49 protein-coding genes and 9 tRNA genes (1 of these 58 running past the window's edge) are annotated in these 56429 nt (G+C 71.8%); 30 read left to right on the top strand and 28 right to left on the bottom strand.

The genetic code is table 11. From position 1 onward, the window contains the following. On the top strand, window positions 1–504 hold the 3' end of the coding sequence (locus ABTY62_RS44475; protein ID WP_311729140.1) for an adenylosuccinate synthase. 780 nt of this gene lie to the left of the window's left edge; only the last 504 of its 1284 coding nucleotides appear in the window; its start codon lies beyond the left edge, outside the window; its stop codon occupies window positions 502–504. A gap of 521 nt (window positions 505–1025) precedes the next feature. On the opposite strand, the gene ABTY62_RS44470 is transcribed toward ABTY62_RS44475, so the two are convergent. Both ABTY62_RS44470 and ABTY62_RS44465 read right to left on the bottom strand, forming a co-directional pair. Next, window positions 1026–2846: a protein kinase domain-containing protein gene (locus tag ABTY62_RS44470; protein WP_352135089.1), complete on the bottom strand. Its 1821-nt coding sequence runs from the start codon at window positions 2844–2846 to the stop codon at window positions 1026–1028. 60 nt (window positions 2847–2906) lie between these two features. After that, window positions 2907–5429, bottom strand: a complete 2523-nt coding sequence (locus tag ABTY62_RS44465) for a serine/threonine protein kinase (protein WP_352135088.1) — start codon at window positions 5427–5429, stop codon at window positions 2907–2909. 413 nt (window positions 5430–5842) lie between these two features. On the opposite strand from ABTY62_RS44465, the gene ABTY62_RS44460 reads away from it, so the two are divergent. The 10 genes from ABTY62_RS44460 to ABTY62_RS44415 all read left to right on the top strand — a co-directional run bounded on the left by ABTY62_RS44460 (window position 5843) and on the right by ABTY62_RS44415 (window position 14988). Continuing rightward, a complete protein-coding gene (locus ABTY62_RS44460) occupies window positions 5843–7234 on the top strand; it encodes an aspartate aminotransferase family protein (RefSeq protein ID WP_352135087.1) in 1392 nt (463 codons plus the stop codon). Between the two features lie 194 nt (window positions 7235–7428). After that, window positions 7429–8121, top strand: a complete 693-nt coding sequence (locus ABTY62_RS44455) for a GntR family transcriptional regulator (protein WP_352135086.1) — start codon at window positions 7429–7431, stop codon at window positions 8119–8121. A gap of 98 nt (window positions 8122–8219) precedes the next feature. Further along, window positions 8220–10895, top strand: coding sequence for a dolichyl-phosphate beta-glucosyltransferase (locus ABTY62_RS44450; RefSeq protein ID WP_352135085.1), 2676 nt, complete (start codon window positions 8220–8222; stop codon window positions 10893–10895). After that, window positions 10892–11521 carry a SigE family RNA polymerase sigma factor gene (locus tag ABTY62_RS44445; RefSeq protein WP_352135084.1) on the top strand — a complete coding sequence of 210 codons (630 nt, stop codon included), beginning with the start codon at window positions 10892–10894 and terminating at the stop codon, window positions 11519–11521. Before ABTY62_RS44450 ends, ABTY62_RS44445 begins: the two co-directional genes overlap by 4 nt. 5 nt (window positions 11522–11526) lie before the next feature. Further along, window positions 11527–12054, top strand: coding sequence for a hypothetical protein (locus tag ABTY62_RS44440; RefSeq protein ID WP_352135083.1), 528 nt, complete (start codon window positions 11527–11529; stop codon window positions 12052–12054). Between the two features lie 81 nt (window positions 12055–12135). Beyond that, entirely contained in the window at window positions 12136–12786 is a 651-nt protein-coding gene (locus ABTY62_RS44435) for a putative DNA-mimic protein (RefSeq protein ID WP_352135082.1), read from the top strand. 119 nt (window positions 12787–12905) lie between these two features. Further along, entirely contained in the window at window positions 12906–13379 is a 474-nt protein-coding gene (locus ABTY62_RS44430) for a carboxymuconolactone decarboxylase family protein (RefSeq protein ID WP_352135081.1), read from the top strand. 60 nt (window positions 13380–13439) lie between these two features. Continuing rightward, entirely contained in the window at window positions 13440–13979 is a 540-nt protein-coding gene (locus ABTY62_RS44425) for a GNAT family N-acetyltransferase (protein ID WP_352135080.1), read from the top strand. A gap of 35 nt (window positions 13980–14014) precedes the next feature. Next, the gene (locus ABTY62_RS44420) at window positions 14015–14458 is read left to right on the top strand and encodes a hypothetical protein (protein WP_352135079.1); all 444 of its coding nucleotides are present in this window, start codon (window positions 14015–14017) and stop codon (window positions 14456–14458) included. Further along, a complete protein-coding gene (locus ABTY62_RS44415; RefSeq protein ID WP_352135078.1) occupies window positions 14428–14988 on the top strand; it encodes a hypothetical protein in 561 nt (186 codons plus the stop codon). The genes ABTY62_RS44420 and ABTY62_RS44415 overlap by 31 nt, the downstream gene beginning before the upstream one ends. A 16-nt stretch (window positions 14989–15004) precedes the next feature. Here the strand turns inward: ABTY62_RS44415 and ABTY62_RS44410 are convergent, their stop codons facing one another. From ABTY62_RS44410 to ABTY62_RS44380, 7 genes are all read right to left on the bottom strand, one after another. Then, window positions 15005–15736, bottom strand: a complete 732-nt coding sequence (locus tag ABTY62_RS44410) for an SLATT domain-containing protein (RefSeq protein ID WP_352135077.1) — start codon at window positions 15734–15736, stop codon at window positions 15005–15007. A gap of 199 nt (window positions 15737–15935) precedes the next feature. Then, the gene (locus ABTY62_RS44405) at window positions 15936–16250 is read right to left on the bottom strand and encodes a MazG-like family protein (RefSeq protein WP_352135076.1); all 315 of its coding nucleotides are present in this window, start codon (window positions 16248–16250) and stop codon (window positions 15936–15938) included. Window positions 16251–16277: 27 nt separating this feature from the next. Then, window positions 16278–16754 carry a GNAT family N-acetyltransferase gene (locus ABTY62_RS44400; RefSeq protein ID WP_352135075.1) on the bottom strand — a complete coding sequence of 159 codons (477 nt, stop codon included), beginning with the start codon at window positions 16752–16754 and terminating at the stop codon, window positions 16278–16280. Between the two features lie 8 nt (window positions 16755–16762). After that, window positions 16763–17353, bottom strand: a complete 591-nt coding sequence (locus tag ABTY62_RS44395) for a DinB family protein (RefSeq protein WP_352135074.1) — start codon at window positions 17351–17353, stop codon at window positions 16763–16765. Between the two features lie 121 nt (window positions 17354–17474). Then, window positions 17475–18674: an ATP-grasp peptide maturase system methyltransferase gene (tgmC, locus tag ABTY62_RS44390; RefSeq protein ID WP_352135073.1), complete on the bottom strand. Its 1200-nt coding sequence runs from the start codon at window positions 18672–18674 to the stop codon at window positions 17475–17477. After that, entirely contained in the window at window positions 18652–19653 is a 1002-nt protein-coding gene (gene tgmB / locus ABTY62_RS44385) for an ATP-grasp ribosomal peptide maturase (RefSeq protein ID WP_352135072.1), read from the bottom strand. Before tgmB ends, tgmC begins: the two co-directional genes overlap by 23 nt. A gap of 3 nt (window positions 19654–19656) precedes the next feature. After that, the gene (locus ABTY62_RS44380) at window positions 19657–19890 is read right to left on the bottom strand and encodes a putative ATP-grasp-modified RiPP (RefSeq protein WP_502997644.1); all 234 of its coding nucleotides are present in this window, start codon (window positions 19888–19890) and stop codon (window positions 19657–19659) included. A 288-nt stretch (window positions 19891–20178) separates the two neighbouring features. On the opposite strand from ABTY62_RS44380, the gene purD reads away from it, so the two are divergent. From purD to ABTY62_RS44360, 4 genes are all read left to right on the top strand, one after another. Then, complete coding sequence (gene purD, locus ABTY62_RS44375; RefSeq protein WP_352135070.1) at window positions 20179–21495, top strand: phosphoribosylamine--glycine ligase; 1317 nt, start codon at window positions 20179–20181, stop codon at window positions 21493–21495. 329 nt (window positions 21496–21824) lie between these two features. Then, window positions 21825–23633: a hypothetical protein gene (locus tag ABTY62_RS44370; protein ID WP_352135069.1), complete on the top strand. Its 1809-nt coding sequence runs from the start codon at window positions 21825–21827 to the stop codon at window positions 23631–23633. 192 nt (window positions 23634–23825) lie between these two features. After that, window positions 23826–25391: a N,N-dimethylformamidase beta subunit family domain-containing protein gene (locus ABTY62_RS44365; protein WP_352135068.1), complete on the top strand. Its 1566-nt coding sequence runs from the start codon at window positions 23826–23828 to the stop codon at window positions 25389–25391. 117 nt (window positions 25392–25508) lie between these two features. Continuing rightward, entirely contained in the window at window positions 25509–26429 is a 921-nt protein-coding gene (locus ABTY62_RS44360; RefSeq protein WP_311729120.1) for a phosphoribosylaminoimidazolesuccinocarboxamide synthase, read from the top strand. A 59-nt stretch (window positions 26430–26488) separates the two neighbouring features. Here ABTY62_RS44360 and ABTY62_RS44355 read toward each other — a convergent pair. Beyond that, window positions 26489–26561: transfer RNA gene (locus tag ABTY62_RS44355), tRNA-Gly, on the bottom strand. A 116-nt stretch (window positions 26562–26677) separates the two neighbouring features. Beyond that, window positions 26678–27313, bottom strand: coding sequence for an alpha-ketoglutarate-dependent dioxygenase AlkB (locus ABTY62_RS44350; RefSeq protein WP_352135067.1), 636 nt, complete (start codon window positions 27311–27313; stop codon window positions 26678–26680). Between the two features lie 77 nt (window positions 27314–27390). On the opposite strand from ABTY62_RS44350, the gene ABTY62_RS44345 reads away from it, so the two are divergent. Continuing rightward, window positions 27391–28089 carry an alpha/beta fold hydrolase gene (locus ABTY62_RS44345; protein WP_352135066.1) on the top strand — a complete coding sequence of 233 codons (699 nt, stop codon included), beginning with the start codon at window positions 27391–27393 and terminating at the stop codon, window positions 28087–28089. Here ABTY62_RS44345 and ABTY62_RS44340 read toward each other — a convergent pair. The 8 genes from ABTY62_RS44340 to ABTY62_RS44305 all read right to left on the bottom strand — a co-directional run bounded on the left by ABTY62_RS44340 (window position 28086) and on the right by ABTY62_RS44305 (window position 32796). After that, window positions 28086–28706 carry a response regulator gene (locus ABTY62_RS44340; protein ID WP_352135065.1) on the bottom strand — a complete coding sequence of 207 codons (621 nt, stop codon included), beginning with the start codon at window positions 28704–28706 and terminating at the stop codon, window positions 28086–28088. The genes ABTY62_RS44345 and ABTY62_RS44340 overlap by 4 nt on opposite strands. Further along, on the bottom strand, window positions 28703–30013 hold the full coding sequence (locus tag ABTY62_RS44335) for a sensor histidine kinase (RefSeq protein WP_352135064.1): 1311 nt from the start codon (window positions 30011–30013) through the stop codon (window positions 28703–28705). The genes ABTY62_RS44340 and ABTY62_RS44335 overlap by 4 nt, the downstream gene beginning before the upstream one ends. Window positions 30014–30055: 42 nt before the next feature. Beyond that, complete coding sequence (locus tag ABTY62_RS44330; protein ID WP_352135063.1) at window positions 30056–30877, bottom strand: ABC transporter permease; 822 nt, start codon at window positions 30875–30877, stop codon at window positions 30056–30058. Further along, window positions 30874–31839 (bottom strand): ABC transporter ATP-binding protein, encoded by a 966-nt coding sequence (locus tag ABTY62_RS44325; protein WP_352135062.1) that lies wholly within the window; start codon window positions 31837–31839, stop codon window positions 30874–30876. Before ABTY62_RS44325 ends, ABTY62_RS44330 begins: the two co-directional genes overlap by 4 nt. Window positions 31840–32003: 164 nt before the next feature. Next, window positions 32004–32079, bottom strand: a tRNA-Gly gene (locus tag ABTY62_RS44320). Window positions 32080–32157: 78 nt separating this feature from the next. After that, window positions 32158–32229: transfer RNA gene (locus tag ABTY62_RS44315), tRNA-Gly, on the bottom strand. 79 nt (window positions 32230–32308) lie between these two features. Further along, window positions 32309–32380, bottom strand: a tRNA-Gly gene (locus ABTY62_RS44310). Window positions 32381–32478: 98 nt separating this feature from the next. Next, window positions 32479–32796, bottom strand: coding sequence for a histone-like nucleoid-structuring protein Lsr2 (locus ABTY62_RS44305; protein WP_311729113.1), 318 nt, complete (start codon window positions 32794–32796; stop codon window positions 32479–32481). A gap of 305 nt (window positions 32797–33101) precedes the next feature. Here ABTY62_RS44305 and purS point away from each other — a divergent pair, with 305 nt between their 5' ends. Genes purS through purL form a run of 3 tightly spaced genes read left to right on the top strand, consistent with a single transcriptional unit; the run spans window position 33102 to window position 36345 of the window. Then, window positions 33102–33389 carry a phosphoribosylformylglycinamidine synthase subunit PurS gene (purS, locus tag ABTY62_RS44300; RefSeq protein ID WP_311729112.1) on the top strand — a complete coding sequence of 96 codons (288 nt, stop codon included), beginning with the start codon at window positions 33102–33104 and terminating at the stop codon, window positions 33387–33389. Further along, on the top strand, window positions 33386–34099 hold the full coding sequence (purQ, locus tag ABTY62_RS44295; protein WP_352135061.1) for a phosphoribosylformylglycinamidine synthase subunit PurQ: 714 nt from the start codon (window positions 33386–33388) through the stop codon (window positions 34097–34099). The genes purS and purQ overlap by 4 nt, the downstream gene beginning before the upstream one ends. After that, entirely contained in the window at window positions 34096–36345 is a 2250-nt protein-coding gene (purL, locus tag ABTY62_RS44290) for a phosphoribosylformylglycinamidine synthase subunit PurL (protein WP_352135060.1), read from the top strand. The genes purQ and purL overlap by 4 nt, the downstream gene beginning before the upstream one ends. 66 nt (window positions 36346–36411) lie before the next feature. On the opposite strand, the gene ABTY62_RS44285 is transcribed toward purL, so the two are convergent. Continuing rightward, the gene (locus ABTY62_RS44285; protein ID WP_352135059.1) at window positions 36412–36807 is read right to left on the bottom strand and encodes a nuclear transport factor 2 family protein; all 396 of its coding nucleotides are present in this window, start codon (window positions 36805–36807) and stop codon (window positions 36412–36414) included. Window positions 36808–36934: 127 nt separating this feature from the next. Between ABTY62_RS44285 and ABTY62_RS44280 the strand changes: the two genes are divergently transcribed. The 3 genes from ABTY62_RS44280 to purM all read left to right on the top strand — a co-directional run bounded on the left by ABTY62_RS44280 (window position 36935) and on the right by purM (window position 40645). Then, on the top strand, window positions 36935–37723 hold the full coding sequence (locus ABTY62_RS44280; protein WP_352135058.1) for a maleylpyruvate isomerase family mycothiol-dependent enzyme: 789 nt from the start codon (window positions 36935–36937) through the stop codon (window positions 37721–37723). Between the two features lie 130 nt (window positions 37724–37853). After that, window positions 37854–39413, top strand: coding sequence for an amidophosphoribosyltransferase (purF, locus tag ABTY62_RS44275; RefSeq protein ID WP_352135057.1), 1560 nt, complete (start codon window positions 37854–37856; stop codon window positions 39411–39413). 149 nt (window positions 39414–39562) lie between these two features. Continuing rightward, on the top strand, window positions 39563–40645 hold the full coding sequence (purM, locus tag ABTY62_RS44270; RefSeq protein ID WP_352135056.1) for a phosphoribosylformylglycinamidine cyclo-ligase: 1083 nt from the start codon (window positions 39563–39565) through the stop codon (window positions 40643–40645). Window positions 40646–40847: 202 nt separating this feature from the next. Here purM and ABTY62_RS44265 read toward each other — a convergent pair whose 3' ends face one another. Next, on the bottom strand, window positions 40848–41108 hold the full coding sequence (locus ABTY62_RS44265; RefSeq protein WP_352135055.1) for a DUF3073 domain-containing protein: 261 nt from the start codon (window positions 41106–41108) through the stop codon (window positions 40848–40850). Between the two features lie 469 nt (window positions 41109–41577). Beyond that, entirely contained in the window at window positions 41578–42732 is a 1155-nt protein-coding gene (locus ABTY62_RS44260; protein WP_352135054.1) for a Leu/Phe/Val dehydrogenase, read from the bottom strand. Window positions 42733–42958: 226 nt separating this feature from the next. Between ABTY62_RS44260 and ABTY62_RS44255 the strand changes: the two genes are divergently transcribed. Both ABTY62_RS44255 and bldC read left to right on the top strand, forming a co-directional pair. Next, complete coding sequence (locus ABTY62_RS44255) at window positions 42959–43795, top strand: DUF8083 family protein (RefSeq protein ID WP_311729103.1); 837 nt, start codon at window positions 42959–42961, stop codon at window positions 43793–43795. Between the two features lie 509 nt (window positions 43796–44304). Continuing rightward, on the top strand, window positions 44305–44511 hold the full coding sequence (gene bldC, locus ABTY62_RS44250; RefSeq protein WP_003949541.1) for a developmental transcriptional regulator BldC: 207 nt from the start codon (window positions 44305–44307) through the stop codon (window positions 44509–44511). Window positions 44512–44954: 443 nt separating this feature from the next. Here bldC and ABTY62_RS44245 read toward each other — a convergent pair whose 3' ends face one another. The 3 genes from ABTY62_RS44245 to hrpA all read right to left on the bottom strand — a co-directional run bounded on the left by ABTY62_RS44245 (window position 44955) and on the right by hrpA (window position 49569). Beyond that, window positions 44955–45158: a DUF6274 family protein gene (locus ABTY62_RS44245; RefSeq protein WP_352135053.1), complete on the bottom strand. Its 204-nt coding sequence runs from the start codon at window positions 45156–45158 to the stop codon at window positions 44955–44957. Between the two features lie 119 nt (window positions 45159–45277). Continuing rightward, window positions 45278–45352, bottom strand: a tRNA-Asp gene (locus ABTY62_RS44240). Between the two features lie 284 nt (window positions 45353–45636). Further along, a complete protein-coding gene (hrpA, locus tag ABTY62_RS44235; protein WP_352135052.1) occupies window positions 45637–49569 on the bottom strand; it encodes an ATP-dependent RNA helicase HrpA in 3933 nt (1310 codons plus the stop codon). Between the two features lie 110 nt (window positions 49570–49679). Between hrpA and ABTY62_RS44230 the strand changes: the two genes are divergently transcribed. Then, on the top strand, window positions 49680–50771 hold the full coding sequence (locus tag ABTY62_RS44230) for an ABC-2 transporter permease (protein ID WP_352135051.1): 1092 nt from the start codon (window positions 49680–49682) through the stop codon (window positions 50769–50771). A 132-nt stretch (window positions 50772–50903) separates the two neighbouring features. Further along, on the top strand, window positions 50904–51347 hold the full coding sequence (locus ABTY62_RS44225) for a large conductance mechanosensitive channel protein MscL (protein WP_311729098.1): 444 nt from the start codon (window positions 50904–50906) through the stop codon (window positions 51345–51347). A gap of 125 nt (window positions 51348–51472) precedes the next feature. On the opposite strand, the gene ABTY62_RS44220 is transcribed toward ABTY62_RS44225, so the two are convergent. From ABTY62_RS44220 to ABTY62_RS44210, 3 genes are all read right to left on the bottom strand, one after another. Further along, window positions 51473–51546 (bottom strand) — tRNA-Phe (locus tag ABTY62_RS44220). 4 nt (window positions 51547–51550) lie between these two features. Then, window positions 51551–51625: transfer RNA gene (locus ABTY62_RS44215), tRNA-Asp, on the bottom strand. Between the two features lie 38 nt (window positions 51626–51663). Next, window positions 51664–51736: transfer RNA gene (locus ABTY62_RS44210), tRNA-Glu, on the bottom strand. A gap of 229 nt (window positions 51737–51965) precedes the next feature. Here ABTY62_RS44210 and ABTY62_RS44205 point away from each other — a divergent pair. The 4 genes from ABTY62_RS44205 (at window position 51966) to ABTY62_RS44190 (ending at window position 55710) form a co-directional block, all read left to right on the top strand. Further along, on the top strand, window positions 51966–52316 hold the full coding sequence (locus ABTY62_RS44205; RefSeq protein WP_311729097.1) for a metallopeptidase family protein: 351 nt from the start codon (window positions 51966–51968) through the stop codon (window positions 52314–52316). A 152-nt stretch (window positions 52317–52468) separates the two neighbouring features. Next, entirely contained in the window at window positions 52469–52978 is a 510-nt protein-coding gene (locus tag ABTY62_RS44200; protein ID WP_352135050.1) for a hypothetical protein, read from the top strand. A 205-nt stretch (window positions 52979–53183) separates the two neighbouring features. Continuing rightward, on the top strand, window positions 53184–55496 hold the full coding sequence (locus ABTY62_RS44195; RefSeq protein ID WP_352135049.1) for a DEAD/DEAH box helicase: 2313 nt from the start codon (window positions 53184–53186) through the stop codon (window positions 55494–55496). A 141-nt stretch (window positions 55497–55637) separates the two neighbouring features. After that, window positions 55638–55710, top strand: a tRNA-Lys gene (locus ABTY62_RS44190). The last annotated feature ends 719 nt before the right edge of the window (window positions 55711–56429 follow it).

Raw genomic sequence — 56429 nt, 5'->3', positions numbered from 1 at the left:
GTGATCGGGATCCTGAAGGCGTACACCACGCGCGTCGGCGCGGGCCCCTTCCCGACCGAGCTCTTCGACGAGGACGGCGACAAGCTGCGCACGATCGGCGGCGAGCGGGGCGTGACGACCGGCCGTGACCGGCGCTGCGGCTGGTTCGACGCGGTCATCGCGCGCTACGCGACCCGGGTCAACGGCCTGACCGACTTCTTCCTCACCAAGCTGGACGTGCTGACCGGCTGGGAGCGGATCCCGGTGTGCGTCGCGTACGAGATCGACGGCAAGCGGGTCGACGAGCTGCCGTACAGCCAGACCGACTTCCACCACGCGAAGCCGATCTACGAGACGCTGCCGGGGTGGTCGGAGGACATCACCCAGGCGAAGACCTTCGACCAGCTGCCGAAGAACGCGCAGAAGTACGTTCAGGCGCTGGAGGAGATGTCGGGCGCGCCGATCTCGGCGATCGGCGTCGGTCCGGGCCGTGACGAGACGATCCAGATCAACTCGTTCCTCTGACCGTCCGGGTTGCTTCATCCCCTACCCACCCCTTCCCACAACCGGGGCTCCGCCCCGGACCCCGGGAGGTCCGGGGGCCCAGAGCCCCCGGACCTGAGCCCGCGCCGCGGGGCTTTGCCCCGGACCCTGGGGCCGAGGGCGCAAGTCCCAGCCTGAGCCAGCCGCCGCGGGGGGCTTTGCCCCCGGACCCAGGGTCCGAGACGGAGCGCCTGCGCCCGCGAGCCTGGCGCACCGGCGGGCGGCGCGGCTGCGCGGCGCCTCGCCCGGCCGTTGCGGCCGGGCTCCTGCCCGCCCGCACGGCGGGGGAGCGGCGGGGGCTTTGCCTCGGACCTCGGACTCAAGGTCCGGGGAGGGGTGCCCCTGCGGGGGTGCTGCACGGCGGTGCTGTGGGAAGGGGCCGGTAGCCCCGGGGGCGCCGCAGGCTTCGCCGCGCGGCCGGGGGCGCCGCGCATGCCGGGGGCTGGGGCGGAGCCCCAGTTGAGGGAAGGGGCGGGGAGGGGAAACAATCCTCCGGACGCCACTCAGCGCATCGCGGGAGGGCCGAAGCCCCCTCCCTCCGGCTGCCAGCGCTGCGGCTGTTGCATCTTCGTGACGCGGGCCACCACCATCAGCGCGAGCACAGCCGCGGGTACGGAGACCACATCGTCGATGATGCCCAGGCCGGCGGACACCATCTGCCGCTCGGTCGAACCGGCCAGGCCCTCCGCCGCCTCGTGGACGACGGTGCTGAAGCACATCGTCACGAACAGTGCCCACCACCAGCTCAGCACCGCGCGGGAGGCGGGCCGGGTGTTGGGGGGCGTGCTGGAGGTCCAGATGTCGTTGGCGATCTGCTTGGGGATCCACAGCTGGGCGACCGGGAGGAACCACGAGCCGGCCGCGAGGCCGCTGCCGTACCGCTGACGGCCGGGCGCGAGGAACGTGGCGTTGAGGTACACGCGCCGGAACCACACCGGGAACAGCACGATGAGCGTGATCCCCAGCACCCCGGTGAAGATCTCGAGGAGGTCCAGGGCGTTCCTGGCCTCGTCGATATCGGCCCTGGTGTCGACGCCGTTCAGAGAGTCGTCGTACGCGCCGAACAGCGTGCCGTTCAGGCCCAGATGGGCGATGGACAGCAGCGCGAAGGCGCCGAGCAGCCACTTCATGGTCGTGCTCAGGCCGCGCGAGGTGCGCAGCGACCGGGCGGGCGGGGTGCCGATGCGGCCCGGGAACTGGTGGTGGGCGTTCGGCCAGGGCTGTCCGGCCGCGCCGGCCATCGGGTAACCGGGGTGGGCGGCGGGCGGGGTGAAGGCGCCGGGTGGTGTCCCGGGCGCTCCGGGCGCGGGGGGCGTGGCGTAGCCGGCGTGGCCGCCGGGGGTGTGCGGCGCGACGGCCCCCATGCCGCCCGTCCGCAGGTTGGCGGTGTCCGAGTCGGCTTCGGAGTCGGAGTCTGCCTCCATCTCCAGCAGCAGTAGCGCGTCCCGCCCGAGCTTGGCGAGCAGCTCGCCCGGCAGCCAGGGGCCGGTGGCCGCCTGCCCGGCCGGTTCGGTGCGCGCGAGCACGTCGTCGATCGAGAACCGGGCGTCCGGGTCCTTGTGCAGACAGCCGACGACCAGCTCGTGCAGTCCCTCGGGCAGCCCCTGGAGGTCGGGCTCCTCCTGGGCTATTCGGTACAGCAGGGCGTGCACCCCGCTGGTCACATTGCCGAACGGCTGACGGCCGGTGGCGGCGAAGGCCACCACCGAGCCGAGGCAGAAGACATCGCTCGCGGTGGTCACGGCCTCGCCGCGCACCTGCTCGGGCGACATGAAGCCGGGGGAGCCGACGACCGCGCCCGCCACCGTCAGGTTGGTGCCCACGCCGGAGATGGTCTCCAGGGCCCGCGCGATGCCGAAGTCGATGACGCGCGGCCCGTCGATGGTGATGAGGATGTTGGACGGCTTGAGATCCCGGTGGATCAGCCCGGCCCCGTGGATGTCGCGGAGCGCGAGGGCCAGCCCGCGGGCGAGGGTCTGTACGGACTGCTCGGGCAGCGCGCCGAACTGCTCGGCGACGACGTCGTGCAGGGACGGACCGCCGATGTAACCGGTGGCCACCCAGGGCACCTGGGCCTCGGTGTCGGCGTCCAGTACGGGGGCGGTCCACTGTCCGCCGACCCGTCTCGCGGCCGCGACCTCACGGCGGAAGCGGCTGCGGAAGTCCGTGTGTCGGGCGAGTTCGGCCTTCACCAGCTTCACGGCGACGGTGCGGCCGCGGGAGGAGTGGGCCAGGTAGACCCGGCCCATCCCGCCCTCGCCCAGCCTGCCGAGCAGCCGGTACTCGCCTATCCACCGCGGGTCCTGGGCCCCGAGGTTGTCCATTGCCGTAGGGCTCCTGTCCGTGTGCGTTCAGCCGACGACCGGCCATCGGCTGACGGGCGATCAGCCTACGCGAGTGAACGTCTGCGTCTGAGTCTCGTCGCTGTAGTCGTTCGGATCGTCGTAGTCCACACGGAGTTTGTCAGAACCGTCGGCGGTAAAGCTGAGCATCTCGCTCGAAGGGCAGGAGCCCGCCGGGGTCTCGTCGACGACCTCGCCGGGGCTCAGGACCAGTCCCTTGTCGACCGAGACCAGAATCCGCCTGGTCTCGCACTGGTACCTCTCGCTCTCCCCGAGGTCCTTGGTGACCACCGTGCCGATCGCGCCCTGCTTGATGGTGATCTTCAAGGTGGCGCCGGACACCCCGAACGCGTCCTTGGCCAGCCAGGTGCCCAGGTACTTGTCGGGGATGGGGCTGCCACCGGACTTCGAGGGGCGCAGCGTGGCGGACGAGGAGCCGTCCGAGTTGTTCCAGGCGATGGAGCCGTCGTTGCCCAGCTTCAGGGTCTGTTCCCCGATGGCGCTGCAATTGTCCGAGGGGATACTGGTGTTCACCTCCTCGTCCTCGATGACCAGAAGGCTCTTGACGTCCTTGAGGGTCGCCTTGCTCGAGCAGAAGGAGTCGGAGGCGGCGGTGAAGGACTCGATGGTCTTCGAGCCGATCGCGCCCTGGGAGATGACGATGCGGCGGATCTTCCCGGTGGCCGTGTCACCGTCCATGATCTGGCCTTCCCAGGCGCCCAGGTAGTCGTCGGGGACGTCGCCGCCGTTGTTCAGGCCCGTCGAGGACGGCTCGGGGGAGGACGAGTCGTCCTCGGACGGCGATGTCGGCGGCGTGGTCTTGGAGTTGGCCGGGGGCGTGTGGGTCATCTTGCTGTAGTCCGGCTTGTCCTTCTTGCCGTCGTCGTTGAAGGCGACGTAGGCGAAGGCGGCCGCGCCCGCGATGATCAGGGTCGCGGCGGCTGCGGAGGCGATGATGACCGGCTTGCGCCTGTTGCGCTTCGCGGGCGGGGGTGTGGGTGTGGGCGCGGGGGCGGGCGCGAACGGCCCGCCGGGACCGCCGGGACCTTGGGGTCCGCCGGGGCCGCCCAGGCCCATGGCGCCGAGGCCCGCGGGGGGCGTGTTGGGCGTGGCGTCGAAGGAGGTGACCTCCGGCGGCCCGAATCCCTCCGGCGGCCCGAATCCCTGCGGCGGCGTGGGTGCCGGTGCCGCGCCCGGTGCCGCGCCCGGACCCGCGGTCTGCGCCGGCTCGGCGGGCGCGGCCGGTTCGGGGGCCTGCGGCGCGGCGGCGTTCTCCGTCCGCGGCTCGGGCACCGGGCTCGCGGCGGGCGCCTCGGCCCGCGGCGGGACGGCGGGCGGCTGACCCGGCTGAGGCGTCTGCGGGGCGGCGGGCATCGCGGGGGGAACAGCCGGAGGGGTGGCCGGAGGGGTGGTCGGGGGCGTGGCGGGGGCCGCGGGCGGGGCCGTCTGCGCCGGCGCGCCGGCCGGCGACGGGTTGGTCGGCGGCGGGGGCGTCGGCGGCTCCGCGGGCGCCAGCGGGAACGACGTGGCGGACAGCGACGCCGTGGGCGGCGCGGCCGGGGGAGCCGGGACCGTCGGCTTGGCCGGCGGGAAGGCGGGCGGGCCGGCCGGCGGTATGGTCGGCGGCGCGGGCACGCCGGGCGACAGCGGCGAGGCGGGGGTCTCCGCATCCAGCAGCTGTACGGCATGGCGCCCGAGCTGGGCGACGAGGCTGCCCGGCAGCCAGGGCTCGTCGGCGCCGTCGGCCCCCTCGGGCTCGGCCGTGCGCTCCAGCAGCTGCTCCAGGGTCGGCCGGGCGGCCGGGTCCTTGCGCAGACAGTCGGAGACCAGCTCCCGCAGCCCATCGGGCAGCCCCTGAAGATCGGGCTCCTCCTGCGCGATGCGGTACATCACCGCGTGCACCCCGCTGTCGGTGGTGCCGAAGGGCTGGCGGCCGATGGCCGCGAACGCGAGCACCGACCCGAGGCAGAACACATCGCTGGCCGGGCTGACCCGCTCGCCGCGCACCTGCTCGGGCGACATGAAGCCGGGGGAGCCGACCACGGCGCCGCTGCGGGTGAGGAGACCGTCGGTGATGGTCTCCAGGGCCCGAGCGATGCCGAAGTCGATGACGCGGGGCCCGTCGATCGTGATCATGACGTTGGAGGGCTTCAGATCGCGGTGGATCAGGTTCGCGCCGTGGATGGACTGGAGCGCGCGGGTCAGGCCGTTGCCCAGGATGCGCACCGACCGCTCGGGCAGAGGGCCCGACTCGGTCACGATCGCGTGCAGGGAGGGCCCTGCGATATAGCCCGTGGCGACCCAAGGGGTGGCGGCCTCGGTGTCCGCGTCGAGCACCGGTGCGGTCCACTCGCCGCCCACCCGCTGCGCGGCCCGCACCTCCTGCTTGAAGCGGCGCCGGAATTCGGCCTGCTGCGCGAGTTCGGTCTGTACGAGTTTGACCGCTACCGTACGGCCGCGCGGAGAGTGGGCCAGGAACACCCGTCCCATGCCGCCCGCTCCCAGCCGGCGGATCAGTCGGTACTCGCCGATCCAACGAGGGTCGTCGGCCCCCAGGTCTTCCATGCCTCGCTGTCCTTCCCCTGATCCCCTGATCAGCCCCTTGCCAGAGAATAGAGGGGGCTGAGAGCGAAGTGGACGACGCATACGATCCGTTATCGGTTCCGTATCTGACCGTGCCGATTCCGCACGGTTCGCACGGCCTCTCGGCGGCCGTCGGCGGGGCGCCCGCGGCGCGTCCGCCCCGGCCGTGAACCCCCCTCCCCCGCCCGGCCGTTCGCACAGCGGTCCGGCGCGACCCCGGTGGCCTGGAACGATCCCTCGAACGGCCGCGGCCTTCGGCGGGGACCGAGCTCCGTCACTCTGTCCATTCTGTCGATGGTTCGGGCCCCGCGCCCGACAGCCTGTCGGTGCCGCGCCCCGGTCACCGGTCCGTACCCTGGGCTCCACCGACCCGCGAGCGATCAGAGGTAGCGAACGTGTCCGCACAGCCCGCGCACTCCGCGCCGACCCCCAGCCCGACGCCCGACCCCGCCGCCGGTGCCGCCGTCAAGGCGGTGGACCGGGCCCATGTCTTCCACTCGTGGTCCGCGCAGGGGCTCATCGACCCCCTCGCCGTCGCGGGCGCCTCGGGCTCGTACTTCTGGGACTACGACGGCAACCGCTACCTCGACTTCTCCTGCCAGCTGGTCAACACCAACATCGGCCACCAGCACCCCAAGGTCGTCGCCGCCATCCAGGAGCAGGCCGCGCGGCTGTGCACCATCGCGCCGGGCTTCGCCGTGGACGTACGGTCCGAGGCGGCGCGGCTGGTGGCCGAGCGCACGCCCGGCGACCTGGACAAGATCTTCTTCACCAACGGTGGCGCCGAGGCCGTCGAGAACGCCGTGCGCATGGCGCGGCTGCACACCGGCCGCACCAAGGTGCTGTCCACCTACCGCTCGTACCACGGCGCCACCGCCGCCGCGATCAACCTGACCGGCGACCCGCGCCGCTGGGCCTCCGACACCGCCTCGGCCGGCGTCGTCCACTTCTGGGGGCCGTTCCTCTACCGCTCGCCCTTCCACTCCACCGACGAGCGGCAGGAGTGCGAGCGCGCGCTCGCGCACCTGGAGGAGACCATCGCCTTCGAGGGCCCGCAGTCCATCGCCGCGATCATCCTGGAGACCGTCCCCGGCACCGCCGGGATCATGGTGCCGCCGCCCGGCTATCTGGCCGGGGTCCGCGAGATCTGCGACCGCTACGGCATCGTCTTCATCCTCGACGAGGTCATGGCGGGCTTCGGGCGCACCGGACGCTGGTTCGCCGCCGACCACTTCGGCGTCACCCCGGACCTGCTGACCTTCGCCAAGGGCGTCAACTCCGGCTATGTCCCGCTCGGCGGCGTCGCGATCAGCGCCGAGATCGCCGCGGACTTCGACCAGCGCCCCTACCCCGGCGGACTGACCTACTCCGGCCACCCGCTCGCCTGCGCCTCCGCCGTCGCCACGATCAACGCGATGGCCGAGGAGGGCATCGTGGAGAACGCCGCCGAGATCGGGGAGAAGGTCATCGGCCCGGGGCTGCGCGAGATCGCCGAGCGCCACCCCAGCGTGGGCGAGGTCCGCGGCCTGGGCGTGTTCTGGGCGCTGGAGCTCGTCAAGAACCAGGAGACCCGCGAGCCCCTGGTCCCGTACAACGCGAGCGGCCCGGCCAATCAGCCGATGGCCGACTTCGCGGCGGCCTGCAAGCGCGGCGGTCTGTGGCCGTTCGTGAACATGAACCGCACGCATGTCGTCCCGCCGTGCACCGTCACCGAGGCCGAGGCCAAGGAGGGGCTGGCGATCCTGGACGAGGCGCTGTCCGCGGCCGACGCCCACACCGACGCCTGACCCCGGCCCGCGCGTCCGCGCACCGCGCGTCGGCGCCGCCCTGAGCCCGCAGGCTCAGGAAGAGATCAAATAACCGTGTAGACCACTTCACCCGGGTCCTCTCCGCGCACTTCGCGCAACGGCCCTCGCATATCGTGATGCGAGGGCCGTCCGCATCCGTACGACACGACGGCCGCGGAAGGAGACGGTCCTTGATGTCCGTGCCCGGTGCCAGCCCGGTCAAGCGCAACACCCTGCGGCAGCAGATCGCCGAGGCGCTGTGTGACGAGGTGCTCGCGGGCAGGCTCCCGGCCGGGCGGCAGTTCACGGTCAAGGAGATGGCCGACCAGTACGGGGTCTCCGCCACTCCGGTCCGTGAGGCCCTGCTCGACCTGTGCTCGCAGGGGCTGCTGGACGTCGAGGAGCATCGCGGCTTCAGGGTCCACGAGTTCACGTTCCAGGACTTCCGGCACATGGTCGACGCCCGCAACATGGTCGTCGAGGGACTTTTCCGGCACGCCGTCGAGGAGACCCTGCGCACCATGACCCCGCAGGCCCTGGCCTCGGTGCGGCGCCGGGCCGAGGAGGCCGAGCGCGCCGCGCGCTCCGGCGACCTGGACATACTCATCGGCTACGACCTGCGCTTCTGGCGCGAGATCTGCGGGCTCGTCGGCAACCCCTACATACTCGACTTCCTCCAGCGGCTGCGGGTGCAGACCTGGGTGTTCACGGTGCCGTATCTGCGGCGCGTGCCGGATCTGCGCGGGGAGCTGTGGGCGGGGCACTGCGAGCTCACGGCGGCCGTCACGCGCGGCGACGCCGAGATCTCCGAGCGTCTGATAGCCGCGTACAACGCGCACTTCCTCGCCCTCATCGAGCGGTTGGTCAACGGCCGCGAGAAGGAGTGACCGCTCGCCCCCTCATGAAGGTGTGACGCGGAACACACAACCTGCCGGGGGTCCGGCGTGGTCACCGTCATGTGCTGCACACTTCGCCAAGTCCTCTCGTGGCCCGCGGGCCCGCGTCCGGCACCGTCGAGCTGACGGTCGTCGTCCCCGCGTACAACGAGGAGGACCGGCTGCCCGGGACCCTCGACGCGATCTGCCGCTATCTGCGCTCCTCGCCCGGCCGCCATGCCGAGTGGGAGCTGATCGTCGTCGACGACGGGTCGACCGACGCCACCGCGGCCGTCGTCCGCGACGCGGCCGAGACCGAGCCGCGCATCCGGCTGCTCGCGCCGCCCGCCGCCCCATCCCCCACCTCCGGTTCCTTCGCGCGCAACCACGGCAAGGGCCACGCGCTGCGCCTGGGCGTGCTCGCCTCGCGCGGGCGCCGGGTGCTGCTCACCGACGCCGATCTCGCCACCCCGATCGAGGAGTTGGCGCAGCTCCACGACCGGCTCGACGCGGGCTTCGCCGCGGCGATCGGCTCCCGCGCCCACCCCGACGCGCTGATCGAGGTGGACCAGCACCCGCTGCGCCGGCTGCTCGGCCGGGCGGGCAACCGGCTCATACGGGCGGTGGCCCTGCCCGGCTTCGGCGACACCCAGTGCGGCTTCAAGCTCTTCGACGGCGACCGGGCGCGCGCGGCCTTCGGGCGGTCGCGGCTCGACGGGTGGGGCATCGACGTGGAGATCCTGCGCGCCTTCCGCCGCGCGGACTGGGCGGTCGCCGAGGTGCCGGTGCGCTGGGCGCACCAGGCAGGCTCCAAGATCCGCCCGCTGGACTACGCGCGGGTGCTCATGGACCTGCTGCGCCTGTGGCGGCGGGGCCTGGGGGAGCGGATACGCCCCGGCGACCGGGCCGTCCTCCTCGCCTATCTGGCGCTGTCGTTGCTGCTCTACAAGGCGCTGTGGGTGGACGTCGGCCACCGCTACCTCGTGGACAGCGGGCAGGACCAGAACCAGTGGGAGTGGTTCTTCGCGGTCACCGCCGACAACCTCTTCGGGGGGTCCGGGTCCGGCGACCCGTTCTTCACCGAGCTCCAGAACGCCCCGCTCGGGGTGAACCTCATGGCCAACACCGCCATGCTCGGGCTGTCCGTCCCGCTCGCGCCCGTCACCGTGCTCCTCGGCCCCGGGATGACCTGGGCGCTGGTGCTGACCGGCGGGCTGGCCGGGACCGCGGGCGCCTGGTACTGGCTGCTGCGCAAGCGGTTCGTACGCGCCCGCCGGGCCGCCGCGCTCGGCGGTGCCCTGTGCGCCTTCGCCCCGCCGATGATCTCCCACGCCAACGCGCACCCCAACTTCGCGGTGCTGTTCATGATGCCGCTGATCATCGACCGGCTGCTGCGGCTGGGCGAGGGCACCCGTGTCAGGCGCGACGGCGTGGTCCTCGGCCTCTTCCTCACCTACCAGGTCTTCCTCGGCGAGGAGGCGCTGCTGCTCGCCGCGCTGGGCCTCGTCCTCTTCGCGATCGGCTACGCGGCCGCCCGCCCGCGCGTGGCGCGCGCCGCGCTGCGCCCGCTGGCCCGGGGGCTGGCCTTCGCGCTCGCGGTGTGCCTGCCGCTGGTCGCGTATCCGCTGCTGTGGCAGTTCTTCGGCGACCAGAGCTACCACAGCGTGCTGCACGGCCCGGCCGGCAACTCACCGCGCGCGTTCACGGAGTTCGCGGGCCGCTCGCTGGCCGGGGAGGAGGCCACCGCCGACGCGCTCGCCATGAACCGCACCGAGCAGAACGCCTTCTTCGGCTGGCCCCTGCTCCTGCTGGCCGTCGGCACGGTGGTGTGGCTGTGGCGGGACGCGCGGGTGCGGGCGCTCGGCTGGGTGGTCCTCGGGGCCTCGGTGCTCTCGCTCGGGCGCACGATCCCCGTGCCCTGGACGGGGATCGTGCTGCCGGGCCCGTGGCGGGTGTTCGCCGGCCTGCCGCTGTTCGAGTCGGTCATCGAGTCGAGGGTGGCGATGGCGGCGGTGCCCGCGCTGGGCATCCTGGTGGCGCTGGCCTGCGACCGGCTGTACGCGGAGGGGCGCCGCGCGGAGGGACGTCGCCCCGAGGGGGGTGAACAGCTCTGGTCGCAGCGCATCACGGGGGCAGGGGCCACCGGGCCCCGCATCACCTGGCTCCGAACGACCGCCTCGCAAACCGTCGGGTCCCTGACCACCTGGCTCGGAACCACCAGGCCCCAGCTCACCGGGCCCCAACTCACCTGGTTCCGAACCGCCGGGCTCCGGATCGCCGGGTGGGCAGCCGTCGCGGCCGCCCTGCTGCCCATCGCGCCCACCCCGTTCACCACCGACGACCGCACCCCCGTCCCGTCCTTCGTCGCCGACGGCACCTGGCGCGCCCATGTCCCCGAGGGCCACACGCTCGTCCCCGTGCCGCTGCCCAGCCCCGGAAACGCCGAGCCATTGCACTGGCAGACCGTTGCCAAGTTGGGCTTCCCGATCCCCGGCGGCTACTTCAACGGCCCCTACGGCCCCGACCGGACCGGCATCTACGGCCCGGAGCTCCGCTACACCTCCGCCCTCTTCGAAGAGGTCCGCCGCACCGGGAAGGTCCCGGACATCGGCCGCAAGCAGCGCCGCGCCTTCCGCGCGGACCTCGACTTCTGGCGGGCGGGCGCCGTGGTGCTGGCCCCGCAGCCGGGGGACGAGGCGCTGCGTGCCACCCTGGAGCGCCTGCTCGGGTGGCGGGGCGAGTGGATCGGGGGCCTGTGGGTGTGGGAGGTGCACGGAGAGGCATGAGGGGGAGGGCGGGGCACGGGGCTGCCGGTACGGCCGAGGACTGGACGAAGGACCGGGCCGACGACCGGGCCGAGGCCGAGCGGGCGTACACCGCGTACGTCTCCGCGCGGCTGCCCGCGCTGCGCCGCCTCGCGCATCTGCTCTGCAAGGACCCGCACCGCGCCGACGACGTGGTCCAGGCGGCGCTGACCAAGCTGTACGTCCACTGGCACCGCGCCCGCGCCGCGGACGACCTGGACCGCTATGTGCACACCATCCTCGTCCGGTGCTTCCTGAACGAACAGCGCCTGGGCTGGGCCCGGTTCGTCCGGCTCTCCGGCGCCCCGCACGACACGCCGGGGCTGCCGCCCGTCGAGGGGGTCCCGGACATCGAGACGCGCACCGTCGTGCACACCGCGCTCTCCCGCATCCCGGCGCGGCAGCGCGCCGTACTGGTGCTGCGCTTCCTGTGCGATCTGCCGGTGGCCGAGGTGGCCGCGGTCCTCGGCTGTTCGGAGGGGAATGTGAAGAGCCAGACCGCGCGGGGCCTCGCCCGGCTGCGCGGCCAACTCGGCGACCGGCCGCTGACGTCGGGGCCGTCGGGGACCTCGGGGACATCCGTGGGCAAGCCCGTGGGGAAGGAGTAGCCGCCATGCGGGACGACGACGAACTGGCACGGGAGGCGGTGCGGCTGCTCGCCCCGCTGCGCGGGCTCGAACCGGGCCCCGAGGCGCCGGGCGTGGACATGGCGCGGGCGGTGCGCAGAGGCAGGCGCCGGGCGCGGGCGCGCCGGGCGGCGCTGCCCGTGGCCGCGGGGCTGGTCGTCGCGCTGGTGGCGGTGGCGCTCGCCTTGGTCGTACGGATCCTGCCCGGCGGCCGCGACGCGCCGCCCGCGGGCCCGGGCCCGGTCCGCCCCGTGTCGTCGACGAGCGCGGATCGGACCGTGACCGAGACCGCGACCGCGTCGCCCTCGGAGTCCTCGTCCGGGCCGTCCGAAACATTCGAGACGACCGGACCGGCGGAACCGTCGGGGTCGACCGACTCGCCGTCGACGCCGCCGCCGAGCACAACGGGGGCCGAGCCGACGGGCACGGTCACGGTCACGTCGCCGGCGAGCCCGTCCTCGCCGACGCCACCCGAGACGACTCCAGTGACGACCCCAGAGACCACAGCCCCCTGACGTACGGGACTCTTCGCGCGGCGTACGGGGAGCATTACGCTGGGCCGACCATCGACCGTACGGATACGAGAGTGAGATCGCGTGGCATGTGACCTCTGGCTGGTCCCCCTCGTCGATGTGCTGTGCCACAGCCCCGACAACCCCTTCGCGGAGGAGATCGCGGCATACGACAAGGCGCTCGGTGAAGCCGGACTGCCGCCCGTGCCCGTCTTCGGCTATATGCCGGGCCTGTCCGGGGACGTCGCCCCGGTCGCGGCCTTCGACTACGACGCGCTGCACTTGCTGCGCCGCGCCTATCTGCTCCAGGTCTGCGGGCTGGCCGTCTCGCCGGTGGGCGAACTCGGCGGGGACTACGAGCAGTTGCTGGAGATGTTCGAGCCCACGGCCCAGCAGTCGCACCTGGTGTGGCACTACGACCACGCCGGCACCTACGTCCCCGTCGACTTCGAACGCCCGCTGTCCAATGACGAACTCCTCGAAGGCGGCGGCCCCCTGGGGTCGAGCCACGGCCTGCTGAAAGAGCTGGAGGCGGTCGCCCCGGCCCTCGGCATCGACCCCAACAACCCACCCGCCGCCCCGGCGCCCCCGGCCCGCCCCACCACCCTGGAGGAACCGGCGGAATCCATTCCGTACGAGGACGGCCCCTTCGCCCGTGAGCGCCATGTCTGGCTGGGCCTGCACGCGGCGGCCACGCGCAGCCTCGGCCAGGGCTCGATGATCGTCTTCAGCTGAGATCCGGCCCATCACGTGGGTGTGGCGCACGTCACATCCATGTGATGGGTCCGGCCGTCACATCTCCTGAACCGCGTCCGTCAGTGCTGTGTAAGCGTCGACACGGCAAGGAGAACACCATGGACGCCCGTCTGAACTTCTACGGCAACCCCGTCGCGGCCAAGTTCGCGAAGTACATCAACTCCGCGGGCAAGGCCGTCAGCGACTCGACGCTGCCGGCCGCGACGCAGGAGCTGGTGAAGATCCGCGCCAGTCAGATCAACGGCTGCGGCTTCTGCACCGACATGCACAGTAAAGACGCCGCGCACGCCGGGGAGACCTCGGTGCGTCTCAACCTGATCGCGGCCTGGCGGGAGGCCAAGGTCTTCACCGAGGCCGAGCGGGCCGCCCTGGAGCTGACCGAACAGGGCACCCGCATCGCCGACGCCGCCGGCGGTGTCACCGACGAGGCCTGGGCGAACGCCGCCAAGCACTACGACGAGGACCAGCTGGCCGCCCTCGTCTCCCTCATCGCTCTCATCAACGCCTACAACCGGATGAACGTGATCATCCAGCAGCCCGCCGGCGACTACCAGCCGGGCCAGTTCGGCTGACGGGCGCGGGCACGATTTATTCGATCGCCCCGCCCTCGCGCCTCCCGTTAGGTTGGCGCGATGGCCGAGCTGCGTACCGATCGTCTTGTGCTCCGCGGGTGGCGGGACTCCGACCTCGAACCGTGGGCGGCGATGAACGCCGATCCCGAGGTCCGTGAGTACTTCCCGGAGGTGCTCACGCGGGAGCGGAGCGAGGCGTCGGTGGCCGGGTTCCAGGCCGACCTCGACCAGCGGGGCTGGGGATGGTGGGCGGTGGAGGTACGGGCCACCGGCGAGTTCATCGGGTTCACCGGGCTGGATCCGGTGGACGAGGACACGCCGTTCACCGGAGTGGAGGTCGGCTGGCGCCTGGCCCGTCCGCACTGGGGCCACGGCTATGCCACCGAGGCCGCGCTGGCGGCGCTGGACCACGGCTTCACCACCCTCGACCTCGCCGAGATCCTCGCGATAACGACGGCCACCAACCTCCGCTCGCAGGCCGTGATGCGCCGTATCGGCATGACCCGCGACCCCGCCGATGACTTCGACGACCTGACCGTGCCCGAAGGGCCGCTGCGTCGGAATGTCGTGTATCGGCTTCGGGCAAAGGACCGCCAGTAGGCTTTGTCCGAGGGGGATGCTTCATGAGGCTATGGGTGACGTTGCCGCCGGAGCCGGGGGAGCGGGTGCTCTGCGTGAAGACCGGCGCGGTGCTCATTCCGGGGACCGGACTCGCGCTGATCGGCGGTCTGCTCGTCCTCACCAACCGCCGCCTCTACCACGGCCCGCTGAACACCAAGCTCGCGGGCCAGCTGCTCAGCACGGTGGCCGGTTCGGCGGCCCCGTCGGGCGTCGACAGGGCGATCGACCTGATCGTCGGCTGGTCGAACAAGGCGCGGGCCGTGCGGCTCGAGGACATCACGTCGGTCGGGGCGGCCGGCCGGACGGTGCTCCATATCACTACGCGGGACGGCGAGCGCCGGCGCTTCGGCATCGCCGCCGGCTGGCGGACGCCGGTGTGGTCGCGGCACAACATCGCGCACCGCGACGAGATGGTGGCGGCGGTCCAGTGGGCGATCCAGCAGGCGGCGCGCGGTTGAGCGTCAGCGCGCTGGTGCACGCGGAGCTGGAGCGCCACGACTGGGCGGCGCTGAGCTGCGGCTGCGGTGAGTCCGCGGAACATGTGCCGTTGATGTTCGAGGCGATCCTCACCGCCGGGACACCGCGGGACATGATCGGGTACACCCTCGACAACCACCTCGAGATCGGCACCAACCTCTTCGAGACGGCCGTGCCCGCCGTCGGCGTGATCCTCGCCGCGCTGGCGGGGGACCCCTCCCCGCCGGCCCGACGCCACCTCCTGGACACGCTGTGCCACCTGGTCAGCGGTGACTCCCACGCCACCGAGCAGGCGGCGGGACGGACGGAACTCGGCGACGAGTGCCGCCGCAAGGCCCGCGAGGGCTACTGGCCGATCGTGCGGACGGGACTCACGGGCGGCGCGGACGACGCCGAGACGGCGGCGGACATCTGCGAGTTGATCGACCTGGACGAGGAACGGTCCGGCTACTACCAGGCTCTGCTGCGCGAGCGCATGAGCGCGAAGACCAAGCGCCGCCCGAGAGGTTGAGGGCGGGGCGCAGGCCTCAGCGGGGCGGCTCCGGCGGGCGCTGGCGCGGCATGTTGGGCCGGGTGGCAGGGGGCATCGGGAAGCGGTTCGCGGGGGATCCGCCGTCCGGGCGGGAGCCCTGGGCCACCAGCGCCTGGGTGAACAGCGGCGCCGAGCCGGAGCCGAAGTCCACCATCCAGCCGGCGGTCTCGGTCCGTACGAGCTCCGACACGTCCTCGCAGAAGCGGCGCAGCACGGCGAGGCAGCGCTCCACGGCCTCGGCCGCGGTGCCCTCGGTCGGGCCGAGCACCTCGCGCACGCTCTCCGACGCCCAGTCGAACTGAAGCGCCTCCAGCCGCCGCTGTACGGCCTGCGCCGTCGCCACGTCCCGCATCCATCCCGACGTCAGCCCGAAGAATCGGTCGCACCCCACACACGAGGCGGCGACCAGCAGCATCAGACAGCCCCACCCGGCCCCGCCGCCCAGCACCCCGTTCAGATCCAGCAGCGGCAGTATGGCCCCCACGACCCCCGTGACCGCCGCCCCTACCCGCAGCGCCCGCGCGATCCGCCGCTTCCATACGCGTTCGGTGAGATACCACCGCGCGACCTGCAACGCGCCTTCCTCGACCCACCGGTAGAGCTCGTCGAGACGCTCGGCGGGCTCCCCCCAGTCGCCCTGTGGGAAGGGCCGGCCGAGCAGGTCCCCCTGCTTGTTCGCCTCTTCCTGTCGAGGAAGCCCCTCGGGCTGCATCTCCGGCTGACTCACCCGTGGCACTCCCTCTGCGCTGAGGTACTCGCTACGCCTCCCTTGGCGCGCGGCTGATGCGGAACCACCTTACCTACCGCCGAACGGCTGGCCACGCGGCCGGGTTCGCGGGATAACCGCCCGTACGAGGGGCGTGATTCGGTATAGGAGCGTCCGCCCCCTCACCCGAAAGAGTGCCGGGGCCGACCCGGCGACGGTCTCACCCCAGCGACCGGTCGGCGACGTACGACACATGCTCCTCGAACCGCTTCCGCGCATCCGGGGTCAGGCTCGCCAGCGCGACCATGGCGGTCAGGATGACGTCGCACAACTCCCGCTCCACGTCGGCCCACGTGTGGCTGGCGCCCTTGCGGGGGTTGCCGCCCATGACGCCGTGCACCGCCTCGGCGACCTCCCCCGCCTCCTCGCTGATCTTGAGCACCCGCAGCAGCCGCGCGACCTCCGGCGATGCCGCGGCGCTCTCCGCGTCCAGCCATGCGACGAGCCGGCGGACGGTGTCCCAGGTCTCTTCCATGACCGGCGAACGTACCTGTCGCGACCGTCATCCGGCCAAGGTGAGCACCACTTCGTCGATCTCCTCGCCCCGTGCGTTCGCGAAACCGCGCTCCCTGCCGGTCACCACGAATCCGCACTTCTCCAGCACCCGGATGGAGCCTCCGTTGTCCGCTGCCGCCCGCGCGTGCAGCGGACGCTCCGGTACGGCGCCGAGCAGCTCCCGCAGCGCGGCGGTGGCCGCCCCACGGCCCCAGTACTCCCGCCCGATCCAGTACGTGACCTCGCGCTCCTCGGACGGACCGAACACCGCGGCGTGCCCGACGATCTCACCGCTTCCGCCGACCACGGTGCGGAGGGTGACCGCCGGGTCCTGGCTGTTCCGCGCCCAGTGGGCGTCGAAAGCGGCGCGGTCGGAGGGGGCCTCGGCGGTGAACGCCGCCATCTTGATCCCCTCAGGCTCGTTCATCTGAGCCCAGAAGACGGACAGGTCGTCGTCTCTCACCTCGCGAAGCGTGACGTCCATCGGCGGGATCAGCCCCGCCCGGCTTCGCCGGCCACCCGCTCCAGACGGTCCCGGTACTCCGCCCACCACGACGCGTCGACCGACGGCATGTTGCTGCTGGCGCTCCGCATCCCGACGGCCCCGTCGATGAGCTCCCGGAGGATGTCGGCGTGACCGGCGTGCCGCTGGAGGTCGCTCGTCACATGCAGCACGATCTGGTGCAGCGTGACCTCCCTGCGCCCCTCCAGCCACCACGACACATGACCGGCCGCGTCGAGCGGCAGCGCCTCGATCGTCTCGTCCGCGTGCTTCCACGCGCGGTGGTACAGCCCGACGATGTCCTCCCGCGACTCGTCGGCGGCCGCCCACATGTCCGCGTTGGGCTCGGCGTCGTCCGCCAGCCAGGGCAGCGGCTCCTCGGACGGCCGCCCGAACACCTCGCCGAAGTACGTCAGCTCCACACAGGCGGCGTGCTTGACCAGCCCCAACAGGTTGGTGCCGGTCGGCGTCAGGGGGCGGCGGACGTCGTACTCCGAGAGCCCGTCGAGCTTCCACAGCAGGGCTTCGCGGGCGGAGCGCAGGTAGTGGTGCAGATTCGCTTTGAAGTTCGCTTCCGGCATGCGGGGAAGTTTCGCAGACTGCACTGACAGCGCCGTGGGCTCGCCGGTCGAGCCGCTGTCGGCCGGCAGCCGGATGGTGGTCGGGGCCCGGCTCTCTGCCATCCGCGCTCAGCTATGCGCGTCAGGGCCGGGGCAGCGACAGGTTGGGCATCTGCGGGTGTCGTAGGTGCTGTCCGTCGGGGTGGACGTGCAGGGTGAACGTCGTGGGGTCGGGACGGCCGGCCGCGTCGTACGCGGTGATGATCTTCTCGATCCGTTCCCACAACCGGACCGGGCCGCCTTCGCGAACCTGCCACCCGTCCTCGCCTGGAGTCAGGGTGGCGGCCGAGCGGGAGACGACGTCGACCAGGTGCATCACCTCGCCGACCTGTGTCATCTGGGCGCCCGGCACCGAGCACTGGGCAAGGAACCGCAGCTGGAAAGCCGACTCCGTGGCGGCGGTGATCCGCTCCGGACCGTGTTCCGCCCGGCGGGCGGCGGCAGGGAGGTCGGCGGCCCAATGGGCGGGGTTGCCGAACGCCGGCGCCGCGTGGGTGCGGGCGGACATGAAGGAGATCGTGCCGGGGAGCAGTCGGCCCTCGGCGGTGCCGTCGCCGTCGACCGTGAGCAGGACGCGGGCGTAACCGTGGAGCCAGCCGCTCAGAGTGAGCAGGATCTTCCCGCCCGGCCGGGTCTGGGCCGGGAGCGCGGGCGGGACGGCTCGGAAGGAGCATGCGGCCACGATCCGGTCGACCGGCGCCTCGGGCCAGTACCCGTACAGCCCGTCCGCCACGGCCAGGGTGGGGGTATAGCCGCACTCGTACAGCGCCCTGGCGGCCTGGTCCAGGCGGTGGCCGTCCACCTCAATGGAAGTGACCGCGGCGGAGCCGAGGCGTTCGCAGGCCAGCGCGGTGGAGTACCCGGTGCCGGTGCCGATCTCCAGCACGGTGTGCCCCTCGGCGATGTCCGCGTCCGCCCACATCCGCACCACCAGGGACGGCAGTGTTGAGGAGGACGTTGGTGCCCCGCCGTGCCGTACGGCGACGTTTTTCCAGTCGGGCTCGTCGCCGTCGAACTGCGTGATCAACGTTTCGTCCGAGTAGGCCGCGGCCAGCCACCGGCGGTGGTCGAGATCGGCGGTGACTGGTTCCCACACCGTCAGCCCATTGTTGTCGCGGGCCTTTGCGGGCAGGTAGAAGCCGGGCACGAACCGGTGTCGGGGCACCGTCTCCACCGCCGCCTGCCAGCTGGAATCGGCGAGGACGCCGGCCTCGGCCAGAGCCTTGGCCATCGCTTCGCGGAGGCGGGCCGCGTCGCTTTCAACGTCGGCGGGCGTCGTCACGGGGCACCGCCTCCTTCCTGCTCAGGATGTCGGCAAACGCCTGAGTGATCTGGTCGGCGTCCGGGAGCCATCCCCACTGGCCGTTCGGATTGCACTCGATGAAGGTCCAGTGTCCGGGCTCGTCACCGTCGCCGGTGAGGGCGAAGTCGAAGCAGCCGAACACGAGGTCGAAGGCCGCCAGGTAGCTTTGCAGCGCGGCCTCGATCGGGGCGGGTACCGCGATGGGCGCGTGGATCAGCTGGTCCCAGTCGCCACGGCGCCAGTCCAGCGCGCCGTCCGGGGCGGCGATCCGTTGGGCGAACACGCGGCGGCCGACCACGCTCACCCGTACATCCCCGGTTTTGGGCACCTCGGCCTGGAACAGGTGGGCCGTCACTGCCAGCGAGTCGTCGAAGATCTTCGGGTCGACGCGCTGGGCCCAGATCGCGCCGGTGTGCCCGTCCTCGCTCCGGGGCAGGCCACGGAAGGTCTTGTAGATGATCCGCCTGTGCTCGGCGGCGAACTTCCGTGCCTGCTCGACATCGTTGGTGACCAGTGTGGGCGGGATGGTGAGCTTGAGCTGGGCGGCGGTCTGGAGCTGGGCGGGCTTGAAGTCCGCGCGAGTGACCGCAGCCGGGTGGTTGACGTACAGGGCGCCCTTCAGGTGGTTCAGGATGCCGCCGAGCCCATGCCGCGCCTCGGCGGCCGCGAAGTCACGCTGCTGCTGTGGGAGGTGGCCGAACCGGACGGGATACGGGGTGGGGCGGCGGTGGTACACCGCCGTCACCTCCCCCAGCTCCACCTCACGGCCGCCCGCACGCAACCGCCCGCCCCAGAGGGTTGACCCGGCGCCGATACGGGCCTCGAAGGTCAGGCGGCCGCCGATGTCGGCGGGGTCGACGCGGGCGACGGGCACCTGCCGCTCGTTCAGCGCGGTAATGACCCGGTCGGCGGTGACGTCCTCCAGCGCCGTGACGACCAGGACGAGGGGAGCCGCCACCGGTCAGTCCGACTCGTAGTCGGTGGTGTTGTCGTCCTGGGTCTGCGGCTGCGGCGTCTGCCCGTCGCCGCCACCGGACATCGACGCGGTGCCGGTGGTCTTGGAGGTGCCGTGCCTGCCCATCTCCACCACCTGCCCGGCGGCGTCGGTGTAGATCGCGGTCTGCGTGACCTGGTCGAGCGTCACGGCAGCGTACGACGGCGGGCCGACCGGCAGCCGGTCGGTGACCAGGCGCATCGCCCACGGTGCCTCAAGCGTCTCCATGTGAGATCCCTTCCTTGCCTGAAGCGGGCAGCCGGGCGGCTCCCGCCTGAACGGATGCCGGTAGCGTAGGTGTTGCTGACCGCGATGAATGCGCCACGTTCCGTGAGGGAGGTCGGGTCGCGTGGGCGGTCACTGCGCGTCCGTCGCGCGCAGAGGCCGCGGCCGTGCTCGTCGTCCTTTACGGCCCGCACGGCCGCCGCGAGGGGGCGGCCGGGCCCCCGGGGCCGGGGGGTGGGGCGGGGAGGCAATAGGCTGCATACCGTGAAGGTCCTCGTCATCGGCAGCGGCGCCCGCGAACACGCCCTGTGCCGCGCACTGTCCCTCGACCCCGACGTCAGCGCGCTGCACTGCGCTCCCGGCAACGCCGGCATCGCGGAGGTCGCCGAGCTGCACACGGTCGACGCCCTCGACGGCGCGGCCGTCGCCGAGCTGGCCGCCTCGCTGGAGGCGGAGCTGGTGGTGGTCGGCCCGGAGGCCCCGCTGGTGGCGGGGGTGGCCGACGCGTTGCGCGCGCGGGGGATCCCGGTGTTCGGGCCGTCCGCCGAGGCGGCGCAGCTGGAGGGGTCGAAGGCGTTCGCCAAGGACGTGATGGCGGCGGCGGGCGTGCCCACCGCCCGCGCTTACGTCTGCACGAGCGAGGCCGAGATCGACGAGGCGCTGGACGCCTTCGGCGCGCCGTACGTCGTCAAGGACGACGGGCTGGCCGCCGGCAAGGGCGTGGTCGTGACCAGCGACCTCGCCGCCGCCCGCGAGCACGCGCTGGCCTGCGGCCGCGTGGTGATCGAGGAGTATCTGGACGGCCCGGAGGTGTCGCTGTTCGCCGTCACGGACGGCGAGACGGTGATCCCGCTCCAGCCCGCGCAGGACTTCAAGCGGGCCTACGACGGCGACGAGGGCCCGAACACGGGCGGCATGGGCGCGTACTCCCCGCTGCCGTGGGCGGACCCCAAGCTGGTCGACGAGGTGCTGGCGTCCGTGCTTCAGCCGACCGTGGACGAGCTGCGCCGCCGGGGGACGCCGTTCGCGGGGCTGCTGTACGCGGGTCTCGCGATCACCTCGCGCGGGGTGCGGGTGATCGAGTTCAACGCGCGCTTCGGCGACCCGGAGACCCAGGTGGTGCTGGCCCGGCTGAAGACGCCGCTGGCGGGTGTGCTGCTGGCCGCCGCGACCGGGCGGCTCGACTCGCTGGCGCCGCTGCGGTGGAGCGACGGCGCGGCGGTGACGGTCGTGATCGCGTCGCACAACTACCCGGACACGCCCCGTACGGGTGACGCGATCACCGGCCTGGACGAGGTGGCGGAGCAGGACGGGCCCAGGGCGTATGTGCTGCACGCGGGCACCAAGCGGGACGTTGCCTCGGGTGACGTGGTGAGCGCGGGGGGCCGGGTGCTGTCGGTGACCGCGACCGGCTCCGACCTGGCCAAGGCGCGCGAACGGGTGTACCAGGCGGTCACCCGGATCGGGCTGGACGGCTCCCACCACCGCTCGGACATCGCCGCCAGGGCGGCGGCGGACGCGGCGGCTGACGCGGCGGCGGAGGCGGCCGTGGAGGCGGGGCCCGGGGCGGCATCGGCCTGAGGCCCGGTCGAGAAGGGTTGGAGAAGGGATTGAGGAGCGCTTGAGCAGGGCCTGTGAGCGTCCAGAAAGCTCCTGGAGAAGTTCCCGGTTCTGACCAAGGCCATTCCATCGGGTGAGCCCTCCCGGCATCCTGCTGACGCACGCACGGGGCCCCAACTAGTGTGCCGCTCAGGCGCGGTGCGGCAACTGGCCCACCGGCATTGCGGCGCGGGCGGCCGGTGCGACAGTGGGGTGGGTAAGGGCACAACACCGCCGTCGTCCGCTGTTCGAAGATCGGCTGGACAGCAGGGGGTGATGGAACCGTGGCAGGTCCGGAAGCAGGCGCAGAAGTGGCGCGCGCTCGCGCCCTCGCGGTGCTGCGGATCCGGAGCACCGCGCTCGCGGTCGCGCTCCTCCCGGCGGCGGCCGCCGTCGTACTGCTGGCCGGGGGCGCCACCGGCCGGATCGGCGGCTCCCATGACGAGGGCTGGACGGCCGTCCGCTGGGCGGTGGTCGGCGGCGCCGTGGTGGCGCTGCTGCTGGCGGCCGCCGTGGCGGCCGTGGTGGTCCGGGCCCGGCCCGCGCTGAGCCCCACCGTGCCCATCCCCGAGGAGACGGCCCCTGACCTCTACCGCCTCGTCCGCGACCTGGCGGACCGGCTGGAGGTGCCCGCCCCGTCCGCGATAGCGCTCACCCCGGACTGCGACAGCTGGCTGGAGGACCGTACGCACCGGGCGCACAGCCCCCGCGGCAGTGGTGCGGCCGCGGCGGAGCGCGTGCCGACCGGTGCGGCGGTCCTGGGGAGAGGCGAGCGGCGGGTGCCGCAGCCGCCCGTGCTGGTGATCGGCTCGCCGTTCCTGTGGTGGATGCGCGTCGCCGAGCTGCGCGCCCTGCTCGCGCCCGTGGTCGCGGGCACCGGCCCCTCCACGCACCCCGACATAGCCGCCGCCCGCCGCTTCGTCCGCGGCCTGGACGCCGCCGTGGCCGTCGCCGCCCACGGCGGGGGCCATGGCTCGGGCCGCGGCGCGGGCCCGGCTCTCGGCCGGGCGGTGCGCCGCCCCGCCCTCGCCTTCCTCGGCTGGATCGCGCGGCTGCTGCTGCGCGGCTGCCGGGACCACGCCGCCGTGATGGAGCGGGCCGTCGCCGCGGCCGCCTCCGAGCGCGCCCAGACGGTCGACTACGGCCTGCGGATCGTGGCCCAGGAGCAGGTGGGCCTGGCGTACGCGGGGTGGGACCGGCTGCTGACCAGGGTCGCGCTGCCCGCGTGGCGGATGGGCCGCTGGCCGTCCCGTCTGGACGCGGGCGTGGTCGCGGCCCTCACCGAGCTGTCCCGCCGCGACCGGCTCGCCGAGGGGTTCACTTCCCGGCTCAGCGAGCGGCCCGCCTGCGACCTCCTGGAGGAGCCGGGCGTGATCGACGAGGCGACGTCCCTGCTGGCCGCCCGGCTGTTCCACGGCGGCCCGAGCGAGCCGGGCCCGGACTGGTCCCCGGTCGACTGGGGCGAGTATCCGGAGGAGGTCGTCGACCGCAAATGGCGCGTGGAGGCCGCCCGGCTGCACCGCGTCCTCGACGAGCAGGCCGGCTCCGGTGGCGGCGGGCGAGCGGGCTCCGCGGCGTCCGGAGAGGCGGCCACAGAGGCGGCCACAAGGGAGGGCCCCGAGCCCGCCGCGCCCACCCTCGCCCGGGTCATGGACCGGCTGACCGCCGCCCCCGACCTCGCCCCGACCGGGCGGCTCGGCGAGGAGGTCGCCACCTGGCTCAGCGTGGAGCTGGCCCGCGAGGAGGCCGTCCGCCAGGCGGCCACCCGGGCGGCGCCCGGCCAGACGGCCGGGGTGCGTACGGGGGAGGGGCCGGGCTCCGGCGGCGACCCGTGGATCGACGGCTTCGCGCCGCTGTTCCCGCTTCAGCCGCCCCGCAGCGGCCGCGAGCTGCTGGCCGACCATGTCACGGCCATGGTGTGCTGCGCCGCCATAGACACCGCGGGCGCCGCGCCGGGCCTCGACTGGCTGGACGGGCCCGCGCTGATGATCGGCGGGCGGCGGCGGGCGGATCTGGCGCACCCGGTGCTGAGCCTGGTCGAGGACGGCGACGCCGAGCCGCTGCGCGCCTGGCTCGGCGAGGCGGGCGTGCGGCCGGAGAAGCCGGTCCGGCTGGTCTGACGGCCGGGCATCACGGACTGAACACCTCAGCCCGGTAAATCAAGGGCCGACCGGATGAAACCCGGACGTGAACGCTCCGGGTCTGGGTTCGGCAAAGTCGCGACGATCAGTGACTGAGTGGGTGCGTAATGTGATGTCCTGGGGTGGTGGTGGCTACAGGCCGCCCGGGGGAGGCAGGGAGGGGAGCCAGTCGTGGACGACGCCACGGAACCGGTCCGGCGCTGGGAGTCGGGAGCGCTCGCACACGCGGTGACGGATCCTTTCGGCCAGGGCCCGCTGCCCTGGCTGCGGGGCAGGCAGACCTACTTCAGCGAGACGGGCCGCCTGGTCCCCTGGTACGTGGAGCACGACCCGGCCACGGGGGCCCTCGGCACCGCGGGAGCCACCGGGGCCACCCGAACCCCCCGGACGTTCGAGATGACCGGCGTCGGCGTCGGCCCCGGCGAGGCCGCCGACCCGGGCCCCGGCCATATCCCCTCCATCCGCACCGCCGACGACATACACCGCCAGATCAAGGGCTTCACCTCCGCCTCCGCCGCCGCCCCCGGCGAGGCCATCGACTTCCGGATCACCGTCGACCCGCCCCAGCAGTTCAGCGTCGACGTCTACCGCGTCGGCCACTACGGCGGCGACGGCGCCGCGAAGATGACCAGCAGCCCCCGGCTGTCCGGCATCGTCCAGCCGCCCCCGCTCGCCGCCGACCGCACCGTCTCCTGCCACCACTGGTGGCTGTCCTGGCGGCTCCAGATCCCCTCGTACTGGAACCCCGGCGCGTATGTCGCCGTGCTGACCACCGCCGACGGCTACCGCAGCCACATCCCCTTCACCGTCCGCGACCCCCACCCCGCCGACCTCCTGCTCGTCCTCCCGGACATCACCTGGCAGGCGTACAACCTCTACCCGGAGGACGGCCGGAGCGGCGCCAGCCTCTACCACGCGTGGGACGACCGCGGCCGGCTGCTCGGCGAGTCCCGGGCGGCGGTCACGGTCTCCTTCGACCGGCCGTACGCGGGCGCGGGGCTGCCGCTGCACGTGGGCCACGCGTACGACTTCATCCGCTGGGCCGAGCGGATGGGCTACGACCTCGCCTACGCCGAGACCCGCGATCTGCACGCGGGCCGCGTCGACCCGGCCCGCTACCGCGGGCTGGTCTTCCCCGGCCACGACGAGTACTGGTCGGCCCCGCTGCGGCGGGCCGTCGAGGCGGCCCGCGACGCCGGCACCTCGCTGGTCTTCCTCTCCGCCAACACCATGTACTGGCAGGTCGGCCTCGCGCCGTCGCCCTCCGGCCCGGACCGCCTGCTGACCTGCCACAAGCGCCGCGGCCCCGGCCGCTCGGCGCAGTGGCGGGAGACCGCGCCCGAGCAGCAGCTGCTGGGCATCCAGTACGCGGGGCCGGTGCCCACGCCGTCCCCGCTGATCGTCCGGAACACGAGCCACTGGCTGTGGGAGGCGACCGGCGCGGGCGAGGGCGACGAGCTGCCCGGCCTGGTCGCGGGCGAGGCCGACCGCTACTTCCCGCGCACCAGCCTGCCCGGGCATCTGCGCCGGATCCTGCTCGCACACTCCCCGTACCGGGACGCGGAGGGCGTCACCCGGCACCAGGACACCTCCCTGTACCGCGCGCCCAGCGGCGCCCTGGTCTTCGCGTCCGGCACCTTCGCCTGGACCCCGGCCCTGGACCGCCCCGGCCACACCGACGTCCGGGTGCAGCGCGCCACCGCCAACCTCCTGGACCGCATCTGCAAACGCGGCTAGGCGCCGCCTGGGCCAGGGCCGAAGCCCCAGGCCACGCCTGGTGCGCCCCGCGTCGGCCGCGCGGTGGGGCGTGGGGCAGAATCGTGGGGGTCTTGGACAAACCCACCAGGAGGAACCGTGTCCGGATTCGTGGAGAAGCCCGAGCCGGTGGAGGTGCCGGGCCTTGTGCACCTGCACACAGGCAAGGTGCGCGATCTCTACCGGAACGAGAAGGGCGACCTCGTCATGGTCGCCAGCGACCGGATGTCCGCCTACGACTGGGTGCTGCCGACCGAGATCCCCGACAAGGGCAGGATCCTCACCCAGCTCTCCCTCTGGTGGTTCGACCAGCTGGCCGACCTCGTGCCCAACCACGTCCTGGCCACCGAGATCCCCGAGGGCGCCCCCGCCGACTGGGCGGGCCGCACCCTGGTGTGCCAGTCGCTGAGCATGCTCCCGGTGGAGTGCGTGGCCCGCGGCTATCTGACCGGCTCAGGCCTGGCCGAGTACCGGGAGGACCGTACGGTCTGCGGGATCGCCCTCCCCGAGGGCCTGGTCGACGGCTCCGAGCTGCCCTCCCCGATCTTCACCCCGGCCACCAAGGCCGAGGTCGGCGAGCACGACGAGAACGTGTCGTACGAGGAGGTCGCCCGCCGGGTCGGCACCGAGACCGCCGCCCAGTTGCGCCAGGCCACGCTCGCGGTCTACAACCGGGGCCGTGACATCGCGCGCGACCGGGGCATCATCCTCGCCGACACCAAGTTCGAGTTCGGCCACGCCCTGGCCGAGGGCGGCGCGGACGGGCACGAGCTGGTCCTGGCCGACGAGGTGCTGACCCCCGACTCCTCCCGCTTCTGGCCCGCCGACGAGTGGCAGCCGGGGCGCCCGCAGTCCTCCTTCGACAAGCAGTTCGTCCGCGACTGGCTGACCTCCCCGGCCTCCGGCTGGGACCACCGCGGCGAGCAGCCGCCGCCCCCGCTGCCGGCGGAGGTCGTGGAGCGGACGCGGGCGAAGTACGTGGAGGCGTACGAGCGCCTGACCGGCAGCCGCTGGGCCTGACGGCCGGGCGGCGGCACGACGAAGGCCCTGGCCGATGTGGCCAGGGCCTTCCTCACAAGAGCGGACGACGAGGCTCGAACTCGCGACCTCAACCTTGGCAAGGTTGCGCTCTACCAACTGAGCTACGTCCGCATGCGCCGGTGTCTTCCGTCCGGATTCGGGACGGATTCCGTCCGGCGCGCCTCCACTATAACCAAACCCGAGACGAGCGAACTACCTCATTCCCCGCACGGGCCCCGTTCCCGCCGTCAGGCGACGTCGTGCGGCCGGAACTGGACGCTGATCCGCGGCCCCGTGGCCCGGGTGCTCTTGGGGATCGCGTGCTCCCAGGTCCGCTGGCAGGAGCCGCCCATCACGATCAGATCGCCGTGCCCGAGCGGCCGCCGCACGGTGGCCCCGCCGCGGCGCGGGCGCAGCACGAGGTCGCGCGGGGCGCCCACGGACAGGATGGCGACCATCGTGTCCACCCGGGCGCCCCGGCCGATCCGGTCGCCGTGCCAGGCCACGCTGTCCCGGCCGTCCCGGTAGTAGCAGAGCCCGGCCGTGGTGAACGGCTCGCCCAGCTCGGCGGCGTAGTGCGCGGAGAGCGCGGCCCGTGCCTCGCCGAGGGCGGGGTGCGGCAGCGGGTCGTCGGCGCCGTAGAACGAGAGCAGCCGCGGTACGTCCACGACCTGGTCGTACATGTGGCGCCGCTCCGCCCGCCACGGCACCTCGTCGACGAGGCGCGCGAACAGGGCGTCCGCCCCGCTCAGCCACCCGGGCAGCAGATCGATCCAGGCCCCGTCGCCGAGCACCGTCCTGCGCATATCGCCCAGCGGGCCGAGACGGATGTCGTCGGCCTGGTCGAAGAGCGAGCCCTGGAGGCCCTGGGAGTACGAGGGCATGCGTCCAGGATAACCGGCCACCCGAATATCTGTGCGATTAACTGCGCCGCGGTCGACTCCTGCGCTACGTTCCCCGCATGGCTGAATTCGTGCTGGTGTCGGGTGCGTGGCTGGGGGCGTGGGCGTGGGACGAGGTGGTCCCGGAGCTACGGGCGGCGGGGCACGGCGCCCATGCCCTGACGCTGTCCGGGGTCGCCGAGAAGCGCGGGGTGCCCGCCGGCCAGCAGACCCACGTGGCGGACATCGTCGACGAGGTCGAACGCCTCGACCTGCGCGATGTCGTCCTCGTCGGGCACAGCTACGCCGGGATCCCGGTCGGCCAGGCCGCCGAGCGGATCGGCGACCGGCTGGCCCATGTGGTCTTCGTCGACTCCAACGTGCCGGCCGACGGCGAGTCGTTCGTCTCCGGCTGGGTGGACGGGCGGGCGGCGATCGAGGCCTCGATCGCCGAGACGGGCGGCTTCTGGCCGCCGCTCGCGGCGGACGAGTTCGCCGGCCAGGGACTCACGGACGAGCAGATCGCCCGCATCGTCGACCGCGCGACCCCGCACCCGGGCGTCTCCCTGACCGAACCGGCTCGGCTGTCCCGCCCGCTCACCGAGCTCTCCGCGACGTACATCAAGTGCCTGCTCGACTGGCCGCAGCCGAGTGACGACGTGGTCGAGCTGCTGAAGAGCGAGCGCTGGCGGCTGGTCGAGATGAACACCGGCCACTGGCCGATGCTCTCCCAGCCCCAGGAGCTGGCCCGGATTCTGAGTGAGGCCGCCGCTCGCTAGATCCAGCCGCGCTCGCGCGCCAGGCGCGCGGCCGCGTGGCGGTTCTCGGCGGGGATCTTGGACGCGGCGGAGGACAGGTAGTTGCGGACCGTGCCCTGCGACAGCCCCGCCCGCTGGGCGATCTCCGCGATGGACGCGCCGTCCGCCGCCAGTTCCAGCAGCTCCGCCTCGCGGGCGGTCAGCGGGGAGTCGCCCGCGCTGATCGCGTCGGCCGCGAGGCCGGGGTCGATGTAGCGGTTGCCGCCGTGCACCGTGCGGATGATCTCCGCGAGCCGCTGCGCCGACGCGGTCTTGGGCAGAAAGGCCCGTACCCCCGCCTCCAGTGCCCGCTTGAGGTGGCCCGGACGGCCGTGGCTGGTCACGATCATGGACCGGCAGCCGGGCAGCTCGGACCGCAGGGAGGCGGCCACCGACACCCCGTCCGCGCCGGGCATCTGGAGGTCGAGCACCGCGATGTCGGGCCGGTGCGCCCGGGCCATCGCGAGCGCCTCGGGCCCGGACGCGGCCTCCGCGACGACCAGCAGGTCCTCTTCGAGGGACAGCAGCGCGGCGAGGGCGCCCCGGATCAGATGCTCGTCGTCCGCGAGCAGCACGCGGATCGCGGAAGTCCCGCTCATACACCGACCCCTTCAGGCGCCTCGCGCCCCTCGCGCTCCTCGCGCTCGTTCAGCGGGAGTTCGGCCCGCAGCCGGTACGTCCCGCCCTCCCCGGGCGCGGACCACAGCGTGCCGCCCAGCGGCACCAGCCGCTCCCGCAGCCCCTTCAGCCCGTTGCCGGAGGCACCGGGTACGCGGGGTTCCACCTCGGGCACCACCTCGGGCACCCCGTCATTCTCCATGACCAGCACCGCCGTACGGCCCCCGTCCGTCGTCCGCCCCATCCCGACCCGCACCGTGCAGCGGGCCGCCTCCGCGTGGCGCAGGACGTTGGTCGTGCCCTCGCGCACCACCCACGCCAGCGCCGACCGCACCGCGGGCGGCAGTTCCCCGCCCGCGCCCGTGCCGTCGCCGTCGTCCGGGATCCGGTAGTCGATGTGGCAGTCGACGCGGGCCGCCCGCAGTACCGATCGCGCTCCGGCCAGCTCCACTTGGAGATCCGCCTCCCGGTAGCCGCGCACCACGTCCCGGATCTCCTCCTGGGACTCCTGCGCGATCCGCTGCACCTCCACCATCTGCTCGGCGGCCTCGGGCCGCCCCCGCCGCGCCAGTTGCACCGCGAGCTCGCTCTTGAGCGCGATCACCGTCAGGTTCCGGCCCATCACATCGTGCAGATCGCGGCCGAATCGCAGCCGCTCCTCCGCGACCGCGAGCCGCGCCTGCACCTCGCGGCTCGCGTCCAGCTCCCACATCACTTCCAGGATCCATATCGAGCTGCGGACCGAGAACGCGGACAGGCCGGCCATGAGGAGCACCGCCAGGGCGGAGGACACCGACAGGAGGACGCCCGCCCCCGCGACGGCCAGCGCCGCGAGCGTCGCTGCGGCGACCCCCGCGTGCACCAGGGTGAGGGCGCGGACGGACAGCAGCAGGGGGCACGCGAGGGAGAACGGCAGCGTGTTCATCGTGGCCGCCGAGACGAGCGCCGAGCCTTCCGCCGCACCGTCCACGACCAGCAGCGCCACCCCCGCGCACTGCCCCACCACCATCATCGTCCCGGCGAGCGCCAACAGCCCCCGCGGCGCCGCCTGCTCGCGCAGCCGGTGTTCGATCCCCCGCCGCAGCAGCGGAATCGCGAGCAGGTTCTGGACCACCGCCAGGCCGAACTGCCCCCAGGCCAGCCCGTTCGCCGGTGCCTCCGACCGCAGTCTCTCGGGCAGCGGACCGGCCATGGCGAGCAGCATGATCCAGGGCAGCGCGTACAGCGTCCATCGCGTGAACAGCTCCACGCGCGCCTGCCGGCTGCGCCGCCGCCATCGCCGTATCACCAATCCTGTCCTTCCCCCTCGGCCGGCACGGACCACGATCGGTCAGCGCCGCGGCTCCCACGGGAACCGCCGGCGCACGGTCCACCCTGCCAGGGCCGTCCAGGCCGCCGCCGTGGCCAGGGCCGTCAGCGCCTCGCCGAGGCCCATCCCGCCGGTCCAGCCGGCCCGTACGAGGGCGACCACCGGGGTCAGCGGCGCCCACTCGCACACCGCCGCCACCCGGTCCGGCATGATGTCGAGCGGTACGAACAGCCCCGAGGCCAGCATCGACACCAGCATCACCGGCATGGGGGTCAGCTGCGCGGACTCCGCCGTCTTGGTGAAGGCCGCGGTCGCGGCGGCCAGCGTGGCCATCAGGGCCAGCCCGGCGGCCACCCCGAGCACGACCAGATGTGGCGACCCCGGCGCGGGCGCGTCCAGCGCCGGGCCGACCGCGGCGACCATCAGCACACACTGCACCAGCCCCATCAGCACGGCGGGGAGCGCCGCCCCGGCGAGGATCTCCGGGTCGGTCAGCTCACCGGTGCGCAGCCGCTTGAGGACCAGCTCCTCGCGGCGGATGACGTAGACGCCGACGAGGTTCATATAGACGGCGAGGATCAGCGCCAGGCCGATCGAGCCCGGGAGGACCAGCGTGGGCAGGTCCAGACCGGCCTTGTCGAGGTCGATATCGCTGGTGAAGGTGGTCATGCTGAGGGTGAGCGAGCCGGGCAGCAGCAGGGCGTAGGTCAGCGCGGCCTTGTTCCGTATGAGCAGCGTCAGTTCGGCCCGCGCGAGTGAGGTGACACGGGCGCGCGCGGTCGTGCGGGCGGCGGTCTTCGTGGCGCCGGTGGTGGTGTGCGTCGTGGTGTGCGTCGTGGTCATCGGGCGTTCCCCTTCGCCGTTTCCGTCTTCTCCAGGCCCTGGGCGATATGCAGGAACGCCTCTTCCAGCGAGGCCGACCGCGCGTCGAGCCCGCCGAGTTCGAGCCCCTGGGCCCGCGCCCACACCAGCGCCTCGGTGGCCGTGCGCTGGAGGTCGCGGGTGCGCAGCCGTACCGTCCGCCCGTCCGTCTCGCGGTCGGTGGCGCCGAGCTGGGCGAGCGAGGGCAGGTCGGCGGCGGAGAGCGGGGCCGGGAGCGTGAAGGAGAGGTGCGAGGGCCGCTCGGCCACGATGTCCGCGACCCGCCCGGAGGTGACGATCCGTCCCTGGTGCATGATCGCGAGCCGGTCGGCCAGCTCCTCGGCCTCCTCCAGGTAGTGCGTGGTCAGCAGCACGGTGGTGCCCTCGTCGCGCAGGGCGCGCACCAGCTCCCAGGTGTCGCGCCGGCTCTCCGCGTCGAGGCCGGTCGTCGGCTCGTCGAGGAACAGCACATCGGGGCGGCCGAGCAGCGCGAGCGCCAGATCAAGGCGGCGCCGCTCCCCGCCCGAGAGCATCTTGACCCGTACGTCCCGGCGCCGGGCCATACCGACCAGGTCCAGGGCCTCGCCGACCGGCCGCGCCCCGCTGGTGCACCCCGCCCACAGCTGAACGGTCTCGCTCACGGTCAGCTCGGACGGGAAACCCCCCTCCTGAAGCATCACCCCGATCCGCGGCCGGACCTGGCCCCGCTCGCGGTACGGGTCGTGGCCCAGCACCCGCACCCGGCCGCCGGTCGGGGCGGCCAGCCCCTCCAGCAGTTCGACGGTGGAGGTCTTGCCGGCGCCGTTGGTGCCCAGCAGGGCGAACAGTTCGCCGTGCTCGACCGAGAAGGAGACGCCCCGCACGGCTTCGAAGCCCTGAGCCGAAGAGGTGCCGTACCTGCGCCGTAGTTCTGTGACGTCTATCGCGTTGTCCCCGAGATCCATGCCTCCAGGCTTCCGCCGTTCTCGGGGCGCGGGTAGTGCGGGCTGTCATGAGCTCGGATGACAAATGTCAGCAGGGCAATCTCTCAGGACCACCGAACTCTCAGGACCACTGAAGCCATAAAAGCCTTAAGGCGCCGGTCGATTCGACCGGCGCCTTAAGGCCATGGAGCGGACGACGAGATTCGAACTCGCGACCCTCACCTTGGCAAGGTGATGCTCTACCAACTGAGCCACGTCCGCATGCATCCGACTGGCTTTCACCAACCGGCGCGACCACCACTCTACCTGATCCACCGGAGTGGTCGAGCAGATGATGAGAGCGGGTGACAGGGATTGCACACTGCGCCTCCCCCTTGGAAAGGGGGCGCTCTACTACTGAGCTACACCCGCGTGACTCCGATCAACTTCCGCCGATCGGCGTGTCCATCACTCTACCTGATCCACTGGAGTGGTTCGGTCGAGCGATGAGAGCGGGTGACAGGGATTGCACACTGCGCCTCCCTCTTGGAAAGAGGGCGCTCTACTACTGAGCTACACCCGCGCGTTCCTCGGGGTTTTGCCTTTCGGCCTCGCCCCTCGGCGTGTTCCAGACTCTAGCGGATCACCAGGGTGGGTGTGCAACTCGGTGCGGGGGCTTGCTCAGTTCGACGCGTTGAAGGCCTCGTAGACCTTCTTGGGGATCCGGCCGCGGGGCGGGACCTCCATGCCGTGCGACCGCGCCCAGGCGCGGACGGCGGCCGGGTCGGGGGCGACGGAGGTGCGGCGGTAGGCCTTGCCGGAGCGGGACCGCTTGCGGCCCGCTTCCACGTAGGGCTCGAGAAGGCCGCGGAGTTTCGTCGCATTGGCAGCGTTGAGGTCGATCTCGTACCCCTTGCCGTCGAGTCCGAACGAGACCGTCTCCTCCGCCTGACCGCCGTCGAGGTCGTCGGAGAGCGTGACTACTACGCGCTGCGCCACGGGATATCGGTCCTTTCGGGCTGCATCGATGCGTTGACGTGCAAAGATGGCAGCTGTCCTGTTGTTAGTGAACAATGCTTTTTCATTTGTACAGCGGCGAGCATTGCATTGTGAAGCCCCGCTAATTCTGCCCGCGTGTCACGTCGCAATCGGGACCATACGTTTTTCCTGGAACTTTCCCCAGCGGATGCACCTGCCGATGCTTAAACGTGACGGAAGGCCAGCCTAATCTACCCGCGTAGAATTTCGGTCGAGGTAGGCTTGGCGGACCGCCTTACGCACCAGCAACACCATCGGGAGTGCCAGTGGCACGCGTCGTAGTCGACGTCATGCTCAAGCCGGAGATCCTCGACCCCCAGGGACAGGCGGTGCAGCGCGCGCTGCCCCGTCTGGGTTTCGAGGGGATCGCCGACGTCCGTCAGGGCAAGCGCTTTGAACTCGAGGTGGAGGGCCCGGTCGATGACGCCGCCCTCGCCCGTATCCGCGAGATCGCGGAAACCTTCCTTGCCAACACCGTGATCGAGGACTTCGACGTGCGGATCGAGGCCGATCAGGCCGATCAGGCCGCGCTCGCCGCGAAGGCGGAGTCGTGACCGTACGCGTCGGAGTCATCACCTTCCCCGGCACGCTCGACGACCGCGACACCCAGCGCGCCGTCCGCGTCGCCGGGCTGGAGGCCGTGCCGCTGTGGCACCGCGACAAGGACCTCAAGCAGGTCGACGCGGTCGTGCTGCCCGGGGGCTTCTCGTATGGCGACTATCTGCGGGCCGGAGCGATCTCCCGCTTCTCCCCGGTAATGGAGTCGGTGATCGAGCAGGCGAAGGCGGGCATGCCCGTACTTGGCATCTGCAATGGCTTCCAGGTTCTCACCGAGACTCATCTTCTGCCCGGCGCGATGCTGCCGAACAACCATCTGCACTTCATCTGCCGTGATCAGAAGTTGCGAGTGGAAAACGCCGACACCGCCTGGACCCGCTCCTACGAGCAGGGCCAGGAGATCAACATCCCGCTCAAGAACATCGATGGCCGCTATGTGGCCGACGAGCGGGTTCTGGACGAACTCGAAGCAGAGGGCCGTGTCGCCTTCCGTTATGAGGGCGGGGGGCTTGGGGGGTACCCCCCCAAAGAGCGCAGCAATCCGAATGGCTCGCTGCGCGACATCGCCGGCATCACGAACGAGGCGGGCAATGTCGTCGGCCTCATGCCGCACCCCGAGCACGCCGTCGAGCCGTTGATCGGCACCGGCGGCACCGACGGGCTCGGATTCTTCACCTCGATCCTCAAGAACCTGGTTGACGCATGACTCTGGACACCGTCAAGCACGCGGAGCAGACCCCGGACGTCCAGCAGCCCTGGGCCGAACTCGGCCTCAAGCAGGACGAGTACGAGCGCATCCGCGCCATCCTCGACCGCCGCCCGACCGGCGCCGAGCTGGCCATGTACTCCGTCATGTGGTCCGAGCACTGCTCGTACAAGTCGAGCAAGGTCCATCTGCGGCAGTTCGGCGAGAAGGCCCCCGAGAACGACGCGCTGCTCGTCGGCATCGGCGAGAACGCGGGCGTGGTCGACGTCGGCCAGGGCTACGCGGTCACCTTCAAGGTCGAGTCGCACAACCACCCCTCCTACATCGAGCCGTACCAGGGCGCGGCCACCGGCGTGGGCGGCATCGTCCGCGACATCCTCGCCATGGGCGCCCGCCCGGTCGCCGTGATGGACCCGCTGCGCTTCGGCGCCGCCGACCACCCCGACACCAAGCGGGTGCTGCCCGGCGTGGTCGCGGGCATCGGCGGCTACGGCAACTGCCTGGGCCTGCCCAACATCGGCGGCGAGGTCGTCTTCGACCCCTGCTACCAGGGCAACCCGCTGGTCAACGCGCTCTGTGTGGGTGTCATGAAGCACGAGGACATCCACCTCGCCAAGGCTTCCGGCACGGGCAACAAGGTCATCCTCTACGGCGCCCGCACCGGCGGCGACGGCATCGGCGGCGTCTCCGTGCTGGCCTCCGAGACCTTCGATGACACCAAGCCGACGAAGCGCCCCGCCGTCCAGGTCGGCGACCCCTTCCAGGAGAAGCTGCTCATCGAGTGCACCCTGGAGATCTTCAGGGAAGACCTGGTCGCCGGCATCCAGGACCTCGGCGGCGCCGGGCTCTCCTGCGCCACCAGCGAGCTGGCCTCGGCCGGCTCCGGCGGCATGCGCGTCGAGCTGGACACCGTGCCGCTGCGCGACGCGACGCTCTCGCCCGAGGAGATCCTCATGAGCGAGTCGCAGGAACGCATGTGCGCGATCGTGGAGCCCGGCAAGGTCGACCGCTTCCTGGAGATCTGCGAGAAGTGGGACGTCATCGCCACCGTCATCGGTGAGGTCACCGACGGCGAGCGGCTGGAGATCTTCTGGCACGGCGAGCAGATCGTCGACGTCCCGCCGCGCACCGTCGCCCACGAGGGCCCGGTGTACGAGCGCCCGTACGCCCGCCCGGAGTGGCAGGACGCCCTTCAGGCCGACGACGCGAACAAGCTGGCGCGCCCGGCGACCCCCGCCGAGCTGCGCGAGCAGGTCCTCAAGGTCGTCTCGTCCCCGAACCAGGCCTCCAAGTCCTGGATCACCGACCAGTACGACCGCTTCGTCCAGGGCAACACGGTCCTCGCCCAGCCCGAGGACTCCGGCATGGTCCGCATCGACGAGGAGACCGGCCTCGGCGTCGCGGTCGCCACGGACGGCAACGGCCGCTACGCCAAGCTCGACCCGTACGCGGGCGCGCAGCTCGCGCTCGCCGAGGCGTACCGCAATGTCGCCGCCTCCGGCGCCAAGCCGCTCGCCATCTCCGACTGCCTGAACTTCGGCTCGCCCGAGGACCCGGCGGTCATGTGGCAGTTCGCGGAGGCCACCCGTGGCCTGGCCGACGGCTGTCTGACCCTGGGCACCCCGGTCACCGGCGGCAATGTCTCCCTCTACAACCAGACCGGGGACGTGGCCATCCACCCGACGCCGGTGGTCGCCGTCCTCGGCGTCATCGACGATGTGGCGCGCCGCACCCCGGTCGGGTTCGCGGACGAGGGGCACCTGCTGTACCTGCTCGGTGACACCGAGGAGGAGTTCGGCGGCTCGGCCTGGTCGCAGACGGTCCATGACCACCTCGGCGGGCTGCCGCCGAAGGTGGACCTGGAGCGGGAGCGGCTGCTCGGCGAGATCCTGATCTCGGCCTCGCGCGACGGCATGGTGGACGCGGCGCACGACCTGTCCGACGGCGGTCTGATCCAGGCGCTCGTCGAGTCGTGTCTGCGCGGCGGCAAGGGCGCCCGGATCGTGGTGCCCGACGGCATTGATCCGTTCGTCTTCCTGCTGTCGGAGTCGGCGGGCCGCGCCGTGGTGGCCGTTCCGCGCAGCGAGGAGGTCCGCTTCAACGACATGTGCGGGGCGCGGGGTCTTCCGGCGGCCCGGATCGGTGTGGTGGACGGGGACGCGATCGACGTCCAGGGCCAGTTCAGCATGCCGCTGGCGGAGCTCAAGGAGGCGCACGAGGCGACGATTCCGGGTCTGCTCGCCTGACGCCTGCCCCGTATGACGGGATAAACCCCGTTCCCTGCCGTCACACAGGGAGCGGGGCCGTCTCGTTCAGCGCCAGAACGTGTTCGAGGTGTCGATGTCCTCGCTGCACTCGTCGATGTCGCTGATCTTCCTGCCGACGATGGTGAAGAACATGCCGATCTTCATGTCGATGCCGATGTCGTCGCGCTCCGCACGGCGCCGGTGGACGGAGATCACATGCCCGCGCCCGTCGGCCAGCAGCGTTTCCAGCTCGGCGCGCAGGGTGCCGCCGGACAGCTCGCCCAGGCGGCGGTACAGCTGGGCGCAGGCCTCACGGCCCTTGTGATGGCCCGATATGGAGCTCTCGCCGGGGACGTGATGCGTCACATCGGCGGTCATCAGCCCCGCCAGGGCGTCCAGGTCACCGCGGGCGAAGGCCTCGTAGCTGCGGCGGACCAGAGTGCAATCCGGGTGCTCAGCCATGGCGTTTCACGCCTTTCGTGCTGATTTCTGTCACCTTCCCTTCCATCCTCTGCCGCCGCCCCCGCGCTGTCCACGCTCCGGCCGTGCTCCTCGGGGCTTCTCGGGGCTCCTCGATAGGCTCGGCCGCATGCCTCCCCGCCCCCGCGCCCGTACCTATGACCCGGCCAGGACGCGCGCCGCCGTGACCGCGCAGTTCGAGCACGTACGGGACGCGGTGCGCGGCCTGGGCGAGGAGCAATGGGCCGCGCCGACGCGGCTCGGCGACTGGACGGTCCGGGAACTGGTCGCGCATCTGTCGATGGCCGTGGGGGCGGTCGGCCGCCACCTGGAGCGGCCCGCGCCGCCCGCGCAGGAGGTCACCGCGACCGGCTGGGTGGCCGCGACCGCCGCGCTCGGCGGGGATATCGACGACGACACCCGATCGCTCGCGGCGAGCGCGGCGCCGGCCGAGCTGCTGGACCGCGCCGCCGCGCGCTTCGCCGAGCTCCTGCCCCAGGCGCCCGGCGACCGGCTGCTGGCCGCCCGGGTGGGGGCGATGAGGCTCGACGACTTCCTCGTCACCCGCTGTGTGGAGCTGGTCGTGCACACCGACGACCTGGCGGCCGCGCTCGGGACCACGCTCCCGTACGACCGCCAGGCCCTGGCCGCCGCCACGCGCCTGCTCGCCGACGCGCTGGCGGCGAAGGCGCCCGGGGGCTCGGTCGAGGTGCGCGTCCCGCCGTACGCGGTCGTGCAGTGCGTCGAGGGCCCCCGGCACACCCGCGGCACGCCCCCGAACGTCGTCGAGACGGCCCCGCTGACCTGGATCCGCCTCGCCACGGGCCGTCTGGACTGGTCCGAGGCGGTCGAGGAGGCGGAGGTCACGGCCAGTGGCGAGCGCGCCGATCTCGCGCCCCACCTGCCGCTCCTGGGCTGACGCCACACGCGTCCCAGGGCTCCTGGAAGCGTTCGCGGGGCCTTCTGGGGGGTCTTCCGGGAATGTGACTTACGCCCCCCTCGCCGTCCCTCGTGCCGTGGCGCTCCGGAACTGTCCTAGACTCGGTGGCGTGCCACGTGGTGACGGACGACTCAGCCACGACCTGCTCCCCGGAGAGAAGGGCCCCCAGGACGCGTGTGGCGTCTTCGGTGTCTGGGCTCCGGGCGAAGAGGTCGCCAAACTCACCTATTTCGGGCTGTACGCACTGCAGCACCGTGGACAGGAGTCCGCGGGCATCGCGGTGAGCAACGGCTCCCAGATTCTGGTCTTCAAGGACATGGGCCTGGTTTCCCAGGTCTTCGACGAGACATCCCTCGGCTCCCTGCGGGGCCATATCGCGGTCGGTCACGCCCGTTACTCCACCACCGGAGCCTCGGTGTGGGAGAACGCGCAGCCGACCTTCCGCGCGACCGCGCACGGCTCGATCGCGCTGGGCCACAACGGAAACCTGGTCAACACGGCCCAGCTCGCCGAGATGGTCGCGGCGCTGCCGCGGGACAACGGCCGGGCCACCCAGGTCGCCGCGACCAATGACACCGACCTGGTCACCGCCCTGCTCGCGGGGCAGGTCGACGAGGACGGCAAGGCGCTGACCGTCGAGCAGGCGGCCCCGATCGTGCTGCCCGAGGTCAAGGGCGCTTTCAGCCTCGTCTTCATGGACGAGCAGACGCTGTACGCGGCCCGTGACCCGCAGGGCATCCGCCCGCTGGTCCTCGGCCGTCTGGAGCGCGGCTGGGTGGTGGCCTCCGAGACCGCCGCCCTGGACATCGTGGGCGCCTCGTTCATCCGGGAGATCGAGCCGGGCGAGATGGTCGCGATCGACGAGAACGGGCTGCGCTCGACGACCTTCGCGGAGCCGCGCCCCAAGGGCTGTGTCTTCGAGTACGTCTATCTGGCCCGCCCGGACACCGACATCGCCGGCCGGAGCGTGTATCTGTCCCGGGTGGAGATGGGCCGCCGGCTGGCCGCCGAGGCCCCGGCCGAGGCCGACCTGGTGATAGCCACGCCGGAGTCCGGCACCCCGGCCGCCGTCGGTTACGCGGAGGCCAGCGGGATTCCTTACGGCTCGGGGCTGGTCAAGAACTCGTATGTGGGCCGGACGTTCATCCAGCCCTCGCAGACCATCCGCCAGCTGGGCATCCGGCTCAAGCTGAACCCGCTGAAGGAGGTCATCCGGGGCAAGCGCCTGGTGGTCGTCGACGACTCGATCGTCCGCGGCAACACCCAGCGCGCGCTCGTCCGGATGCTGCGCGAGGCCGGGGCGGCGGAGGTGCACATCCGCATCAGCAGCCCGCCCATCAAGTGGCCGTGCTTCTTCGGCATCGACTTCGCCACCCGCGCCGAGCTGATCGCCAACGGTCTGTCGGTCGAGGAGATCGGCAAGTCGCTGGGTGCCGACTCGCTGGCGTACATCTCGATCGACGGCATGATCGAGGCGACCACGATCGCCAAGCCCAACCTGTGCCGGGCCTGCTTCGACGGTGAGTACCCGATGGAGCTCCCGGACCCCGAGCTGCTCGGCAAGCACCTCCTGGAGGCCGAGACGCAGGCGCCGATCCGCAGTGACGCGGACGGTGTGGCGACGCTGACGGCCGGCGTCGGCGGCGGGGACGCGCTGCGGCGCCCGTAGCGGACCGTGAGGGCTCTGCGGGCCACAGCGCCCGTGGAGCCCCGTCGGGACCGGGCCCGGTACGGCCCCGGCCGCCACGGCTCGGTCCTCGGCCATCCCCATCACGAATCCCGACGCCTTTTCATCACGACACGAAAGATCTCAACGTCATGTCTGAGCCTTCCCCGGGCGCGGCCGGGTCCACGTACGCGAGCGCGGGCGTCGACATCGAGGCGGGCGACCGCGCGGTCGAGCTGATGAAGGAGTGGGTGAAGAAGGCGACGCGGCCCGAGGTCGTGGGCGGCCTCGGCGGCTTCGCCGGGCTCTTCGACGCCTCCGCCCTCAAGCGCTACGAGCGGCCGCTGCTGGCCTCGGCCACCGACGGGGTCGGCACCAAGGTGGACCTCGCGCGCCGGATGGGGGTCTACGACACCATCGGCCGCGACCTGGTCGGCATGGTCGTGGACGACCTGGTGGTGTGCGGCGCCGAGCCGCTGTTCATGACCGACTACATCTGCGTCGGCAAGGTGTATCCGGAGCGGGTCGCCGCCATCGTCAAGGGCATCGCCGAGGGCTGTGCGCTGGCGGGCTGTGCGCTGGTGGGCGGCGAGACCGCCGAACACCCGGGGCTGCTGGGCGCCGACGACTTCGATGTGGCCGGGGCCGGCACGGGCGTGGTCGAGGCCGACCGGGTGCTGGGCGCGGATCGTATCCGGACGGGGGACGCCGTGATCTCCATGGCGTCGTCCGGACTTCACTCGAACGGGTACTCACTCGTCCGCCATGTGCTCTTCGAGCGGGCCGGCTGGTCCCTGGACCGGGAGGTCCCGGAGCTGGGCCGGACGCTGGGGGAGGAGCTGCTGGAGCCCACCCGGATCTACTCGCTGGACTGCCTGGCCCTCACCCGGACCACCGAGGTGCACGCCTTCTCGCACATCACCGGCGGCGGGCTGGCGAACAACCTCGCGCGGGTCATCCCGGACGGGCTGCACGCGGTGGTCGACCGCTCCACCTGGACCCCGGGCCCGGTCTTCGGCCTGGTCGGGGAGGCCGGCTCGGTCGAGCGGGAGGAGCTGGAGAAGACCCTGAACATGGGCGTCGGCATGATCGCCGTCGTGCCCGGGGAGTCGGTCGATGTGGCGCTGGCCACTCTCGCGGACCGCGGCGTGGACGCCTGGGTCAGCGGCGAGATCGTCGAGCGGACCGCCGAGCACGCCGCGGGCGCGTCCGTGATCGGCGACTACGCGAGCTGATCGAGCGGACGACCGTGACGACCCCAACCGAGGCGCCGCGTACGGCCCCGTGGCGCCCCGTCGGCCCCCTGGGCCATCCGTCGGGGTGCCGGGTGGCCTCCAGGGGTGCGAGGGCAGCACAGAAGCCGGTCCGAGGCGGTTGCCCCGGACCGGCGGAGGTGCGGCTCGCAGCCGAGCGCCTGAAACGACCTGAAGTTAACGGTCAGGCGCGACGACGTTGCGCGGACGGACCCGACTGCTCGTCGGCGTCGTCATCGTCTTCGTCGTCGTTGTACAAATCCGCGTACTGTGCGTACGGGTCGTTGTCCAGCTCATCGTCCTCGAACCGCTCGCCGTTCGGCGGCGGGTTCGATGTCGATGCGCCCAGCTCATCAGCCAGGCGTGAGAGATCCGTCCCACCGCTGTTGTACTTCAGCTGGCGGGCGACCTTCGTCTGCTTGGCCTTGGCCCGGCCGCGCCCCATGGCTCGACCCCCTTAACGACGGGGCTCGACGGCCCCAGAGTCTTGACACGCGTTCATGTTCATAATTCAGAGCGGACTCTCGAAAGAGAACCCGGCCCGTAGGGCTTCAACGGTACCTGCTTCTGTGGCCATACGGTACGTCGCCCGCATGACGTGCCACGCCGCATAACCGGCGGGCAGCCCTGTACCCGCTGGTCAGCTGCGATTTTAACGCGTCTGCGGCGCCGACCCGCCGAGAGGCCGTGAGGGATCTCTCCCTGATGGCTCCCTACGGCCCCGTACGGGACCCGGTACGGCACTTGTCCGGCACTTGTCCAGATGACGTCCATAGGGTCCCGCACGGCCTGCCGAAGCGCTTCTCGGGCGTTTTCCCAGGGGTTCCCCGGGTGTTTTCTCCGGCGACTTCGAGCGCCTGTAGAAGTGGCGGTCGAAGGCCGCCGCGGTCGGCGGTCGCGGTGAGGAGCGGCGGTCAGGAGTGGCGGCCCTCCGCCATGCGCTGCTCGGCCAGCCGGTCGGCGGCCGCGGCCGGCGGGATGCCATCGGTCTGTGCCCGATCGAATATGGCCAACGTGGTGTCGAAAATCTTTGCCGCCTTGGCCTTGGCCCGGTCGAAGTCGAAACCGTGCAGTTCGTCCGCGACCTGGATGACCCCGCCGGCGTTCACGACGTAGTCCGGCGCGTAGAGGATGCCGCGGTCGGCGAGGTCCTTCTCGATCCCGGGGTGGGCCAGCTGGTTGTTGGCGGCTCCGCACACCACGCGCGCGGTGAGCGCGGCGACCGTGGTGTCGTCGAGCGCGCCGCCCAGGGCGCACGGGGCGTAGACGTCGAGCTCGGTGCGGATCAGCGCGTCGGTGTCGGCGACGGCCGTCACCTCGGGGTGGCGGGCGCGGACCCGCTCGACGGACTCGGCCCGCACATCCGTGACCACGACCTCGGCGCCGTCCTCCAGCAGGTGCTCGACGAGGTGGTGGCCGACCTTGCCGACGCCCGCGATGCCGACCCGGCGGCCGCGCAGCGTGGGCTCGCCCCAGGACGCCTGGGCGCTGGCCCGCATGCCCTGGAAGACGCCGTAGGCGGTGAGGACCGAGGAGTCGCCCGCGCCGCCCGCGGAGGGGGAGCGGCCGGTGGTCCAGGGGCACTCGCGGGCGACGACGTCCATGTCGGCGACATAGGTGCCGACGTCGCAGGCGGTGACGTAGCGGCCGCCGAGGGAGGCCACGAAGCGGCCGTAGGCCAGCAGCAGCTCCTCGGTCTTGATCTGCTCGGGGTCCCCGATGACGACGGCCTTGCCGCCGCCGTGGTCGAGCCCGGCCAGCGCGTTCTTGTAGGACATGCCGCGGGCGAGGTTGAGCGCGTCCATGACGGCCGCTTCTTCGGGGCGCGTCTCGGAGGCGTAGGCGTGGAAGCGGGTGCCGCCGAGGGCCGGGCCCAGGGCGGTGGAGTGGATGGCGATGACGGCCTTCAGGCCGCTCGCCCGGTCCTGGCAGAGCAGGACCTGCTCATGGCCGCCCTGGTCGGAGGCGAAGAGCGTGGTGAGCGGGGACGAGGACCCGGATACTGCGCTGCCCGCCGGACCGTCGACGCTGACGGTATGACGTACGTCGGTCACTGTGGTGACTCCCATATGCCGCGTTGTGGCGCCCTCCTTGCTGGTGGGGAGGGCCGGTGGGCAAGAGCGTAAGCCCTGAGGGGCGGCTCGGAACGGCACCGTCCGTACTGAGTCCGGAAGGCGGGCAACGAGTGGCCGTGCGGGCCGTGGGACGATGCGGTCAGCCCGGGACGAGCGGCGCCCAGGCGACCGTTTCGGACCTTTGTCTCGGACCTTGGTCTCGGACCCAGAGGGAGCGCGCGTGACCGTGGCGTCTTCGGTGGTTGTCCCCTACGCGGCGTACCTCCGGGTCTACGAGCCGCTGGCGGCCTTTCCCGAGCCCGAACGCTCCCACTGGGCACGTTATGCCAAGCGCGACGACCTGCCGGGCGCCCAGGACGAGCTGCGGCGCTCGCTGGCCGACCTGCTGCCGGTGCCGCCGGTGGCGGTGCCCGTGCACGAGAGCAGCGACGCATTCGTGGCGGTCGTGGACGGGGTCACCTGCGTCTGCCCGTGGCGCACCCGGCTGCGCGGCTGGCTGGCCCTGGAGGAGGTCGCCGAGCGGCTCCCGGCGCCGCTGCTGGACGCCGCGCTGCCCCCGGTGGTGCGCCGGCAGGCGGCCGCGGACTACGAGCGGTGGCTGGAGCGCAACCCGGACGCCCGGCCGTGGATCAGGTCGGCGACCTGGCATGTGCCGGTGCGCTGGTTCGTGCTCTTCGCGGACGACGAGCGCGAGTACACCAAGGGGGAGGACGGGCCGCTGCTGCGCTACCGGACCCCCATGGTTCAGGCCAGGCGCCGAGTGGCGCGTGGCCTTAAGGTGCTCAAAGATGGTCTCGGCGAGGGTCCGCTGATCGACGGGCTGGTAGATGTCGGTCGGTGGCTCGAGGAATTCCACCCGCGTTCGCTGGTCGAGCTCGACTACGGCGGTCTGGTGCACGCGGTGCCCTCAGGGCAGCTGGACGACGACCGCTCCGCCGCCGATGTGGCGGAGGGGCTCGCGGCGCTGCGTGACGGGGACGGAGAGCGGGCGGGAAGCGCGTACCAGCGGCTGACGGAGCGCTGGACCGCGGTTCGCGGCCGCCAGAACGCGAGCTGAGACCACTGACACGGGGATGACACGGGGATGTACGGGGACATGCGGGGATGTAGAGAGACGGTGCGGGACGTAGGTCCCGATCCGGGCCATTGCCTCAATCGTGATCTAAAGCACTGACTTCGGGCCTTGCGGCAATCCCCCACCCTCGTGTCAAAATAGGACAAGGAGTCCGGGAAGGCCTCCTTCCGCCCAAGTATGGGCGGATTCATCGGTATTGCACTCCTTGGCGGGGTCTGGTGACCCTGATCCTGTTGTGACTGATCGTCACGGCCGCGTGACTGTCCGCTATGGCATGGTCCATCGGCTTCCGTCGAGGTTGAACACCTGAGAGGGCAATTCCATCGGTTTGGCCGACGGGGCTGGACAGATGGTGTAGTTGTAGTGCCGAGGACAAGCCGTTCGTCCTATAACCGACTCGGCCCGCGTCCGCCATTTCGGGCAACGTGGGTCAAGGTGCAGAATTTAGAGGAAAGAACCGTGATGGTTCGGTTCTCCCGAGGAGGCCGCTCATGACCGCTCGCACCCCTGATGCCGAGCCGCTGCTGACCCCGGCTGAGGTTGCCACGATGTTCCGCGTGGACCCGAAGACGGTCACGCGGTGGGCCAAGGCCGGCAAGCTCACGTCCATCCGCACGCTCGGAGGGCATCGGCGCTACCGCGAAGCGGAGGTCCGTGCGCTTCTCGCGGGCATCCCGCAGCAGCGCAGCGAGGCCTGAACAACCGCATAACCGGGCATTTTCCGGCCCCCCAGCCTTGGAAAGAGCCCGCTCAGCTCCACTAGCTCCACAACGACTGGTGCCTGCCCCAACAGGCCCACGCCCGCTCGACATGGGTGCGTCGTCGATCGCGCTGGACTCCGCCGGGTCCAGCGCGATCTTTTTGTGTCCGCGCGCGTCCGCGGGGGCCTTGGTGACTCACCGGTAGCAAGCCGTGGCGCGATGTCGCGGGAGGGTTCGAGCGGGTGGTCGGGTCGGTCTGGAATGACCCCTTCCGGAGCCCTTCCCGGGGTCTTCCAGGGGCTTGGATGGGCGGTGCAATTGCACATATTAAATTGACTTGTTGTAGGAGAGGCGTAAGTTCCCCCACTCCGCAAGCCCATTCGGTGACTCCCGTCACACCGCACAATGCTTGTCGTTCGCTCGGCAACTGCGGTAAGGGCTTACCGAGTTGCCGCCGTTGTCGCCGAACCGCCCTCTGATTCGGTGGACCGCGATTCCGCCGCCGCGTCCCTCATCGGCTCCATGGCGAGCCGCAGCAGCCGATGGCAGATGGGACAGTGTCGGGTGAAGTGGCGATAGCCCGTGGCGGCCGCCAGATGCGCGCGGAGCAGCGCCCTGGTCTCATGCCTCGCGGATGTCGTCATAAGCCGTACCTCCCGCGCGCGCCCCCTTAGCGCCTTCTAGCTTGGGTACCTCTGGTACGTGCCGCCGTCAAGACGCCGAAAGGCCCGGACCTCTGTACGGGTCCGGGCCTTTCACGCTGCGGTCCTGACGGGATTTGAACCCGCGGCCTCCACCTTGACAGGGTGGCGAGCACTCCAAACTGCTCCACAGGACCATACGGCTCTCGCCGTTTGGCTGCCGCGCTCTTCCGTGCGCTGCGGAGACAGACTCTACAGCAGGTCAGGGGGTGCGGTCGAACTCGCGCCCGGCGGCCGTCCGGCGGCCATGTGCGGGCCGTCCGGCGGCGGTACGCCGGCCCGAACGCCCGACTGCGCGAGCCTGTCTCCCGGGCGGCCCCGGGAGGCCCGTGAGGGCGCCTCAGGGGCCGTCTCGGCGCCTCAGGGCTAGCCGGGACCCCGGGGGGCCACACCCGCCCGGAGCCCCGCCTGAGCGCGGCCGTCAGGGCGCCGCCGCGTCGATGGCCTTCACGATGCGCTTGTCGGACACCGGGTAGGCCGTGCCGAGGGCGTGCGCGAAGTAGCTCACCCGCAGCTCCTCGATCATCCAGCGGATCTCCAGCGCCTCCTGGGGCACCGGCCGGCCCTTGGGGAACTGCTCCAGCAGCCAGGCGTACTCGTCCCGCATCTCCTTGACCTTCGCCATCCGCGCCCGGTCCCGCTCGGCGTTGGCCGGGAGCTGCTGGAGCCGCCGGTCGACGGCCACCAGATAGCGCATGAGGTCCGGGAGGCGGCGCACCCCGTGCTCGGTCACGAAACCGGGCCTGATGAGCTCCGTCAGCTGCTCCTTGACGTCCGCGAGGGACGCCAGCAGCACGGGGCTCGTGGTGGCCTTCAGCCGCCGCTCGCAGGACTGCCAGGCGGCCAGCACCTCCTGGACCTTCCGCACGGTGTCGAGCGTGGCGTCCATGATGTCGGCCCGGACGCCGTCGAAGAGCTTGTGGAAGCTCTCCTCGTCCCACACCGGGCCGCCGCGCGCCGCGATCAGCCGGTCGGCGGAGGCGGCGACACAGTCCTCGAACAGCGCCTGGACGCTGCCGTGCGGGCTGCGCGACAGCGCCAGCTTGGCCTGGTTGGACAGCTGGCCCTGGGCGAACTTGGCCGGGTTGGCGGGCAGTCCCAGCAGGACCAGCCGGCGGGTGCCGCGCCACATCGCCTGGCGCTGCTCGGCCTCGGTGTCGAAGAGGCGTACGGCCACGGAGGCGCCCTCGTCCACGAGCGCCGGGTACGCCTTGACGGGCTGGCCCGCGCGGCGCGTCTCGAAGGTGCGCGGCAGCGTGCCGACCGCCCACCGGGTCAGCCCGGTGCGCTGCTCGATGCCCCCGCCCTCCTTGGAGGTCTCGAAGGCCTTGGAGATGGCGGCCCGGGTCTTCGGCTTCAGCTGTTGCTTCAGCGCCTCCAGGTCCTTGTCCTCGGCGAGTTTGCGGCGCCGCTCGTCGACCACCCGGAAGGTGATCTTGAGATGGCCCGGCACCTTGTCCGGGTCCCAGTCCTCGGGGTCGATCCGCACCCCGCCCATCCGCTGGAGCTCGCGCGAGAGCGCGGCCGTCAGCGGCTCCTGGAGCGGGACCACGCTGTCCAGAAAGCGCTTGGCGTAGTTCGGCGCCGGGACGTAGTTGCGGCGGACGGGCTTGGGCAGCGACCGGATCAGCTCGGTCACCAGGTCCTCGCGCAGCCCGGGGATCTGCCAGTCGAAGCCGTCCGGGGTGACCTGGTTGAGCACCTGGAGCGGGATGTGGACGGTGACGCCGTCCGCGTCCGCGCCGGGTTCGAACTGGTACGTCACCCTGAACTTGAGCTGCCCCTGGCGCCAGGAGTCCGGATAGGCGTCCTTGGTGACGCCCGCCGCCTGCTCGTTGATGAGCATCGACTTCTCGAAGTTGAGAAGCTCCGGCTCCTCCCGGCGCTTGTGCTTCCACCAGGAGTCGAAATGCGCCCCGGACACGATGTGTTCGGGCAGCCGCTGGTCGTAGAAGTCGAACAGCGTCTCGTCGTCGACGAGGATGTCGCGCCGCCGGGCGCGGTGTTCCAGCTCCTCCACCTCGCCGAGCAGCTTGCGGTTGTCCTGGAAGAACTGGTGGTGGGTGCGCCAGTCACCCTCCACCAGGGCATTGCGGATGAACAGATCCCGGCAGGTCTCCGGGTCGATCCGGCCGTAGTTCACCTTCCGCTGGGCGACGATCGGCACGCCGTACAGCGTGACCCTCTCGTACGCCATCACGGCCGCCTGCTTCTGCTCCCAGTGCGGCTCGCTGTAGGTGCGCTTGACCAGGTGCTCGGCGAGCGGCTCGATCCACTCGGGCTCGATCTTCGCGTTGACCCGCGCCCACAGCCGTGAGGTCTCCACGAGCTCGGCCGACATGACCCAGCGCGGCGGCTTCTTGAAGAGCGCGGAACCGGGGAAGACGGCGAACTTGGCGCTGCGCGCGCCCAGATACTCGTTCCTCTCGGTGTCCTTCAGGCCGAGGTGGGACAAGAGCCCCGCGAGCAGCGACGTGTGGATGCGGTCCGGCGCCGCGTCCTGGTCGGACATCTCGATGGCGATGTCCATGGTTTTGGCGACCGTGCGCAGCTGGCTGTAGATGTCCTGCCATTCGCGTATACGCAGATAGTTCAGGAACTCCTGGCGGCACATCCGGCGGAACGCGGACGAGGACAGCTCCTTCTGCCGCTCCCGGATGTACTTCCACAGGTTGAGGAAGGCCAGGAAGTCGCTCGTCTCGTCCTTGAAGCGCGCGTGCTGCTGGTCGGCCTGCTGCTGCTTGTCGGAGGGGCGCTCGCGCGGGTCCTGGATGGACAGCCCGGCCGCGATCACCATGACCTCGCGGACACAGCCGTTGCGGTCGGCCTCCAGGACCATCCGGGCCAGCCGGGGGTCCACGGGCAGCTGGGCGAGCTTGCGCCCGACCGGGGTGAGCCGCTTGCGCGGGTCCTTCTGGGCGCCGTCCAGCGCGTGCAGCTCCTCCAGCAGCTGCACGCCGTCCTTGATGTTGCGCCGGTCCGGCGGGTCGATGAACGGGAACTTCTCGATGTCCCCGAGCCCGGCGGCGGTCATCTGGAGGATGACGGAGGCCAGGTTGGTCCGCAGGATCTCCGCGTCGGTGAACTCCGGGCGGGTCAGGAAGTCGTCCTCGGAGTACAGCCGGACGCAGATGCCGTCACTGGTGCGCCCGCAGCGGCCCTTGCGCTGGTTGGCGCTGGCCTGGGAGACGGGCTCGATGGGCAGCCGCTGCACCTTGGTGCGATGGCTGTAGCGGGAGATCCGGGCGGTGCCCGGGTCGATCACGTACCGGATGCCGGGGACGGTCAGTGAGGTCTCCGCCACATTGGTCGCGAGAACGATCCGGCGGCCGGTGTGGCGCTGGAAGACCCGGTGCTGCTCGGCGTGCGACAGGCGCGCGTACAGCGGCAGCACCTCGGTGGCGCGCAGCTGTTTCTTGGTGAGCGCGTCGGCGGTGTCCCGGATCTCCCGCTCGCCGGAGAGGAAGACCAGGATGTCGCCCGGGCCCTCGGCCTGGAGCTCGTCCACGGCGTCGCAGATCGCGGTGATCTGGTCCCGGTCGCTGTCCTCCCCGCCCTCCTCCAGCAGCGGGCGGTAGCGCACCTCGACCGGGTACGTACGCCCGCTGACCTCGACGATCGGCGCGTCGCCGAAATGGCGGGAGAAGCGCTCGGGGTCGATGGTGGCGGAGGTGATCACGATCTTGAGGTCGGGGCGGCGGGGCAGCAGCTGGGCCAGATAGCCGAGCAGGAAGTCGATGTTGAGGCTGCGCTCATGGGCCTCGTCGATGATGATCGTGTCGTACTGGCGCAGCTCGCGGTCGGTCTGGATCTCGGCCAGCAGGACGCCGTCCGTCATCAGCTTGACGTGGGTGTCCTGGCTCACCTGGTCGGTGAAGCGGACCTTCCAGCCGACCGACTCGCCCAGCGGCGACCGCAGCTCCTCGGCGATGCGCTCGGCGACCGTACGGGCCGCGATGCGGCGCGGCTGGGTATGGCCGATCAGGCCCTTGACGCCGCGCCCCAGCTCCAGGCAGATCTTGGGGATCTGGGTCGTCTTGCCGGAGCCGGTCTCGCCCGCGACGATCACGACCTGGTGGTCCCGGACCGCGGCGAGGATGTCGTCCTTCTTCTGGCTGACCGGCAGCTCTTCGGGGTAGGTGACGGCGGGCACGGCGGCGCGGCGGTCGGCGACCCGCAGCTCGGCCCGTTCGATGTCATCGGCGATCTCGCCCAGCACGGCCGCGCGGGCCTCGGGCTTACGGATCCGGCGCGCGCCGTCGAGCCGGCGCCCCAGCCGCTGCTGGTCGCGCAGCATCAGCTCGGGCAGCCGCTCCAGCAGGGCGGGCAGGGCGGGGGCAGGCGTGGTGGACATACGGGCTCCAGGATCTCACCTCCCGAAAACGCCTGGCGAACCTATTTCCGTCCTGGTTGTCCAGACCGCGCCGAGAGGTATGTCCGTGATGTCCGTTCTAGCGTGACCTCATGGGCAACGAGGCGAGCGACGGCACGGCCGATGGCGGTAATCCCCGAGCGGAGCACGCGCGGCGCGGCCCCGGCCGGCGATCGGCATGGTCGATCTTCAGACACTCCCCGTACTACCCCGCGACGGTCGTGGTGCTGATCATCTCGGCGGGCGCGGGGCTCTTCGCCGGCTCGTACACCTACGCCTTCGCCAACCCCACCCCGCACCGCATCCCCACCGCCGCCGTGGTCCGCGACCACGGCACCCCCAAGCAGCAGGCCTTCGTCGCCGGCATGGAGAAGGCCCTGGGCGCCTCGCTCAGGCTGCACCACTACCCCACGTACCCGCGGGCCCTGCGGGCCGTCGACGAGCAGTCGGTCTTCGCGATCCTGCGGCCCCGCGGCCGCGCGGTGGAGCTGGACGTCTCCGGCGCCTCCGGGGCCTCGGTGGCCCAGCTGCTCAGCGAGGCCGGGCCGAAGGTGGGGCGGGCGATCGGGGTGCCGGTCCTGGTCAGGGACGTGAATCCGCTACAGCGCGGCGATCCGCGCGGACTCGCGATCTTCTACATCTCGCTCGCCGCCGTGATCATCGGCTTCATCGGCGCCATCCAGCTGAGCGTGAACGCGCGGGCCCTGGTGCCCGTCGAGCGGATCGCCTTCACGATCGCGTACGCGCTGCTCGGCGGCTTCGCGATCGCCGCGATCGTGGACTGGGGGCTCGGCGCCCTCGACCTGCCCTTCGCCGAGTCCTGGGCGATCCTGGCCCTGACGATGTTCACCTCGGGGATGGTCTTCTCCATGTTCAACGTCCTCTTCGGACGGTGGGCGCTCATCCCGACCTGGGGCCTCATGGTGCTCCTCGGCAACCCCTCCTCGGGCGGCGCGGTCTCCTGGCCCCTTCTGCCCTCCCTGCTCGGCTTCATCGGCCGCTGGCTGCCCCCGGGCGCCTCCGTCAACGCGCAGCACACCGCGGTCTACTTCAGCGAGTACCAGCACGCCTTCCCGTTCCTGGTGCTGGCCGGGTGGGCCCTGCTGGGCGGCGCGGTCTTCTGGACCTGGCGCCACCGCCACCCCGGCGGCCGGGAGACGTCGGTGCGGCTGCCCGAACGCTGAGCGCGGGCCGGGGCGGGGCGGGGGTCCGCCGGTCGGAGCAGTTCCGGTTGTCGGCCAGGCCAAGATCAATTGTCCTGGGACCAAGGCGCGCGCCGAAGCGCCCCGGAGGACCGGACCCCGACAAGGAGCGTCATGCTCAAGGGCTTCAAGAACTTCCTGATGCGTGGTGACGTCATCATGGCGGCGGTGGGGCTGATCATCGCCCTGGCGTTCTCCACCCTGATCCTGGCGTTCACCGACAACGTCATCAACCCGATCATCGCCCGCGCCCAAGGCGGCAAGTCGGCCGGACTCGGCTGGCAGCTGGGCCAGGCCGGGAACAAGTCCACCTACCTCAATGTCGGCTCGTTCATCTCCGCCCTGATCTACTTCGTCATCTTCATGGCGGTGGTCTACTTCGTGATCGTCCTCCCGTACAAGGCGATCCAGGCGCGCCGCGGAGCCACCGTCTTCGGCGACCCCGCGCCCGTCAAAACCTGCCCGGCCTGCCTCTCCGCCGACATCCCGGAGGCCGCCTCCAAGTGCCGGTACTGCGGGACCGACCAGCCCGCGGCGCCCGAGCGGGCGGCGGGCTGACGGGCCGGGAGCCGATGGATCGCGGGGCGGCGGACGGCGGGCATTGGGGCGGCGCGCGTTGGGGCGCGCACGAAAACACCCCCTCCGGGAGACCCGGAGGGGGTGTACGCCCAAATGGGCTGCGGTGGCTGGGGCCGGGGTCGAACCGGCGACCTTCCGCTTTTCAGGCGGACGCTCGTACCAACTGAGCTACCCAGCCGCAGCGGTCCTGACGGGATTTGAACCCGCGGCCTCCACCTTGACAGGGTGGCGAGCACTCCAAACTGCTCCACAGGACCAAGCTCGTGCGAGAACTAGTCTCGCACATGGTGTTGCGTGCCCCCAACGGGATTCGAACCCGTGCTACCGCCTTGAAAGGGCGGCGTCCTGGGCCACTAGACGATGAGGGCTGATGGCCCACCTGGGCGCCTTCCGGCGCCGTCGGGGACGTGAGAAGCATATGGGATGCCGGTGGGGTTCGCCAAAACGGTTTACGGGGAGGTGGGCGCCGGGCGCGCCGCCGGGTCGTGCCCGGCCGTCCGAAGGCCGTGCCCGGTCGTCCCAGGGGCGTGCCCGGTCGTCCTGCGGATCCGTGCCGCGGTCGTCCCTTTCCGGGCCCGGCTGCCGGACAATGGCCACGTGTTGGAGATGACGCGCGAGGAGTTCGAGGAAGTTGTCGCAGAGGCCCTGGACCGGATCCCGCCGGAGCTGACGCGGCTGATGGACAACGTGGCGGTGTTCGTGGAGGACGAGCCGCCGGCGGACGATCCACAGCTGCTCGGGCTCTACGAGGGCACGCCGCTGACCGACCGGGGCGAGTGGTACGCGGGCGTGCTGCCGGACCGGATCACGGTCTACCGGGGGCCGACGCTGCGGATGTGCGAGTCGCGCGATGCCGTGGTCGAGGAGACGGAGATCACGGTGGTGCACGAGATCGCGCACCACTTCGGGATCGACGACGAGCGGCTGCACGCCCTCGGCTACGGCTGACGCGTGTCCTGGGCGGGGCGGGGCCAGTTGGGCAGTGCGTCCCTGACTCCCGCCCTGGAGGCATTCCCCACATGCCCGGATCGCCCGCTCCCCGCCCTGCCCGCCCCCGCGGGACCTCGCGGACCGCTCGTGTCCTGCGGGGCCCCTGCGCGATGGCGGCGGCCCTCGTCGCCGCGGCGGTGGCCCTGACGGGCTGTACGAGCGTCTCGGACGGCCCGAAGCGGCCGGGCCCCCACCACGGCCCCCACGACCGGGACGGGGCGGCACCGGGCGGCGGCGCGGCCTCTTCGGGCGCCAGGGCGCGTACGTACCCGGACGCCGAGCCGGACGGCGACCGGGGGAAGGACGGCGAGGACGGGAAGCGGGCGAAGGACGAGAGCGGCGAGAAGGAGAAGGAGGGCGAGTCGGGGGACGAGGGCACGGAGTCGGCCCGGACCTCCGCGCCGGGCGCGGCCGAGCCCTCCTCCGCCAGGCCCCCGACGAGCGGACCGGGCCCGCACCGGCCGGGCCCGTCCGCGCCCTCCTCGCTGCCTCAGGGCAGCCCGTCCACCGCGACCCCCTCGCATTCCGCGTCGAGCACCCCGGAGCCGTCGCGGCCGGCCACCTCGGAGCCCGGCTCCCCGCAGGCGTCCCCCGCGCCCGTGGAAGTGGAGACGGACTGACGGGCGCCGGCGCGGCGGATTTGCTCTTGGGGGGTGGAGGTGCGTATGGTGGTAGATCGTTTGATCCCATTTGCCCGGCGCCATGCAGAGAGCGCCGCGAGGCGCGTTCCTTTCCTTCCCGTGGCTGACCGCACTGAGGCGGTTTTTTGCGACATCACACGGAGCTTGGGCGCGTGCCGAGACTCCGGAAGGTTTCGCATTTCGCATGTCCGTTTCCACTGATCACGCCGTCATGCCCGCTGCCGACGAACAGGGCGAGCGACCCGAGCTGACCGAGCAGGCCCAGACCGACGAATCCGCTCAGACCGCCGAAGCCGCCCAGGCCGAGGAATCCGCTCAGCCCGCGGAAGCCGCCCAGACGCCCGAGGAGCCCCAGATCACCTTCGGCGACCTCGGCCTCCCCGAGCAGATCGTCCGCAAGCTGGCGCAGAACGGCGTGACCACGCCCTTCCCGATCCAGGCCGCGACGATCCCCGACGCCATGGCCGGCAGCGACATCCTCGGCCGTGGCCGTACGGGCTCCGGCAAGACCCTGTCCTTCGGCCTTCCGCTGCTGACCACGCTGGCCGGCGGCCACACCGAGAAGAAGCGCCCCCGCGGCCTCATCCTCACCCCGACCCGCGAGCTCGCCATGCAGGTGAGCGACGCGCTCCAGCCGTACGGCGATGTGCTGGGCCTCAAGCTCAAGGTGGTCTGCGGCGGCACCTCGATGGGCAATCAGATCTACGCGCTGGAGCGCGGGGTCGACATCCTGGTCGCCACCCCGGGCCGGCTGCGTGACATCATCGACCGCGGCGCCGCGTCGCTGGACAAGGTCCAGGTCGCCGTCCTGGACGAGGCCGACCAGATGGCCGACATGGGCTTCCTGCCCGAGGTCACCGAGATTCTCGACCTGGTGCCGCAGGGCGGCCAGCGGCTGCTGTTCTCCGCGACCCTCGAGAACGAGATCGACACCCTCGTCAAGCGCTACCTGGTCGACCCGATCACCCACGAGGTGGACCCCTCCGCGGGCGCGGTCTCGACCATGACCCACCACGTGCTCGTGGTGAAGCCGAAGGACAAGGCGCCGGTCACCGCCGCCATCGCCGCCCGCAAGGGCCGCACCATCATCTTCGTGCGGACCCAGCTCGGCGCCGACCGCGTGGCCGAGCAACTGCGCGACGCCGGGGTGCGGGCCGAGGCGCTGCACGGCGGCATGACGCAGGGGGCCAGGACCCGCACGCTGGCCGACTTCAAGGGCGGCTATGTGAACGTGCTGGTCGCCACGGACGTCGCCGCGCGCGGCATCCACGTCGACGGCATCGACCTCGTCCTGAACGTGGACCCGGCCGGTGACCACAAGGACTATCTGCACCGGTCCGGCCGCACGGCCCGGGCGGGGCAGAGCGGCACCGTCGTGTCGCTGGCGCTGCCGCACCAGCGCCGCCAGATCTTCCGGCTGATGGAGGACGCGGGCGTGGACGCCTCGCGCCACATCGTCGGCGGCGCCGGGGCCTTCGACGAGGACGTGGCGCGGATCACAGGCGCGCGTTCGCTCACCGAGGTGCAGGCCGAGTCGGCGGCGAACGCGGCCAAGCAGGCCGAGCGCGACGTCCAGGAGCTCACCCGGGACCTGGAGAAGGCGCAGCGGCGGGCGACCGAGCTGCGCGAGGAGGCCGACCGGCTGACCGCGCGGGCGGCGCGGGAGCGCGGCGAGTACGTGGCGCCGGCCGAGGCCTCGACCGAGGCCGCCGCCCCGGAGGGCGCCGCCGACGCCCCCGCGGATGTCGTGGTGCCCGCCCAGCGCTCGGCGGAGCCCGCGGTGGCCGAGGCCGCCCCCGCGCCCGCCGTCGCCGCCTCCGAGGCCGACGAGGCGCCGCGGCGCTCCTCCTACGAGCGCCGTGACGAGCGGGGCAACTTCGACCGCCGTGACCGCCGGGACGGCGACCGTAACGACCGCTCGTTCGGCCGTGACCGTCGTGACGACCGCCCGCGCGGCTCGTACGAGCGCCGTGACGACCGGCGCGACGACCGGGGCGGGCGCCCCTTCGAGCGCCGTGAGGACCGCGACCGTGGCGGCTACCGCCGCGACGACCGCCGTGACGACCGCCGTGACGACCGGGGCGGCCGTTCGTACGAGCGCCGTGACGACCGTGGTGGCTATGAGCGCCGTGACCGCCGGGACGGCGACCGTAACGACCGCCCGTTCGGCCGTGACCGCCGTGACGACCGCCCGCGCGGCTCGTACGAGCGCCGTGACGACCGCGGTGGCCGTACCTTCGAGCGCCGTGAGGACGGCGACCGTGGCGGCTACCGCGGCGGCGACCGCCGTGACGACCGTCCGGGCCGTCCGTTCGAGCGCCGCGACCACAACCACCGCGGCGGCGACCGTCCGTTCAACCGCGACCGCCGTGACGACCGTCCGGCCCGCCGCGACGACCACCGGCCCGGCAACACCGGCGGCCGGTCGTACGACCGCTCGCACGACCGGTCCTTCGACCGCCGCGCCGACAAGCCGCGCTGGAAGCGCAACGGCTGACGGCCGCCGTCCGGTCGGCTGAGAGGCCGGCCGGACGGCCTGCCGGGGGGCCGTGCAACGCCCGGTTGTTGCACGGCCTTTCGACCCCGTGGGGTATTGGCTCGGGTCTTCGCCCCCGGCCGAGCTATGCTGCGGGGGTGCGGGTCATTAGCTCAATTGGCAGAGCAGTGGACTTTTAATCCATTGGTTCAGGGTTCGAGCCCCTGATGACCCACGTGGCGAACCGCAGGTGTGCACCGCTGACCTGCGGTTTTCGTCGTTTTGGGCACGTGGTGCCACCCGCCTGCGCCCGAGCGGATGCCGACCCCCGGCGCTCCGCTCAGGCTGATCGGCGCGCTCGACGACGGCCATCGCACGGGGCCGGGAGGGAGCCGGCTCGCGCCGAACCGTGTCCACACCCTCACCGGTTCCGCGGTGTCCCGGCACGAACGGGCCCGACGGGCCCGACAGGCTGCCCGTGAGCACGGGGGTCGACGGCGGCGGCATTCTCGACGCACCGCGAATACCGCGAGCAATGTCGGGGACGGTATCGAGGTCGCGAACAATGCCTCACTGTCTCCCGGCTCCAGCCAAAGTGACCAACAACACTGTCGCCGGCTGGGGCGGCTGAATCTCCAACTAGAAGTAGCCGGTAATCGCGCCGTTAACTTCGAGAGCGGTGGGATCACCATCAACGGCTGGAATGTCGCAATGAATTCTGGTTCCACCAGCGGAAATGCATCCGGAAGGCAGGGCAGCGGTATCGCCGACTTCGTCATCCGGCCGCTCGTGCAATCCGTCACCGTAGTCGACCAGATGACCAGAAATAGGCCAACGGCGGCCAGAGCGACGGTATTTTCGTGGCCGGCGGAACGGTGACACTGCCGGGGAGCAGCATGACCGGCAATACGCGGACACCGAACGGGCGCTGCCCCGGAAGGAATTCCTTCCGGG

It is taken from the genome of Streptomyces sp. NPDC097640 (assembly GCF_040302705.1).
Lineage (GTDB): Bacteria > Actinomycetota > Actinomycetes > Streptomycetales > Streptomycetaceae > Streptomyces.
The sequence above is the reverse complement of the archived record's forward strand: the minus strand, read 5'-3'. Positions and strand labels throughout refer to the sequence as shown.

Bases quoted from the DNA above. Each gene is read 5' to 3' on its own strand.
- ABTY62_RS44470 (WP_352135089.1), bottom strand. From the start codon at position 2,846: ATGGACAACCTCGGGGCCCAGGACCCGCGGTGGATAGGCGAGTACCGG.
- ABTY62_RS44465 (WP_352135088.1), bottom strand. From the start codon at position 5,429: ATGGAAGACCTGGGGGCCGACGACCCTCGTTGGATCGGCGAGTACCGA.
- ABTY62_RS44455 (WP_352135086.1), top strand. From the start codon at position 7,429: ATGTCCGTGCCCGGTGCCAGCCCGGTCAAGCGCAACACCCTGCGGCAG.
- ABTY62_RS44445 (WP_352135084.1), top strand. From the start codon at position 10,892: ATGAGGGGGAGGGCGGGGCACGGGGCTGCCGGTACGGCCGAGGACTGG.
- ABTY62_RS44440 (WP_352135083.1), top strand. From the start codon at position 11,527: ATGCGGGACGACGACGAACTGGCACGGGAGGCGGTGCGGCTGCTCGCC.
- ABTY62_RS44430 (WP_352135081.1), top strand. From the start codon at position 12,906: ATGGACGCCCGTCTGAACTTCTACGGCAACCCCGTCGCGGCCAAGTTC.
- ABTY62_RS44425 (WP_352135080.1), top strand. From the start codon at position 13,440: ATGGCCGAGCTGCGTACCGATCGTCTTGTGCTCCGCGGGTGGCGGGAC.
- ABTY62_RS44405 (WP_352135076.1), bottom strand. From the start codon at position 16,250: ATGGAAGAGACCTGGGACACCGTCCGCCGGCTCGTCGCATGGCTGGAC.
- ABTY62_RS44400 (WP_352135075.1), bottom strand. From the start codon at position 16,754: ATGGACGTCACGCTTCGCGAGGTGAGAGACGACGACCTGTCCGTCTTC.
- ABTY62_RS44395 (WP_352135074.1), bottom strand. From the start codon at position 17,353: ATGCCGGAAGCGAACTTCAAAGCGAATCTGCACCACTACCTGCGCTCC.
- ABTY62_RS44380 (WP_502997644.1), bottom strand. From the start codon at position 19,890: ATGCGCCTGGTCACCGACCGGCTGCCGGTCGGCCCGCCGTCGTACGCT.
- ABTY62_RS44350 (WP_352135067.1), bottom strand. From the start codon at position 27,313: ATGCCCTCGTACTCCCAGGGCCTCCAGGGCTCGCTCTTCGACCAGGCC.
- ABTY62_RS44345 (WP_352135066.1), top strand. From the start codon at position 27,391: ATGGCTGAATTCGTGCTGGTGTCGGGTGCGTGGCTGGGGGCGTGGGCG.
- ABTY62_RS44340 (WP_352135065.1), bottom strand. From the start codon at position 28,706: ATGAGCGGGACTTCCGCGATCCGCGTGCTGCTCGCGGACGACGAGCAT.
- ABTY62_RS44330 (WP_352135063.1), bottom strand. From the start codon at position 30,877: ATGACCACGACGCACACCACGACGCACACCACCACCGGCGCCACGAAG.
- ABTY62_RS44325 (WP_352135062.1), bottom strand. From the start codon at position 31,839: ATGGATCTCGGGGACAACGCGATAGACGTCACAGAACTACGGCGCAGG.
- purL (WP_352135060.1), top strand. From the start codon at position 34,096: ATGACTCTGGACACCGTCAAGCACGCGGAGCAGACCCCGGACGTCCAG.
- ABTY62_RS44285 (WP_352135059.1), bottom strand. From the start codon at position 36,807: ATGGCTGAGCACCCGGATTGCACTCTGGTCCGCCGCAGCTACGAGGCC.
- ABTY62_RS44280 (WP_352135058.1), top strand. From the start codon at position 36,935: ATGCCTCCCCGCCCCCGCGCCCGTACCTATGACCCGGCCAGGACGCGC.
- purM (WP_352135056.1), top strand. From the start codon at position 39,563: ATGTCTGAGCCTTCCCCGGGCGCGGCCGGGTCCACGTACGCGAGCGCG.
- ABTY62_RS44265 (WP_352135055.1), bottom strand. From the start codon at position 41,108: ATGGGGCGCGGCCGGGCCAAGGCCAAGCAGACGAAGGTCGCCCGCCAG.
- ABTY62_RS44260 (WP_352135054.1), bottom strand. From the start codon at position 42,732: ATGGGAGTCACCACAGTGACCGACGTACGTCATACCGTCAGCGTCGAC.
- bldC (WP_003949541.1), top strand. From the start codon at position 44,305: ATGACCGCTCGCACCCCTGATGCCGAGCCGCTGCTGACCCCGGCTGAG.
- ABTY62_RS44245 (WP_352135053.1), bottom strand. From the start codon at position 45,158: ATGACGACATCCGCGAGGCATGAGACCAGGGCGCTGCTCCGCGCGCAT.
- hrpA (WP_352135052.1), bottom strand. From the start codon at position 49,569: ATGTCCACCACGCCTGCCCCCGCCCTGCCCGCCCTGCTGGAGCGGCTG.
- ABTY62_RS44230 (WP_352135051.1), top strand. From the start codon at position 49,680: ATGGGCAACGAGGCGAGCGACGGCACGGCCGATGGCGGTAATCCCCGA.
- ABTY62_RS44225 (WP_311729098.1), top strand. From the start codon at position 50,904: ATGCTCAAGGGCTTCAAGAACTTCCTGATGCGTGGTGACGTCATCATG.
- ABTY62_RS44200 (WP_352135050.1), top strand. From the start codon at position 52,469: ATGGCGGCGGCCCTCGTCGCCGCGGCGGTGGCCCTGACGGGCTGTACG.
- ABTY62_RS44195 (WP_352135049.1), top strand. From the start codon at position 53,184: ATGTCCGTTTCCACTGATCACGCCGTCATGCCCGCTGCCGACGAACAG.